61 protein-coding genes, 1 riboswitch and 1 other annotated feature (2 of these 63 running past the window's edge) are annotated in these 57,024 nt (G+C 39.1%); of the genes, 40 read left to right on the forward strand and 21 right to left on the reverse strand.

All coding sequences use genetic code 11. The features are described 5' to 3' along the window. From ABE41_RS01655 to ABE41_RS01670, 4 genes are all read left to right on the forward strand, one after another. A protein-coding gene (locus ABE41_RS01655) for a hypothetical protein (RefSeq protein ID WP_066285853.1) crosses the window boundary here: on the forward strand, window positions 1-197 show its final stretch. Its footprint begins 547 nt before the window's first position; only the last 197 of its 744 coding nucleotides appear in the window; its start codon lies off the left edge, out of view; its stop codon occupies window positions 195-197. Beyond that, window positions 197-910 carry a hypothetical protein gene (locus ABE41_RS01660; protein ID WP_066285855.1) on the forward strand — a complete coding sequence of 238 codons (714 nt, stop codon included), beginning with the start codon at window positions 197-199 and terminating at the stop codon, window positions 908-910. The genes ABE41_RS01655 and ABE41_RS01660 overlap by 1 nt, the downstream gene beginning before the upstream one ends. 229 nt (window positions 911-1,139) lie before the next feature. After that, on the forward strand, window positions 1,140-1,337 hold the full coding sequence (locus ABE41_RS21305) for a rhodanese-like domain-containing protein (RefSeq protein WP_437435464.1): 198 nt from the start codon (window positions 1,140-1,142) through the stop codon (window positions 1,335-1,337). Between the two features lie 90 nt (window positions 1,338-1,427). After that, on the forward strand, window positions 1,428-1,637 hold the full coding sequence (locus ABE41_RS01670) for a hypothetical protein (RefSeq protein ID WP_066285859.1): 210 nt from the start codon (window positions 1,428-1,430) through the stop codon (window positions 1,635-1,637). 243 nt (window positions 1,638-1,880) lie between these two features. Here ABE41_RS01670 and ABE41_RS01675 read toward each other — a convergent pair whose 3' ends face one another. Then, window positions 1,881-3,221 (reverse strand): GntP family permease, encoded by a 1,341-nt coding sequence (locus tag ABE41_RS01675; protein ID WP_066285860.1) that lies wholly within the window; start codon window positions 3,219-3,221, stop codon window positions 1,881-1,883. A gap of 196 nt (window positions 3,222-3,417) precedes the next feature. On the opposite strand from ABE41_RS01675, the gene ABE41_RS01680 reads away from it, so the two are divergent. The 4 genes from ABE41_RS01680 (at window position 3,418) to ABE41_RS01695 (ending at window position 8,084) form a co-directional block, all read left to right on the forward strand. After that, window positions 3,418-3,741 (forward strand): hypothetical protein, encoded by a 324-nt coding sequence (locus ABE41_RS01680; protein WP_066285862.1) that lies wholly within the window; start codon window positions 3,418-3,420, stop codon window positions 3,739-3,741. Between the two features lie 98 nt (window positions 3,742-3,839). After that, window positions 3,840-4,466 (forward strand): class I SAM-dependent methyltransferase, encoded by a 627-nt coding sequence (locus ABE41_RS01685; RefSeq protein WP_066285864.1) that lies wholly within the window; start codon window positions 3,840-3,842, stop codon window positions 4,464-4,466. Next, window positions 4,463-5,566, forward strand: coding sequence for a threonine aldolase family protein (locus tag ABE41_RS01690; protein WP_066285866.1), 1,104 nt, complete (start codon window positions 4,463-4,465; stop codon window positions 5,564-5,566). The genes ABE41_RS01685 and ABE41_RS01690 overlap by 4 nt, the downstream gene beginning before the upstream one ends. Before the next feature lie 172 nt (window positions 5,567-5,738). After that, a complete protein-coding gene (locus ABE41_RS01695; protein WP_083207611.1) occupies window positions 5,739-8,084 on the forward strand; it encodes an alkaline phosphatase D family protein in 2,346 nt (781 codons plus the stop codon). 34 nt (window positions 8,085-8,118) lie between these two features. On the opposite strand, the gene ABE41_RS01700 is transcribed toward ABE41_RS01695, so the two are convergent. Beyond that, window positions 8,119-9,147, reverse strand: a complete 1,029-nt coding sequence (locus ABE41_RS01700) for a metal-dependent hydrolase (RefSeq protein ID WP_066285869.1) — start codon at window positions 9,145-9,147, stop codon at window positions 8,119-8,121. A gap of 12 nt (window positions 9,148-9,159) precedes the next feature. Further along, on the reverse strand, window positions 9,160-10,287 hold the full coding sequence (locus tag ABE41_RS01705; protein ID WP_066285870.1) for an MGDG synthase family glycosyltransferase: 1,128 nt from the start codon (window positions 10,285-10,287) through the stop codon (window positions 9,160-9,162). 164 nt (window positions 10,288-10,451) lie between these two features. After that, window positions 10,452-10,630: riboswitch (cobalamin riboswitch) on the forward strand. A 157-nt stretch (window positions 10,631-10,787) separates the two neighbouring features. Between ABE41_RS01705 and ABE41_RS01710 the strand changes: the two genes are divergently transcribed. Further along, window positions 10,788-11,264: an acyl-CoA thioesterase gene (locus ABE41_RS01710; RefSeq protein ID WP_066285872.1), complete on the forward strand. Its 477-nt coding sequence runs from the start codon at window positions 10,788-10,790 to the stop codon at window positions 11,262-11,264. A 55-nt stretch (window positions 11,265-11,319) separates the two neighbouring features. Then, complete coding sequence (locus ABE41_RS01715) at window positions 11,320-11,685, forward strand: YbaN family protein (RefSeq protein ID WP_172827319.1); 366 nt, start codon at window positions 11,320-11,322, stop codon at window positions 11,683-11,685. Between the two features lie 43 nt (window positions 11,686-11,728). On the opposite strand, the gene ABE41_RS01720 is transcribed toward ABE41_RS01715, so the two are convergent. The 5 genes from ABE41_RS01720 to ABE41_RS21310 all read right to left on the reverse strand — a co-directional run bounded on the left by ABE41_RS01720 (window position 11,729) and on the right by ABE41_RS21310 (window position 14,825). After that, window positions 11,729-12,103, reverse strand: coding sequence for a hypothetical protein (locus tag ABE41_RS01720; protein ID WP_066285876.1), 375 nt, complete (start codon window positions 12,101-12,103; stop codon window positions 11,729-11,731). Beyond that, window positions 12,100-12,636 (reverse strand): acyl-CoA thioesterase, encoded by a 537-nt coding sequence (locus ABE41_RS01725; RefSeq protein ID WP_066285880.1) that lies wholly within the window; start codon window positions 12,634-12,636, stop codon window positions 12,100-12,102. The genes ABE41_RS01720 and ABE41_RS01725 overlap by 4 nt, the downstream gene beginning before the upstream one ends. 180 nt (window positions 12,637-12,816) lie before the next feature. Continuing rightward, a complete protein-coding gene (gene cidR / locus ABE41_RS01730; RefSeq protein WP_066285882.1) occupies window positions 12,817-13,695 on the reverse strand; it encodes a cidABC operon transcriptional activator CidR in 879 nt (292 codons plus the stop codon). 158 nt (window positions 13,696-13,853) lie between these two features. Beyond that, window positions 13,854-14,039 (reverse strand): hypothetical protein, encoded by a 186-nt coding sequence (locus ABE41_RS01735; protein WP_066285883.1) that lies wholly within the window; start codon window positions 14,037-14,039, stop codon window positions 13,854-13,856. A gap of 12 nt (window positions 14,040-14,051) precedes the next feature. Next, window positions 14,052-14,825, reverse strand: a complete 774-nt coding sequence (locus ABE41_RS21310; protein WP_253805417.1) for a ferritin-like domain-containing protein — start codon at window positions 14,823-14,825, stop codon at window positions 14,052-14,054. A gap of 154 nt (window positions 14,826-14,979) precedes the next feature. Between ABE41_RS21310 and ABE41_RS01745 the strand changes: the two genes are divergently transcribed. The 3 genes from ABE41_RS01745 (at window position 14,980) to ABE41_RS01755 (ending at window position 17,126) form a co-directional block, all read left to right on the forward strand. Next, window positions 14,980-15,960 carry a spermidine synthase gene (locus ABE41_RS01745; RefSeq protein ID WP_066285885.1) on the forward strand — a complete coding sequence of 327 codons (981 nt, stop codon included), beginning with the start codon at window positions 14,980-14,982 and terminating at the stop codon, window positions 15,958-15,960. Window positions 15,961-16,230: 270 nt separating this feature from the next. Beyond that, the gene (locus ABE41_RS01750; RefSeq protein ID WP_066285887.1) at window positions 16,231-16,668 is read left to right on the forward strand and encodes a LytTR family DNA-binding domain-containing protein; all 438 of its coding nucleotides are present in this window, start codon (window positions 16,231-16,233) and stop codon (window positions 16,666-16,668) included. A 14-nt stretch (window positions 16,669-16,682) separates the two neighbouring features. Further along, window positions 16,683-17,126: a hypothetical protein gene (locus ABE41_RS01755; RefSeq protein ID WP_066285889.1), complete on the forward strand. Its 444-nt coding sequence runs from the start codon at window positions 16,683-16,685 to the stop codon at window positions 17,124-17,126. Between the two features lie 114 nt (window positions 17,127-17,240). Here the strand turns inward: ABE41_RS01755 and ABE41_RS01760 are convergent, their stop codons facing one another. Beyond that, window positions 17,241-18,743 (reverse strand): sodium:solute symporter family protein, encoded by a 1,503-nt coding sequence (locus ABE41_RS01760; protein WP_066285891.1) that lies wholly within the window; start codon window positions 18,741-18,743, stop codon window positions 17,241-17,243. Continuing rightward, window positions 18,744-18,944: a DUF3311 domain-containing protein gene (locus tag ABE41_RS01765; RefSeq protein ID WP_066285893.1), complete on the reverse strand. Its 201-nt coding sequence runs from the start codon at window positions 18,942-18,944 to the stop codon at window positions 18,744-18,746. It abuts the gene before it with no gap. Window positions 18,945-19,132: 188 nt separating this feature from the next. On the opposite strand from ABE41_RS01765, the gene ABE41_RS01770 reads away from it, so the two are divergent. Continuing rightward, window positions 19,133-20,050: a carbon-nitrogen hydrolase family protein gene (locus ABE41_RS01770; protein ID WP_066285894.1), complete on the forward strand. Its 918-nt coding sequence runs from the start codon at window positions 19,133-19,135 to the stop codon at window positions 20,048-20,050. Between the two features lies 1 nt (window position 20,051). Here ABE41_RS01770 and ABE41_RS01775 read toward each other — a convergent pair whose 3' ends face one another. From ABE41_RS01775 to ABE41_RS01785, 3 genes are all read right to left on the reverse strand, one after another. Next, a complete protein-coding gene (locus tag ABE41_RS01775) occupies window positions 20,052-20,486 on the reverse strand; it encodes a hypothetical protein (protein WP_066285896.1) in 435 nt (144 codons plus the stop codon). 289 nt (window positions 20,487-20,775) lie between these two features. Beyond that, window positions 20,776-21,210, reverse strand: a complete 435-nt coding sequence (locus ABE41_RS01780; protein WP_172827381.1) for a hypothetical protein — start codon at window positions 21,208-21,210, stop codon at window positions 20,776-20,778. Window positions 21,211-21,227: 17 nt separating this feature from the next. Beyond that, on the reverse strand, window positions 21,228-21,575 hold the full coding sequence (locus ABE41_RS01785) for an ASCH domain-containing protein (protein WP_066285900.1): 348 nt from the start codon (window positions 21,573-21,575) through the stop codon (window positions 21,228-21,230). 419 nt (window positions 21,576-21,994) lie between these two features. Here ABE41_RS01785 and recQ point away from each other — a divergent pair, with 419 nt between their 5' ends. The 5 genes from recQ (at window position 21,995) to ABE41_RS01810 (ending at window position 27,153) form a co-directional block, all read left to right on the forward strand. Beyond that, entirely contained in the window at window positions 21,995-24,142 is a 2,148-nt protein-coding gene (recQ, locus tag ABE41_RS01790; RefSeq protein WP_156774202.1) for a DNA helicase RecQ, read from the forward strand. Beyond that, entirely contained in the window at window positions 24,139-25,335 is a 1,197-nt protein-coding gene (locus ABE41_RS01795) for a class I SAM-dependent rRNA methyltransferase (protein ID WP_066285902.1), read from the forward strand. The genes recQ and ABE41_RS01795 overlap by 4 nt, the downstream gene beginning before the upstream one ends. An 18-nt stretch (window positions 25,336-25,353) precedes the next feature. Continuing rightward, window positions 25,354-26,007: a futalosine hydrolase gene (locus ABE41_RS01800; protein ID WP_066285904.1), complete on the forward strand. Its 654-nt coding sequence runs from the start codon at window positions 25,354-25,356 to the stop codon at window positions 26,005-26,007. Window positions 26,008-26,015: 8 nt separating this feature from the next. After that, the gene (locus tag ABE41_RS01805; protein WP_066294511.1) at window positions 26,016-26,852 is read left to right on the forward strand and encodes a 1,4-dihydroxy-6-naphtoate synthase; all 837 of its coding nucleotides are present in this window, start codon (window positions 26,016-26,018) and stop codon (window positions 26,850-26,852) included. Window positions 26,853-26,961: 109 nt separating this feature from the next. Beyond that, window positions 26,962-27,153 (forward strand): hypothetical protein, encoded by a 192-nt coding sequence (locus ABE41_RS01810; protein ID WP_066285907.1) that lies wholly within the window; start codon window positions 26,962-26,964, stop codon window positions 27,151-27,153. A gap of 37 nt (window positions 27,154-27,190) precedes the next feature. On the opposite strand, the gene ABE41_RS01815 is transcribed toward ABE41_RS01810, so the two are convergent. Further along, window positions 27,191-27,643, reverse strand: coding sequence for an SgcJ/EcaC family oxidoreductase (locus tag ABE41_RS01815; protein WP_066285911.1), 453 nt, complete (start codon window positions 27,641-27,643; stop codon window positions 27,191-27,193). An 84-nt stretch (window positions 27,644-27,727) separates the two neighbouring features. Further along, entirely contained in the window at window positions 27,728-28,828 is a 1,101-nt protein-coding gene (locus ABE41_RS01820; RefSeq protein WP_066285913.1) for a PRK06851 family protein, read from the reverse strand. Window positions 28,829-29,571: 743 nt separating this feature from the next. On the opposite strand from ABE41_RS01820, the gene ABE41_RS01825 reads away from it, so the two are divergent. The 3 genes from ABE41_RS01825 to ABE41_RS01835 all read left to right on the forward strand — a co-directional run bounded on the left by ABE41_RS01825 (window position 29,572) and on the right by ABE41_RS01835 (window position 33,259). After that, the gene (locus ABE41_RS01825; protein ID WP_172827320.1) at window positions 29,572-31,212 is read left to right on the forward strand and encodes an SWIM zinc finger family protein; all 1,641 of its coding nucleotides are present in this window, start codon (window positions 29,572-29,574) and stop codon (window positions 31,210-31,212) included. A 219-nt stretch (window positions 31,213-31,431) separates the two neighbouring features. Further along, window positions 31,432-32,097 (forward strand): 5-bromo-4-chloroindolyl phosphate hydrolysis family protein, encoded by a 666-nt coding sequence (locus tag ABE41_RS01830; RefSeq protein WP_066285916.1) that lies wholly within the window; start codon window positions 31,432-31,434, stop codon window positions 32,095-32,097. Then, window positions 32,084-33,259: a toxic anion resistance protein gene (locus ABE41_RS01835; protein WP_066285918.1), complete on the forward strand. Its 1,176-nt coding sequence runs from the start codon at window positions 32,084-32,086 to the stop codon at window positions 33,257-33,259. The genes ABE41_RS01830 and ABE41_RS01835 overlap by 14 nt, the downstream gene beginning before the upstream one ends. Before the next feature lie 76 nt (window positions 33,260-33,335). On the opposite strand, the gene brnQ is transcribed toward ABE41_RS01835, so the two are convergent. Together brnQ and ABE41_RS01845 are read right to left on the reverse strand one after the other, a co-directional pair. Beyond that, window positions 33,336-34,670, reverse strand: coding sequence for a branched-chain amino acid transport system II carrier protein (gene brnQ / locus ABE41_RS01840; RefSeq protein ID WP_066285919.1), 1,335 nt, complete (start codon window positions 34,668-34,670; stop codon window positions 33,336-33,338). Between the two features lie 50 nt (window positions 34,671-34,720). Next, window positions 34,721-34,966: a binding site (T-box leader), on the reverse strand. Between the two features lie 82 nt (window positions 34,967-35,048). After that, window positions 35,049-35,582 (reverse strand): GNAT family N-acetyltransferase, encoded by a 534-nt coding sequence (locus tag ABE41_RS01845; RefSeq protein ID WP_066285921.1) that lies wholly within the window; start codon window positions 35,580-35,582, stop codon window positions 35,049-35,051. A 180-nt stretch (window positions 35,583-35,762) separates the two neighbouring features. Here ABE41_RS01845 and ABE41_RS01850 point away from each other — a divergent pair, with 180 nt between their 5' ends. Both ABE41_RS01850 and ABE41_RS01855 read left to right on the forward strand, forming a co-directional pair. Next, window positions 35,763-36,509: a L,D-transpeptidase family protein gene (locus ABE41_RS01850; protein WP_066285923.1), complete on the forward strand. Its 747-nt coding sequence runs from the start codon at window positions 35,763-35,765 to the stop codon at window positions 36,507-36,509. Window positions 36,510-36,656: 147 nt separating this feature from the next. After that, complete coding sequence (locus ABE41_RS01855; RefSeq protein WP_066285924.1) at window positions 36,657-39,464, forward strand: DEAD/DEAH box helicase; 2,808 nt, start codon at window positions 36,657-36,659, stop codon at window positions 39,462-39,464. A gap of 29 nt (window positions 39,465-39,493) precedes the next feature. On the opposite strand, the gene ABE41_RS01860 is transcribed toward ABE41_RS01855, so the two are convergent. Continuing rightward, on the reverse strand, window positions 39,494-39,886 hold the full coding sequence (locus ABE41_RS01860) for a (deoxy)nucleoside triphosphate pyrophosphohydrolase (RefSeq protein ID WP_066285926.1): 393 nt from the start codon (window positions 39,884-39,886) through the stop codon (window positions 39,494-39,496). A gap of 155 nt (window positions 39,887-40,041) precedes the next feature. On the opposite strand from ABE41_RS01860, the gene ABE41_RS01865 reads away from it, so the two are divergent. The 3 genes from ABE41_RS01865 (at window position 40,042) to ABE41_RS01875 (ending at window position 42,367) form a co-directional block, all read left to right on the forward strand. Then, the gene (locus ABE41_RS01865; protein ID WP_066285928.1) at window positions 40,042-40,563 is read left to right on the forward strand and encodes a sigma-70 family RNA polymerase sigma factor; all 522 of its coding nucleotides are present in this window, start codon (window positions 40,042-40,044) and stop codon (window positions 40,561-40,563) included. Next, a complete protein-coding gene (locus ABE41_RS01870; protein ID WP_066285931.1) occupies window positions 40,556-41,869 on the forward strand; it encodes a DUF4179 domain-containing protein in 1,314 nt (437 codons plus the stop codon). The genes ABE41_RS01865 and ABE41_RS01870 overlap by 8 nt, the downstream gene beginning before the upstream one ends. An 84-nt stretch (window positions 41,870-41,953) precedes the next feature. Then, window positions 41,954-42,367, forward strand: a complete 414-nt coding sequence (locus ABE41_RS01875; protein ID WP_066285933.1) for a VOC family protein — start codon at window positions 41,954-41,956, stop codon at window positions 42,365-42,367. A 90-nt stretch (window positions 42,368-42,457) separates the two neighbouring features. Here the strand turns inward: ABE41_RS01875 and ABE41_RS01880 are convergent, their stop codons facing one another. Beyond that, complete coding sequence (locus ABE41_RS01880) at window positions 42,458-43,012, reverse strand: hypothetical protein (RefSeq protein WP_066285935.1); 555 nt, start codon at window positions 43,010-43,012, stop codon at window positions 42,458-42,460. Between the two features lie 24 nt (window positions 43,013-43,036). Next, window positions 43,037-44,020 carry a hypothetical protein gene (locus tag ABE41_RS01885; RefSeq protein ID WP_066285937.1) on the reverse strand — a complete coding sequence of 328 codons (984 nt, stop codon included), beginning with the start codon at window positions 44,018-44,020 and terminating at the stop codon, window positions 43,037-43,039. A 249-nt stretch (window positions 44,021-44,269) separates the two neighbouring features. Here ABE41_RS01885 and ABE41_RS01890 point away from each other — a divergent pair, with 249 nt between their 5' ends. The 7 genes from ABE41_RS01890 to ABE41_RS01920 all read left to right on the forward strand — a co-directional run bounded on the left by ABE41_RS01890 (window position 44,270) and on the right by ABE41_RS01920 (window position 49,975). After that, window positions 44,270-45,226 (forward strand): heme-dependent oxidative N-demethylase family protein, encoded by a 957-nt coding sequence (locus tag ABE41_RS01890; RefSeq protein ID WP_066285939.1) that lies wholly within the window; start codon window positions 44,270-44,272, stop codon window positions 45,224-45,226. Further along, the gene (locus ABE41_RS01895) at window positions 45,223-45,678 is read left to right on the forward strand and encodes a dimethylamine monooxygenase subunit DmmA family protein (protein ID WP_066285941.1); all 456 of its coding nucleotides are present in this window, start codon (window positions 45,223-45,225) and stop codon (window positions 45,676-45,678) included. The genes ABE41_RS01890 and ABE41_RS01895 overlap by 4 nt, the downstream gene beginning before the upstream one ends. Before the next feature lie 11 nt (window positions 45,679-45,689). Further along, window positions 45,690-46,643, forward strand: coding sequence for a PDR/VanB family oxidoreductase (locus tag ABE41_RS01900; protein ID WP_066285943.1), 954 nt, complete (start codon window positions 45,690-45,692; stop codon window positions 46,641-46,643). Between the two features lie 258 nt (window positions 46,644-46,901). Then, on the forward strand, window positions 46,902-48,074 hold the full coding sequence (locus tag ABE41_RS01905) for an MFS transporter (protein WP_066285945.1): 1,173 nt from the start codon (window positions 46,902-46,904) through the stop codon (window positions 48,072-48,074). A gap of 93 nt (window positions 48,075-48,167) precedes the next feature. Then, window positions 48,168-48,398, forward strand: coding sequence for an excisionase family DNA-binding protein (locus ABE41_RS01910; protein ID WP_066285947.1), 231 nt, complete (start codon window positions 48,168-48,170; stop codon window positions 48,396-48,398). Window positions 48,399-48,476: 78 nt separating this feature from the next. Next, complete coding sequence (locus ABE41_RS01915; RefSeq protein WP_066285950.1) at window positions 48,477-49,313, forward strand: STAS domain-containing protein; 837 nt, start codon at window positions 48,477-48,479, stop codon at window positions 49,311-49,313. Window positions 49,314-49,483: 170 nt separating this feature from the next. Then, entirely contained in the window at window positions 49,484-49,975 is a 492-nt protein-coding gene (locus tag ABE41_RS01920) for a M15 family metallopeptidase (protein ID WP_437435465.1), read from the forward strand. 216 nt (window positions 49,976-50,191) lie between these two features. Here ABE41_RS01920 and ABE41_RS01925 read toward each other — a convergent pair whose 3' ends face one another. Beyond that, complete coding sequence (locus ABE41_RS01925; RefSeq protein ID WP_066285954.1) at window positions 50,192-51,853, reverse strand: glutamine--tRNA ligase/YqeY domain fusion protein; 1,662 nt, start codon at window positions 51,851-51,853, stop codon at window positions 50,192-50,194. Between the two features lie 161 nt (window positions 51,854-52,014). Here ABE41_RS01925 and ABE41_RS01930 point away from each other — a divergent pair, with 161 nt between their 5' ends. From ABE41_RS01930 to ABE41_RS01955, 6 genes are all read left to right on the forward strand, one after another. After that, entirely contained in the window at window positions 52,015-52,941 is a 927-nt protein-coding gene (locus tag ABE41_RS01930) for a dipeptidase (RefSeq protein ID WP_066285956.1), read from the forward strand. Window positions 52,942-52,960: 19 nt separating this feature from the next. After that, complete coding sequence (locus ABE41_RS01935; RefSeq protein ID WP_066285959.1) at window positions 52,961-53,980, forward strand: DmpA family aminopeptidase; 1,020 nt, start codon at window positions 52,961-52,963, stop codon at window positions 53,978-53,980. 100 nt (window positions 53,981-54,080) lie between these two features. Continuing rightward, complete coding sequence (locus tag ABE41_RS01940) at window positions 54,081-54,764, forward strand: SIMPL domain-containing protein (protein WP_066285961.1); 684 nt, start codon at window positions 54,081-54,083, stop codon at window positions 54,762-54,764. Window positions 54,765-54,846: 82 nt separating this feature from the next. Then, window positions 54,847-55,146, forward strand: coding sequence for an ArsR/SmtB family transcription factor (locus ABE41_RS01945; RefSeq protein WP_253805477.1), 300 nt, complete (start codon window positions 54,847-54,849; stop codon window positions 55,144-55,146). A 17-nt stretch (window positions 55,147-55,163) separates the two neighbouring features. After that, entirely contained in the window at window positions 55,164-56,090 is a 927-nt protein-coding gene (locus ABE41_RS01950) for an ABC transporter ATP-binding protein (RefSeq protein WP_066285963.1), read from the forward strand. Continuing rightward, window positions 56,087-57,024: the 5' portion of an ABC transporter permease gene (locus tag ABE41_RS01955; protein ID WP_066285965.1), read on the forward strand. Its footprint extends 160 nt past the window's final position; 938 of the gene's 1,098 nt are visible here — the first part of the coding sequence; the start codon lies at window positions 56,087-56,089; its stop codon lies beyond the right edge, outside the window. The genes ABE41_RS01950 and ABE41_RS01955 overlap by 4 nt, the downstream gene beginning before the upstream one ends.

A 57,024-nucleotide genomic window follows, 5' to 3' on the forward strand; every position in this document is an offset into this window, starting at 1 on the left:
TTTTATTACCAGTGTTGTTTGTAGGAGCGTTGTTTGTTGATGGGCTGAATAACGATCCAACATTGTTTCCATCTATCATCTTTTTCTTTGGATCTGAGAAATTTCTATTATTGTTAATCTTAAAAATTATACTAGCATCGGCACTGTTCTACATGTTAGCGATATCATTTTCTAATCGGATGGAGGTGCGGCCATAATGGTTTTAGTTTCACTTTTGCCGATCCTCATCGTTATCCTGCTGGTAGCGGTGATAGGAACGTATGCTTTCAAATCTAATAAAAAGCGGCATCGCACTCCTAAGAAAATGAAATGGGTGGTCGGAGGGTATTTTATAATAACTCTTGTTGCCGCAGTACTTTCTTATACCGTTTTTCCGGCTGAAAAAACTGAAAGCAAAGTAATTAGTAAAGAAAAAACGAGTCAGCATGATGAAGCTCAAAGTAAGATAATTAATTCAGCAATCAATGGCAAACTACCTAATCTAGATGGCGTATTCACTGAAAAAGAGTCTTGGAACTTTTCTTTTAACGGTAAAGATTTAAAAATTTCCAATAAAGATGAACAAGACTATTATGCTAACGTATTTGTCATTAGTAAGCCTACAGATGATGGCGTAATTGAAGCTGCTCATTATACGGGGAAAATTATTATTGATGGAGTAGACTTTACAGAGAGAAAAGGTTCACCGCACATTTACGTTGATGAGTACACGTTTAGAATAAAGGCTCCAGAACATGTTTATGTTAATTTCACCAGATTTAGCGAAGGATTTGCGTATGATCAATTTACAGGCAGGCAAAGTATGTTCTCACGTAGTTATTTTTCTGTTCACGGAAATGAGTTCATACTGTTGAAGGTTCCAAAAAGTGTGAGAGTCAATGGAGATTTTAATTATGTAAATGCTGAATAGTTTAAGACAGAGAGCCTAACATCTCTCTGTTTTTTATGTTTTTATACAAAGTTATATTCTTTATACCAATGGGTGCAATACCTAGGCATGTATTTCGGGTTATTTATCAAAATAACCATCGGAACAAATTTGAGAGGGGATATTCATCATGTATTTTAAATTATTCTTTGATGAACAGCTTGCACATATGTCATATCTTATCGGCTGCCAGAAGACTGGAGAAGCCATTGTGATTGATCCTGCGAGGGATGAAGATCAGCTCGATGAAATACCAAAGGATAAAAAAATCATCACTCACTGTAAGTCTGGAGCACGTTCTGCAATCGGCACCAGCTTGCTTCAAGCAAAAGGATTTAAAGATGTTCTTAACTTAGAAGGCGGTTTTTCAGCTTGGCAAAAAGAAGGATTACCGGTTAAAAAGGATTAAATGTAAGCCCCTGTTGAAGCAGGGGCTTTGATCATCCTGTGTAATTTTTTCCTTTTTGGGGAACATAAACAATCATAGGAGGGATGAACCATGAAAGAAAATGAAGAAAAAGTGAATCAAGAAACTTCTGATGGATTAAACCAGCTTGTTGAAATTATTAATGCTAAAGGCGATACAGAAGAATTAAAAGAAATCGTCAATAAGTACGAAGATAAAAAAGAACATTCCCCTTTGTGCAACGACGACTTTTTCTACACAGATTTAAGAGCGATTGCAGAAGACGGGGCGAAAGAAGATTAAAAAAGACAGAGCGCAACCGCGTCTCTGTCTTTTTAATTTGCCTATTCTCTAAAAGATTGTTGCTTTTGATTCATTCTCTACATTGACTAGTTGATTGGAACGGAAGATGCGAGACTCCTGCGGGACGAGTGGGACAGGTGAGACTCCTAATGGCGCAAAGCGCAAGGAGGCTCGCCGCCCGCCCCGCGGAAAGCGAGCAGCTGGAGCGGAAATCAACCCCTTCCACGAGCATCATTGTGTAATTTAAACCAATATCACCCACAAAATCATAGTGAAGACAATCGTTACAATACCTTGCAGCAATGTAGCCATCGTTTGTGCTTTATAGGCATCTGTTACTTTCATTCCAGTGAACTCTGTCACTACCCAGTAGAAGCTGTCGTTCACATGGCTTACTGTCATTGCTCCTGCTCCAATTGCCATAACAACAAGTGCCAACGGAACGGCTCCTTCAATTCCGATGCCAGGAAGCATCGGTGCGATAAGTGAAGATGTAATCACGAGTGCAGCAGTCGAAGATCCTTGTGCTGTTTTTAGAGCAGCTGCAATCAGGAACGGGATAAGCAGGAATAGTGCTCCGCTGAAAATATCCCCAAGTGACCAGCTTTGAATGATATCTGCAATGCCTGTATTTTTAATAACTCCTCCAAATGCTCCGCCAGCTCCAGTGATTAATAGAATAGGAGCGGCATCTAACAGCGCTTCTCCAACCCATTTCGTCATCGTCTCTTCGTTGTATTTCGGCAGCAAAAAGAATGCCGCAATGACACCTGCTAATAAAGCCACAAGTGGACTTCCTAGGAATAGAAAGAAGTTTGCGATGTCTCCTTTTGCACCTTGATAGGTCACAACAGAACCTATACCAATTAATACAATCGGAAGCACAATCGGTAAAAAGGATAAAAATGTGGAAGGCATTTTACCAAATGAAGAGACGATTTCATCATAATTCAATTCTTCACCGTCATCTTCAACTTCAATTTTATCGGCCACTTTTACAGCCCATAAATAGCCAGCAATGGTAGCGGGAATGGCAACAATCAGCCCGATGATAATAATCGTTCCTAAAAATCCATTTGCGCCAATATTACCTGCGGCTGCAATAGGACCAGGAGTTGGCGGGACGAGCGTGTGTGTAGCGTACAAACCGGTAGCTAGAGCGACAGACATAGAAGCCACAGCCACTTTTGCCCGTTTTGCAAGTGCTTTTCTTAAAGAAGACAAAATGACGAATCCAGAATCACAGAAAACAGGAATAGAAACAATGTAACCGATCATACTCATGGCCAGCTGAGGTCTTTTCGGTCCGACAACCCGAAGAACCACCTCTGCCATACGAAGGGCGGCTCCGGATTTCTCAAGAATGGTACCGATGATTGTTCCAAAAACGATAACGAGCCCGATTCCGCCCATTAGACCGCCAAAACCAGTGTTAACGTTTTCAACAATCTTCATTAAAGGCATGCCGGAAGCGATTCCGACGAAGAAGGTTCCTAGAATCAAAGATAAAAAGGGATGAAGCTTAAATTTCGTGGTAGCGATTACAACTAACAGTACACCGATTAATAAAATGAAAAATAACATGATGTGCCCTCCAATTCTATTTTTGTTAGCGTTCCTAAAAGTAAGGAGAGATTCTTAAACTTTCTACAAGTGTAGTACAAAGTCCAGCAATGTCAATTCATCTTTTTCGGTAGTTTAATAATCATCATTTGGGTTACAAATGTTTCCATTATGGATAAACTAATCTAAACTAGACTGTGAGATAGGAGGGTGAAAGGTGGACAGTGTTATTCTTTGGTCATATTTCATCGTTATTCTACTGCTGAATTATGCGGCTGTAAAATTTCACAGAATCGGGAAGCTTAAGCTATTTTATTCAGGACTTATCTTGATGATTTCAGCTCCGATCATTGCTTTTATTACAGGAGGACTGCTGCTTAAATTAGTAGCTGATATTGGCGAAGGTGCTGGATATGGCGGATTCTTCTTTGGATTTGTAACGCTGGTAAACGGATTCGTGATGCTTGCGGCAGGTTTTTTCATCGGCCTTAAGAAATACTTTAAGAGTAACAAGCAAAATGATTTGCAGGAAAAGCCATAAATATATATGCAGAGGAACACAAATAAATGCTTTGAGTAAGTGTGAGAGGATTTTTGTTATTATAGGAATAGACGTATAAATAATAGGAGTCTTCCAACATGAAAGAACAATATTATGATCAATTGCTCAACATTCATACACATGGTAATCAAAAGGGATTCCATCCTTCGATGCATTATAACCGTTACGAACCTACTCCTTATGAAGCTCTGGAAACACTGTTTGAACACTATGTATTAAAGAGCAGTGACCGAATAGTGGATTTTGGATGCGGAAAAGGGCGGCTAAACTTCTTCGTTCACCACTTATTTCAGGCATCCGCTGCAGGAATTGAAATGGATGAAACATTTTATGAAGAGGCACTCGAAAACAAAAAGAATTATATAAAGAAACATAGAAAAGGAATGGAAAGCATTCATTTTCAATGCTGCTTAGCAGAAGAATACAAAATCGATTCTAAAGATAATCGGTTTTATTTTTTTAATCCATTTTCTCTGCAGATCTTCATGAGAACAATCAATAACATCTTGCGTTCTGTTGAGAAAAAACCGAGGGAAATTGAATTAATTTTATATTATGCACCAGAGGAATATATCTACTTTCTAGAAAATCAAACAGCATTTGAATTGAAAGAGGAAATCGTATTGCCAGAACTGTACGAGAATAACCCATATGAAAAGTTTTTGATTTATCGTTTGGTATATGGAAAGGAGTGGTCTGCATGAATCAAGAGAACCCATTGTTAGAGGCGTTTAAGGAGACAGAATATCAAATTCCTGGCCATGGTAAACGGGATATTTCAGTGTTAAAAGAAGCTTTGGAAACAATAGATGGACAGCTTGAAAGTGATGTTTACGGGAATGGAAAAGTCATTGAAGATTTTCAGGAAAAAATAGCAAAGTACTTAGGAAAAGAATCATCTGTCTTTTTTCCGAGCGGTACAATGGCGCAGCAGATCGCATTAAGAATCTGGTGTGATCAAAAGAGTTTACAAAAGGTAGCTTATCATCCCCTATGCCATCTGGAGATTCATGAAGAAGACGGCTTGAAAAAATTGCACGGGATAGAGCCTATTCTTCTAGCAGACAAGGAAAGAGTAATAACTCTTAAGGATGTTGTAAACATGAAAGAGGAGATCTCCTGTTTGCTGCTGGAACTTCCTCAGCGCGAAATTGGAGGTCAGCTTCCTGAATATGAGGAACTTGCGGCTATTTCAAACTATTGCCGTGATAAAGGAATTAAACTTCATTTGGATGGGGCAAGATTGTTTGAAATTCTTCCTTTCTACCAGAAGACAGCAGAGGAGATTTGTTCTCTTTTTGATAGTGTTTATGTTTCTTTCTATAAAGGAATTGGAGGTATAGCAGGAGCTATTCTTGCGGGTCCAAAGGATTTTACTGATGAATCAAAGGTATGGAAAAGACGCCACGGCGGTGACTTGATCTCTCTTTATCCGTACATTATCAGTGCAAATTATTACTTTGACCAGAGAGTTAATAAGATGGAGCAATATTATGAAGAAGCGAAAGAGCTCGCAGCGCTTTATAATCAGTGCTATTGTGTTAAAACTGTTCCGTTAGAACCTGTCTCAAATATGTTCCATGTTTATTTTACAGTACCAAAAAATGAGCTTGAGCCTATCCTCCGAGAACTGTATAACGAAACAGGTATCGGTTTAACGGGATCTTTAAGAGAAGTTAGTAATTCTGAATGTTATTTTGAAGTTAACATAGGCGACCAATATACTAAAATACCTAGTGAAAGGCTAAAGAAAGTATTCTTCAGCTTAGATAAAAGATTGCGAGAAAGTAGAATTCAAGTATAACTAAATTCAAATTAGAATAACATAATCTGTAAAAAGTTCTTGATTCGCTCAAGGGCTTTTTTGTTGTTTTAGCGGTTTTTTTTACAATTCTTTATTCTTCTGTAACGGAGAATTTATTTTCATTACATAGAATCTAAATTGTTATACAAGAAAAGTATTAAAGGAGTGGGTTATGTTGGGTTTTGAGAAATGGTTAAAAGAGTTTAATCTTGAAAAAATGAATCGCAGAAACTTCCTTAAAACGACAGGTAAATCTGCTGCGGCAACTGCAATCGGACTATCTATTCCTGCAATTAATCAAACTGAAGAGATTGAAGCTGTTCCAGTTTTTACAGGCAATCCATTTACCCTAGGTGTTGCTTCTGGGGATCCTCTTCCTGACAGCGTAGTACTCTGGACAAGGCTCGCTCCGAATCCTCTTGCAGAGGATGGAAAAGGCGGAATGAAGAACAGGTATGTTTCCGTTCAGTGGGAACTATCCTACGATGAATCGTTCAATAATATTGTTCTTTCTGGAAAGGAGATTGCAGCGCCTGAGCTTGGACATTCCGTTCATGCAGAAGTGTATGGGTTAAAACCAGGAAAAGAGTACTATTATCGGTTCAAGGCAGGTAATGAAATCAGTCCAGTAGGAAGAACAAAAACAGCACCTCAGCGTGATGCAGATATTAAGAGTCTAACGTTTGGCATTGCATCGTGCCAGGCTTGGACGGGTGGCCGTTTTGCTGCGTATCATAATATGGTTGAAGAGGACCTTGATTTTGTATTCCATTTAGGAGATTACATATATGAAAAAGGAGATACAGAAACACTTACCGATTATAGACTGCTTCATGCACAATATAAAACATCTCAGGATTTACAGGCTGCACATGCCAACTTCCCTTTTATTGTTACATTTGATGACCACGAAGTAGACAATGATTGGTCTGATGATATTTCTGATCCGAATTATCCGGAAGGTGAGCGTGAACGATTCCTCGCTGTTCGCGCAGCAGCTTTTCAAGCGTATTATGAACACATGCCGCTAAGACGAAGATCAAAGCCGAACGGTCCAGATATGCTTCTTTACCGTAAGTTTACGTTTGGCAGCTTAATAGAATTTAGTATTTTAGATACGAGGCAATACAGGGATAATCAAGTAGGAAGCGGGTTTCCTGGTGGACCTCTTGATCCTGAAGCGTCAAATACTAACCGAACGCTTGTTGGATCTGAACAAGCAGAGTGGCTCTTGAAAAATCTTCGGGATTCACGTTCTAGATGGAACGTAATCGCTCAGCAGACCATGATGGCACAGTACGATTATGACCCAGGTGAAGGAATTAGCGTTAATCACGACCAATGGGATGGCTATTCTGCAGATCGAGACCGTCTATTTTCTTTTATTAAAAAATATGAGCCTTCTAATCCGGTCGTTCTGAGCGGTGACTGGCACTCAAGCTGGGTAAACGATCTGAAGGAAGATTTTAACGACTCAAGCTCTAAAACATTGGCAACAGAATTTGTCGGAACGTCAATAAGTTCAGGATGTGGATGGAAAAATCAAATAGAAGCAGCACTTTCCGTTAATCAGCATGTTAAATTCTTTGATGGGGATTATCGCGGGTATGTGAAATGCCATGTCACACATAAGTCGTGGGAATCTGATTATCGAGTTGTGTCTTCTCCAAGTAATCCAGACGCAGTTGCAGTAACGCTGGCTTCTTTTACAGTGAAAAATGGAAAAGCAGGAGCAGTCAGAATCGGTGGGGTAGACATTACTCGTATTGCAGCTGACACCATGATGGCAGGTCAGCCAAGCCCTGTTAAAGTAACATTAAGTAATGGTACAGCAAAGCAAGTAGAAGTGAGCGTGAACATTCCTGTTCCAACTGGATGGAAGAGCGAGAACGTCACAAAAGTACTTGAACCATCAGACGAGGCTGTATTTGATGTGTTGGTAACTCCTCCTGCAGAAATGCCCGCAGCAGAAAGGCTTCGTGTAGAAGTGGATGCTGGAGAAACGGCCGTATATGGTCCGCCGCGGGACATTCAAGTGGTATCAGCATTATCAGGTGAAAATGTTCAGCTTGCTTTAGACGGCGGAAGCAGCACAACGCCAATTTTTCCGACATACAAGAGATTGGTTCCTGAAGATACATGGGAAGTTTCAAACGGATACGGATGGGTTGGTACAGCACCATTTGCTAGAGATAGAGGTAATGCTGATGCATTGCAACGTGATTTAATAGCATCACGAGAAGAGCTTACTATTTTTAGAGTAAACGTACCTGCTGGAATCCACAAAGTTTACTTCCTGACTGGTGATTCCGTTTATGGATCTGCAAACACCATCATACGATCAGACAACAAACTATTAGCCGAGGCTGGCTATGCTTTGGATCCAGGTCAATTTAAATGGCTTAGCTTTGAATTGGATGGAGGAAGTACAGGAAAGGAAATTGATCTTGAAATATCTAGCGAACTAGGTGATGGGGCATGGCGCTTGGTAGCGTTTGTAATGAAGGGACTGAAATAAAGAGGAAGATCATTTAATAGAACGCAGAAAAAACTCAAGCTGAAACATGCTTGAGTTTTTTTGTAGATTGCTCATTTTCTGTTGTGCAGTTTCTTTCTAATTCCCGTAACACTTTCTTATAGTTTTTTAACGAATAGATCTTATCTATATAAGTACTTTTGAACTTATAATCGTAAGTTATATACATAATGGCATGGTAGGGAAAGTAGGTTTTGCTTTCTCGAAACCGCAGGTCCCTCCACATAACAAAGAAACCGCTTTTTGTCTTTTTTACAAAAGGGTATGCAAACTCTGTAGAGGAAAGAAAATCTGAAACCTTTTGTTCTTTTTTACTTTTCTCAATTAAGCCAGGGTTGTCGATTTGTTTAGGAAATTTGTGTTCAATTTTAATCCTTCTTGCCGTATAAGTACCAAATATAAATTGATCTTCATTATCGATTAAAAAGTCCCACGTTAGCAAATCTGGTCTTGGTATTAGCTTGATTCGGATGGCTTCCGAAAAGTATAACCCCAAATGTTTTTTGATTCGTCTAGCATAAAAAGTCCGATATACAATGTGCAAAAGTATAATCAAATAAATAAAAGCGAAAATAATTCCGGGTTCAAAGAAAGGGATTAATGCAAAGCCGATTGCATGCAATCCTAATATAAACAGGTCGACTAATGGAATGGAGTCAAAGGAGATCCACTTGGATGAGATAGGTCTTGCAGCTTGTGTCCCATATACATTAAAAAGATCAAATACCACATGAAGAATTACAGCAAGAAACGTCCACATAAATAGATGCAGGAATGAGGAATCATCGAAAAAAGGATGAATGATCCCCGAAACGGCAAGCCCCCATAGTGGCAATGCAGGTAAAGAGTGTGACCATGCGCGGTGATTTCGGAAGTAGCTCCCTTTTCCTCTAAGCTTATATACACAGTCTGCATCTGGTGCGTTTGATCCGATAACAGTTCCTAAGATAACGGCTTGAGACAATGAACTTCCTGTCACAACGGGATCCATTTGAGCAAGAGCGCCTAATCCTAACCCAATGACAATATGCGAAGTAGTATCCATTTTGATTCCTCCTTAGGGTAATAGTAACGATTGCTCTTCGGATTGGCTGATTGCATAATCTGTAATCACTTTTGCAGAGTAGTTTTTGTGAATATGCCGAAGTTGCTCTCTCATATTTTTCATAAGTTGCTCATTATCAAAAAGCTCCTGAACACTTTCAGCAATTTCACTGGCGGTATGAGTTATTATCGCGGCACCTTGCTGGCTGAAATATCGAGCATTCTCAGCTTCTTGGCCCGGTACTGGCTTGTAAAAAACTAAAGGAAGCTGCAAGGCTGCTGCCTCTGTGATCGTAATGCCTCCGGGTTTTGTAATGAGACAATGAGAAATCCGAAAAATTTCATGGATCTCATCAACATATCCGAATAACCGAAAAGACCTTGGATACTGAATGGCAACTGGCAAAAGTTTTTCATAAAGTGCTCTGTTTTTACCGCAAACAACAATGATTTGAAATGAAGGGTTCTTTAGCAAGAGCTGTGCCAGATCCTTTACATTTTTCAATACACATTGTGCACCAGCTAGTATCGTCACAACTCTGTTACTTGGAGTTATTTGATATTTTTTAAATATCGATTGTTTATCTGCTGTAGAATAAAATTCAGAACCGATTGGGATACCGCTTACGGTAACTCGTTTTTCATTAACGTTATGTTTTTTCAACCCATACTTTACAATGTCAGCTGCTACAAAATATTGGACTACTAATGGGTTAATCCAAAATGGATGTGCGCAATAGTCCGTGATTACGGTATATGTCGGTATGGAGTATCTTTCTTTTTTTATCAAAAATGGTGCTGAATTAAGAGGGAAAGTAGAAATAATAAACTGAGGACGGTGTATTGTAATAAGTTCTTGCAGCCTTTTTCGGCCTAGATAACGGGAAAACTGGGCAATTCCTTTAGTGTTTAATTTATTCGTTCCGTAATACCACCATTTATAGAATGAGGCACCATACGAAAAGCTTTTAAGGAATATAGATTGAGTAATTTGAGACATAAGTGGATATGATTCACCAAATAAATCAGATATGATTGGCTCATATCCATTGTTACGCAGTTCAGTTGCTAAAGCATTTGCTGCCTGGATATGACCGCTTCCGTAACGTGCTGTTAGAATCAAAGCTGTTGGACGCTTCATAAAAATAACCTCCTCAAGTCTTTTTTTCAGCATATCACGGGAATTTAAAGCCAATATGAAGGTACAACCCTTATTTGTTAAGGATTTGATAAGAATTATTGAGGATATAAATTCGCTGTAGTTGTCACTGATCTAACAGCAACCTATAATAAAATAGAAGTTCATATTCATCCGGTAATCATGGTGTCTGTTATAGACTTAATAGGGAATCTGGTGAGAATCCAGAGCTGTACCCGCAACTGTATGTGCTGACGAAATAAGCAAAACCACTGTCTAAAGATGGGAAGGGCTTAGAGTAGAGTAAAGCCTGAGTCAGGAGACCTGCCATGTTTATAGTGTTGATCTTCTTCGGGAGTTGGGAAGATAGGACGAGGATATTTTAATAGATTGTTTCTATTAGGTATTCAATCCTGCCCATCCTTTGTGATGGGTATTTATTTTGTCGTTCCAATTCCCGCCACTAAAAACAGGAGCATGAGAGCTCGGGAAAGAGGAATAGTATGGTACAGCAATTATCATCAAATGTCTCAAGAACGATTCAAACGAAACTTGTTTTGCCTCCGGATACAAATCATATGGGAACGATCTTTGGAGGAACGGTATTATCATATATCGATGAAATCGCCGCGATCTCTGCAATGAAACACAGCGGAAAGGTTGTCGTTACGGCTTCCATTGATAATGTGAATTTTTTATCCTCTGCAAAAGTTGGGGATATTTTAATCCTTGAAGGGTTTGTCATTTCAACAGGCAGGACCTCAATGGAAGTGTACGTGAAAGTTGAGTGCCAAAACTTAGAGACGGGGAACAGAACATTAAACACGACATCTATTCTTACGATGGTTGCGAATGATAAAGATGGAAAACCAACTCCTGTACCTAGTGTTATTCCGGAAACAGAAGAGGAAATATCATTTTTTGAAAATGCCCCGTTGAGAAAAGAAAGGCGCCTGCTATATAAAAACGTGAATCAATAGCCATACATGAATAAAGAAGGTAAGATAGTTAGAGATGAAAGGAGTGAGAATCTCAGTGAAAATCAAGAATATGCTTTATGTGTCCCTGGGATTCTTATTTCTTGGTTTAGGAATTGTAGGTATCATTTTGCCGCTTATCCCGACAACACCTTTACTTCTTCTAGCATCTTATTTCTTTGTAAAAGGTTCTAAAAAGTTTGAACGATGGTTCAAAGGAACATCGATATACAAAAATCATTTAGAAGAATTCATAAAAGAAAAATCCATGACGAGAAAAAAGAAAATCACGATTAATCTGTTTGCAGATGCCATGATAGCGGTGGCTTTTATAATGGCGGATAGTACGATTGTGAGGGTAGTGCTGCTGCTTATTGTTGCGTACAAATACTATTATTTTATTACCAAAATTAAGACCATATAAAAAAACCTGAGTGCGATAAATTTGTACTCAGGTTTTCTTATGTTTATTGAATAATTGCTGAGCTGCCTGCTAACGATTCAGGTGCTTTTCCTAGAGCAAGCTGGCTAAGTCTAGAATAACCAGTATGTTTATATTCTAAGAAGACTTTTCTTAACTCTTCAATATCCTTGTCGCTTGTTAATCTTTGCATTTCTTTTTTATACAATCGAATAACAGACCCAATAACAAATTGAGGTTTGGCGTTTCCCGGTTCCTCATTCATAATTAAGCATCCCATGTACTGATATTTTAGCTGCATAGCACGGGTAAGGTTAATAACATCGATTAGCTTTTCGAAAAGTTCAGGATAGGATTGCTCTAATTTATTGAGTGCAGCTTGTGCCGATTTTAGTTCGTTTTGACTGCATAAAGTGATCATGCGTATACCTCCTCTTTTAGATCCCAAGGTTTATCCAGAGAGATGACAGCTGCTAATTCTTTACTTTTCATACGTCTCAGCTTTCGGACTTCTGCTCTTTCTTTAGCTGTATCATATAAGAACTTCTCTTCTTCTGTCTCAGGAATCACCTGCGGAACATCAACGGGCTTTTTATCTTCACCTAAAGCTACAAAAGTTAAGAAGGCTGTTGCTGCTATTCTTCGTTCACCTGTTATCATGTCTTCAGCAATCACTTTGCAAAAGATCTCCATAGAGCTTTTCCCGGTATATGAAACAAACGATTCTATACAGACAGAGTCTGTTTGGTGGATTGGGTGTAAAAAGTCGATTGAATCGGTTGAAGCTGTTACACATTCTTTTACTCGAGCGTGTCTGCGTGCAGATAAGGTTGCATTGTTATCAAGCTTTCTCATCAAGACGCCGCCGAATAACGTATTATAATTATTTAAATCCAGGGACATAACCTGGTCAGTATTAATGATGCGGCTTTCTCGCGCTTTCTTTTTATTCATATGAATCAGTCCTTCCCGAATGGAAATTTCCATTTACAAGGTAAGTGTACGCCGTAATTAACATGGTGTAAAATGGTTATTTTTCATTTAGAGCATAGCCTTTATCTATGTAAATGCTTACAGCTATGCCATGACTGCATAAAAAAAGATGATTCTTTGTGGAATCATCTTGGATATAGATTAAAGCTGTTCTTTTGCAAAGCGCAGCCATTCTTTTGCTGCAAAAGATAAATATTGATCTTTTCCCCATATAAGCGCGAGTTCCCAACCGATTGATGGGTTCACAACTTTGATGGTTTTCACTTTTGTCGTAAGATGCCGGCAAATACTTTCAGGCAATAAAGAAACTCCTAGTTTACAGGCGACCATTTCTTCGATGAACGACCATTGTGAGCTTTCGGAGATAACATGTGGATTGAAGCCTGCGTGGTTACAAGAAGAAATGATGCGATCATGCAAAACAAAATCCTTATTGAACAGTATAAAAGACTCACTGCTGAGATCAGATAGGTTAACCTCTTCATGCGTGGCAATGGGGTGATCGGGATGGATGATAAGCTGCAAATCTTCTTTCATAAAAGAAAAGTACTGAAAAATATCGTGGTTTGTTGGGAGTACAACAACCCCAATATCTAAGTTGTGATTGGCTACTTCTTCTTCGATTTTCTTTGATCCATCTTCCATTAATTCAAACGTTATAGCTGGATATTTCTCATGAAAACTTCCAACCAGCTTTGGAAAGAGCCGAGAATCAAAAATAGGAGGTAATCCAATACGAACATGTCCTTTTTGAAGTCCCAGCAGATTATCCATTTCAGATTCTAAGTTGTTAAATGCTTGATCAACGAGTTTGGCTTGTTCATAAATAACTCGTCCTGCATCGGTTAAAATCAGCTTCTTTCTGCTGGAGCGGTCAAATAGAACCAATCCTAGTTCATCTTCTAAATTCTTGATCATTTTACTTATCGTTGGCTGAGTGATGAACAGTTCCTCAGCAGCACGGGTAAAACTATTATATTTTGCAACCTCAATAAAATATTGCAATTGTTTAATATCCATTTTCACACCTGATTTCTTTGAGAAAGCTTCTGATAAGTTTAGTATGTAGCTTATCAAATTAATTTACCAAATACTATATTGTGAACTGCAAAAAAAAGAACAGCCTTTAATTAGGCTGCCTCTACATATTATTTAGCGGCTTTGTACACATCCACCAGTCATAGCATTGAATTTCTCCTGCTTGCGCTTGTTCTGCACGTTTTTTCGCTTCTTGAACTAAATAATACAAACCAATGACCTTGATAGCTTGTTGGCAGGACAAGTTCCCCAAGGGTGGTATGAACCGTCATCTCCGGGAATTGATCTCCAATGAATGGCTTTGTATATTCCTGTGCTTGCTCCATATCTCTCCTCCTCTATCTGATTCTGTGCTGGTTTCCCAACATCTTGCTCTTTTTTAACAATTGAGATTCACCCGTTTTCTCCCATTTTTCAACAAGTTCGATCGCTTCTTCAGGTGAAAAGCCTTGACCGACTAATACGCCTGACAGAATAAATTCCTGGAATAGATGTGTAAGGTTAATACCTTCTTCTGATTCTTCCAAAGCTCTTTTTACTAATGGATCAATATACATTACCCACTGGTCTGCTGTACTTAGTGGCTGAGTTTGTGGTTGTGCTTGAGTTTGGGTCTGTACTTGCGTTTCGATATCTGGACTGCGGGATGAGCCTGGCTTGCTATTAAGCGTAAATAAGTAATTGTATTTTGCACTGTGTTTAATTTCATCCGTTATGATGTTGAACAAGATGTCCCGATAATACCTGTTAGGAAGACCTTGCCGAATCACCCGGTATTTTTCAACTGCCGCCAATTCGCCAAAAAGTGCTTTTACAAGACCGTCTTTATACGTTTTTGGCCGTTGAAATTCTTCACCAGCTGTTTGTGGTACCTCTTGTCCCGTAAGGTCTTTATATATTTTTCTGAACAGCCGGTTATGCCTTTTTTCATCATCACGAATCGAGGCGATAATTAATTTTTCTTCATTTGTTGGTGCTATGGAAATTAAGTATTCATAAAACAATTGATCTTCTCGTTCTCCTGCAACCGCTTCTCTAATAAGCTGCAAAGAAAGCTGGAGTGCTTGCTGCTGTCCGCTGGTTTGCTGCTCCTGTGGATTCATATAGCTCATAAGTGTACCTCCAAAACATAAAGTCGAAATAGTCTATGCAAACGCCTAACTTTTGCGCCTGACTTTTTTCACTGTCCCTGCTTTTAAACACCACTTGTCCCTTGCGTGAATATGAATGAAACTATAGCTTGTTTTTATATTAAGGAGTGTTCACATGAATGAACTGTTTTGGCTAGCCTTAGGTGCAGCAGCCGTTCTTTTCACTGAGGCAGCCGGCTGGTTTTATTGGCGTTACTTTGGAAAAGGATCGATTAAAAGTTATATGAATGAAGATCAAAAACCAGAGGGGGATTTTCGGGTTATTCGCAAAATAAATACACCTACACAAAAGATCGCACTAGTTGATGTGGATGGTGAAATGTGGATCTACAGCAATGGGGATGTGATGTTCAGCACGACACGGGATGAGGATGAGTACGCTGATGTTATTGTTCACGTTCCGATGGCCGCAGCAAAAAATGTAAAAAGTGTCTTGATTATTGGCGGCGGAGGCGGAATTACCACACGTGAGGCATTGCGTTATGAGGATGTTGAAAAGATAACCACAATCGATATTGATGATGTAATGATAGACTTTGGGAAAAACTTAGATCGATTAGTAGAATTCAACAAAGGGGCCTTGAATCACTCTAAAGTAGAAACCGTTATTGGGGATGGAAGAAACTTTGTTGAGAATAGCACAGAAACATGGGATGTCATCATCGTAGATATCCCGGAGCCAACCTCTAAATGCCCAATTCTATCAAGATTATTTACTTTGGAATTTTACAATCAGTTAAAAGACCACTTAAATCCAGAAGGTGCGATCTCGATTGCCTGCTCCACTTCGAGCTGGATGCCCGAATACATGTGGAGCATTGAAACCACATTGCAAGAAGCTGGATTTTTTACTGTACCGTTCCACAACTTCTCGACAAAAGAAGGAGAAGATTGGGGCTATATTTTAGCCTCAACTCTTCCAGTCGATGCAAAAGATATTAAGTTAAAAGTTACATCTGACTTTCTGACGGAGGAGCGGCTGCAAGATGTTCTTCACCTTCCATACTACTTAGTAAATTGGGATAAAAAAGGAAAAGTTCAAACCGATCGAAACACCGTACTGCTGGATATTGTAAAAGAAGCATTCGGTTATTAATACTGGAGCACTTGCTGAATAAGCAGGTGTTTTTCATTTAAAGGCTGTTTTCGTAAACAAGTTGCTCTTGGAAGTGGTTGATCTCGGTTGATCTCCGTTCCAATCAACTTGTCAATGCAGATTTAGTAAAGAGCATATTTCAAAGTTGAAAAAATGCAACTTAGGAGCTGCTTTTTGCAGGTTGGTTGAAAGCGGATTTACGGAGAGGTTTTGCTGACATATACTGGTGACACAAGCTTAACAGTCCTTAAAACGAAAGGAGGACGAGAGATGAAGTTAACCATTCATGAAAGTAACGATCAAGATGAATTGGAGATTATCGTAAAGTGCAAAGAGATGAACGAGGAAGTCATTAAAGTACTAACGTCTATAAGGTCTCTGGAAAGAAAAGTGCTGGGAACGTTAGATGGGAAAATCCATCTGCTGCTGCCGAGCGATATATTTTATTTTGAGTCTGTTGATAAAAAGAACTTTGCTTACACGAAGCAATCCGTTTATGAAGTTTCGCTGCGGCTTTATCAGATTGAGGAGCTGTTTGGTGATGGGAATTTCTTTCGGGCAACAAAGGCGACAATCCTGAATCTCGATAAAATTAAAACGATAACGCCTCGACTTGGAGGAAGAGTAGAGGTGACGCTTGATAACGGCGAAAACATGATCGTTTCCCGTCAGTATGTCTCTGGTTTAAAAGAAAAGATCGGTTTTTAAAAGGAGGATTTGAGATGTGGAATAAAATAATGGAGTTTACCCTTGTTTTTAAAACGATGGCTGGATTGTTTTTCTCAGCAGGAATCATTATTTATGTAGTATTCGGCTTCATGCTTGGCGCTCGTGAAATTTCATTTGAGATGGTAGTTCAGATTTTCTTTTTGAGCATTTTTGTAACGGGACTTCAGTATCTGTTCTGGGATGATGAGAGTAAAGTGAAGTTATCAGCTGTCGGCAAACTGGTGATTCAGTATCTAATATTAGGTGCGGTACTCTTTGGAATGTCACAGCTGTTCGATTGGTTCGTGATCGGCACAAAAACGTTCTATAACATGCTGATTTTGTATCATGTAATCTATCTAGGCGGTATTTTTGGCTTTTCAATTTACTTTAAAGTAATCGGCATGCGTTTTAATCAGAAAATGATTCATTACAGAGAGCAAAATCAGGACCGGTAGAGATCGAATTTGTGTTTATGGGGCTTCAAAAAATTTTAAGAGCCTTCAAAATTTTTTATGATCCCCGAAAATATATAAAAGAGGATGACCATCAAAAGTCATCCTCTTTCCAATTTACGCGCCTTTACGTACTAAATCTACTTCCTTAGACTTTCCTCCAAACAAGTAATCTTTCACAGCGTTTGTAGAGAACTTCGCTTTTTTAACAAACAGCGGATTCAAGACCACGATCGCAGCAAAGTTAGCCATCAGTCCCCAGAAACCTTCGTAAATTCCAAGTGATGTTCCAGTTGAATAAACCGTGAATGTTACCGCAAGTCCAACAAGCAAACCGATGATTGTTGCTTCTCTTGTTTGATTTCTCCAGAACAAGCTTACCACGATAGCCGGGAAGATCTGTACCATGCCGGATACACCCAACAATTGAAGTGATACAAGTGCTTGCGGGAATACAAGTCCGAACAGTAAAGCCAGTCCGATTACAACGAACACCATGCCGCGCGTAATCATTGTCAATTTTGCGCCTTTTACTTTTGGATTGATTAAATCGCGATAGATGTTGTTCGCGAAAAGATTTGATGCACCGATCGCCATGATTGAACATGGAATAAGCGATGCAAGTGCAATTGTTGAATAAGCCAATCCTTGTCCGATACCGCCATATGACGTTTGGATCAAAGCCAGTAATGCAAATCGAGGGTCTGTTCCATCAGGAAGTACCAAAAATGCAATAAAGCCTAAAAATACAACAAGAATTAAAACAATATTGTAAAGCGGCAGATACAAAGCATTTTTACGGATAGCATCAGCACTTTTTGCTGTGAACACACCAGTAGCAGCGTGAGCCCACATGAACAAAGCAAGAGCTGAAACGAATGATGCCGTGATAAACCATGGGATACCTTTTGGCCCTTCAGTAGGAATCGTCAGAAGCTGAGGTGCTTCGGTTACGATCTTATCCACCATCGGGTTCCAGCCGCCGAAGTGCATGATTGGAAGAGAGACGACCATAAACAGCATGATTGCCCAAACGAGCACATCTTTAATGATTGCTGTATAAGTTGGTCCTTTGATTCCGCTGAAAAACGTATAAAGAGCAACAAGAAAGAATGATGTGATCACGACCACTTTTACATTGATAAAGCCTGTCCCAGCTACCTGTAATGTATCTTGAATACCGCTTAGCTGCAGGCAGATATATGGAATGAGCATAAGTACGCCAACGATAGCGATTAGAGACGAAAGAAGCTTAGAATCAAAACGCTCACGGGCGTAATCAGCCAGCGTAGTGAGTTTATGATGATTGGCTACTTTCCATAGTTTCGGAAGGAAAAAGTAAGAGATAAAATACGCAAGAACAGAGTATGGAATCGCGAAGAAAGCAAGACTTCCTGCTGTATATGCAGTACTCGTTAATCCGAGAAACGTATAGGCTGTATAAAGGTCAGCCCCGACTAAAAACCAGACAAGAAGACCTCCGAATCGGCGTCCGCCGACAGACCATTCCTCTACAGAACTGCGGGTAGCTTTGTCTCTGCCGGCAAGAAAACCGATAAGAACAACGGTTAAAATAATACAAATTGTGATTGAAAGTGCTGTAAGATTTCCCTGCTGCATTTAATCCAAGCCTCCTTGTGATTTCTGAAGTTGATAGATGCCAAAGGTGCAAAAAGGAGTTAAAACAATCCATAAAAACAACCAGAATTGAAGAAACGGCAATCCTAAAATAATGGGGTCAATCCTGTTAACGAAAGGCAAGACGACCAGCTGAGCTAAAAATGGCAAAACAATTAATAAGACCAAAATAAATTTTTTCATGACGCTGCGCTCCTTCTTAGGTGTTTTTAGAAATATAATGTTCACAATCATAACAGCTTTAAAAGTGCGTAACAAGAGGAATTATATAAATTTTTAAAATATTTACGCTAATTTGAAAATGAAAGGGTTTACATGTTTTTGGATGTAGTATAATCATACAAAAACAACCAATGAGCGGGGTGTAGGTCATGAAAATGGTCGTTGCAACATGCCAGTTTCCTGTTTCGTCTGATATTAAGGAAAATCAAAAGTACATCATAAAGCAAATGAAAGAAGCGAAAGAAAAGGGAGCAGCCGTTGCCCATTTTCCTGAAACTGCACTTTCTGGTTATGCAGGGACTGACATGCCTACATTAGAGGGATTTGATTGGGTGCTGCTTAAGAAATGTACAGAAGAAATCTTGGATATTGCTCGTGAACTGCGCATTTGGGTTGTCTTAGGAACCACACACCCATTGAGCGGAAATCATAAACCGCACAATAGTTTGTATATCATAAATGCTGACGGAAAACTGGTAGATCGATACGATAAGATGTTTTGTGCAGGGGATGAGAAAGAACAAACTGGCGATCTCGCTCACTATACTTCTGGCGATTATTTTTGCACGTTTGAAATCAATGGTGTGAAGTGCGGAACACAGATTTGTCATGATTATCGCTATCCTGAACTTTACCGTGTATATAAGAAAAAAGGTGTACAGGTAATGTTCCATTCGTATCATGCGGCAAACATGGAGCCGGAAAGATTAGAGGCTATAAAATCTGCTGTGGGGAAAGAAAATTTAAAGTATAACCACGGCTTGACGTATCCGGAGATTACCATGCCAGCAACGATGACAAGTTATGCAGCAAACAATTTTATCTGGATCAGCGCAAGCAACAGTTCAGCAAAAGAAAGCTGCTGGCCGGCTTTTTTTGTTAGAGCGGATGGAGTAACGGTAGGAAGGCTGCGCCGAAATGTCGCTGGTATATTAATAACAGAGGTAGATACAGCTAGAGATTTTTACGATTCAACGGTTGCATGGCGCGACCGGTCCATGAATGGCGTTTATTATAGCGGGACCCTCGTGGAGGATCCGCGTTCAACGGATAGAATGAGTTTCTAATTTACCAATCTTCAGGCTGAAAATGTTTAGGCTTACTATTTTCCGGTTCGCTGACGAGCACAGCATAACCTTTTTGTTTGATGTTGTCCGCGTCTTTAATAAAATATGTATAAAACCAGCCTTTCTCGTTCTCGAATTCTACATCTAAATGATGAGGGTTATATTGTCTGCCTGCCTTTCTTTTAATCTTCCACTCTTCACCAGGATACTTTTTCTCTAAATAAGCATGCAGCTGTTCTGTTTTAATGGAAACTTGGTAATTAATCCAGTGGGGACGAATAAGAAAAAAGGCAAGTACGATTATCGTAATTGAACTAGCGACGTATAAACTGATTTTTCTTTTGGTTTTCGGAATAAGCATGGCAATAATGAATAAAGCGCCAAGAAAAATGACGGTAAAAGTGATTTCGATTACTGTTATTGGGTGCAGTTGCATGACGGGTTGTCTCCAATCCTTATATAGAACTTATTGCTATATCTATTCTACATATAGAGGGAGATTCTTTTTTCAAAAGAATACACTTTTTCAAAAAGACACTCATAACAGTTAATCCAAAAAAACAGCGTTGAATCCAGAAAAAAGCACCCTCAATCCAAAAATTTTGACGTTCAATCCACAAATTTCAAACCTCAATCCACAAATTCAATAATGTGTCTCTCTGACACGGACATGCCTGCACTAACCATAAAAAAAGCTGACCATAATCGGTCAGCTTCCATTCTATCTACCACAAATACGGCTTCACTACCATAAACCACAACATGATCATCAGCAAAATGAGGTAGATCCAAACTGCTTTTTTCAATTTGTCTGCTAAAGCATTTTGATCACTGCCTTCTTCTTCAAACTTGCGAAGAGTCGGCGAAAAGGCACGCGCCAAAAAGAACAGCGAGCAAAATAAAATAATCAGCGTCACTAAAACCCATGGTGTACTCCACGTCCAGGGTCCTAGAAGCAATAGAAGAACTCCTGATCCTACTAGGACATGACCTGCGTGTTTGGCGAGCCACACGATAAAGCGAAATGTACCAAGGTGGGCGTTGATTTCAGCACCTTCAGCTGTCCGAAGTTTTTTTATGATCGGAAACAGGATAAAGAAGGGGCCGATAGAAACAATAACGCTGAGAATATGAATATAAAGTAAACCCCTATACAGCAAATCCATCCCAGAGTGTATTAACCTTTAACAGGACTGAATTCGTGCACCCATACTCTCATGTGAGGAAGCCAAGGCATTCCTGGGTGGTAAGATAAAATCGCTTCTTTATATGCCTCTACTGTTTCGAAACCTTCATCTTGTGCATGATTGTCTGTTAATTCACCTAATGACTGTGAGTAAACATTGTCCACGACAAACTTGTGGCCTTGCAATTCCATAATTTCGCCTACATCAGCATATCTTCCGTTACGGCGAGTAGCAGTCTTTTTGCCCGCGATTACCATTTCAACATCTGAAGGCATTGTTACAAGTCTTTCGATCGAACAAGTTTTTGGCGGCAAATTGTTGTTTTCATGATTTGTCATATGTAAAAACTCCCTTTCTATTTTCTCCATTTTCTAATGTATCACATTTTATAAATAAAGATGTCCTTCTTTGACAAGTTGATTGGAGTGTAAGGTGCGTGCCTACCACATGAGAATCTTCTCGATAGGCATGCGACGAGGAAGCTCTCTACGGTAGCATTAACTTGAAGACGCAGGAGCAAGGTACTTCTTTAAAGCGTGACAGGTGAGACCCCGCCAGTGCAAAGCGATAGGGAGGCTCACCGCACGCTCCGCGGAAAGCGAGCACCCTGGAACGGAAATCAACTCCTTTCAAGAGCAGCCAAGTATTCGAAAACAGCCTTTTAAATCAACTAAAACGGTAAGATGTGTCTTTGCTATGTTAGGGATGTACCTTTATAATCAAGAGATGACTCTACCTGAGGGGGGCAAGAAAAGTTTTGATACAAAAAGCAAAGCAAATGCTAGAGTTGCATTACGGTTATTCTTCATTCCGGAATGGACAAGAGCAAGCGATACAATCGGTTTTAGCAGGTGAAGATACTCTTTGTGTCATGCCGACAGGCGGAGGTAAATCGATCTGCTATCAGATTCCTGCCCTTGTTTTTGAAGGAACAACGATTGTTATTTCTCCTTTAATTTCATTGATGAAAGATCAGGTTGATACATTATTGCAGTTAGGAATTTCCGCAGCCTTCATTAATAGTTCGATAACAGCGGCAGAAACGAGAGATCGAATCGAAAAGGCAAAGCGCGGAGAATATAAACTTCTATATATTGCACCAGAAAGACTAGAATCCTATGACTTTATGGATCATTTAAGACAAATCGATATTCCTTTAGTGGCAGTAGACGAGGCTCATTGTATCTCGCAATGGGGTCATGATTTCCGGCCGAGCTATCAGCGTATTCAGAGAATGATAGGGAACTTGCCGAAGCGTCCTGTTGTGCTCGCGCTAACGGCAACTGCTACACCAAGAGTTCGTCAGGATATTTGCTGGTCGCTTGATATCGATGAAAACAAAACCGTTTTAACAGGATTTGAGCGGGAGAATCTTTCTTTCTCAGTGATTAAAGGGCAAGATCGTCTCTCTTTTCTAAAAGATTTTATTAAAAAGAACGAAAAAGAAGCGGGAATCATTTATGCGGCTACACGAAAGACTGTCGATCAGCTGTATGAGCACCTGAAAAAGAGCGGTATCCATGTTTCGCGCTACCATGCCGGGATGAACGACCACGAAAGAATGGAGCAACAGGAGCAATTTCTGCAAGATGAATCTTCTGTAATGGTTGCAACATCTGCGTTTGGTATGGGGATCGATAAGTCGAACATCCGATACGTCATTCATTTTCAGCTGCCGAAAAATATGGAAAGCTATTATCAGGAAGCAGGCCGTGCTGGCCGAGACGGATTACCGAGTGAATGTATTCTTCTTTATTCGTCTCAGGACGTTCAAGTTCAGCGGTTCTTGATCGATCAGTCAAGTGAATCTGACCGCATTTCGCAGGAACTTGAAAAACTGCAGCTTATGGTGGATTACTGTCATACAGAAAGCTGTCTGCAAAAAATGATAGTGCGCTACTTCAGTGACGAAGAAATACCGCCATGCGGACGCTGCGGCAATTGTACGGATTCACGGGAAAGCATTGAGGTAACAAGGGAAGCTCAAATCGTTCTTTCCTGTATCGTGCGAATGGGGCAGAAAAGATTCGGTAAAACAATCATCGCCCAGGTGCTGACAGGATCCAAAAATAAAAAAGTGCAGGAGCTGAAATTTCAGAAGCTGCCAACATACGGCATGATGAAAGAAAAAAGCATAAAAGAAGTCACCGACTTTATTGAATTCTTTATCTCACAAGAACTGATTGCGGTAGAGCATGGCTCTTTTCCGACTCTTTACATAAAAGAAAAAGGAAAAGATGTTCTGTTAGGAAAAGAAACCGTGATGCGAAAAGAAGCAGTTCAGACAAAGCAGGTTTCAAACGACGATCCATTGTTCGAAGAACTTCGAATGGTCCGAAAGGCCATCGCAGAAAAAGAAAACGTACCGCCGTTTGTTATTTTTGCTGATACGGCGCTGAAAGATATGTGCGTAAAGCTGCCTGAAACAAAAGAAGAGTTTTTAACAGTCACAGGAGTTGGTCAAAATAAACTAGAGAAGTATGGTGAACAGTTTATCGAGGCAATTCTGGAGTTTTTAGTACAAAACCCCGAACGCAAGGAGAATGCAGTGAAGGGGTCTGTCCCGGGGACAGACCCCAATAAGAAAAAAGCGACACCAAATTCTCACCTTGAAACATACACGTTTTATAAAGAGGAAATGTCTGTTGAAGAAATAGCAGAACATCGTGATCTGGCAGTGAGTACAGTGGAAAGCCACCTTATTCAATGCATGCAGGAAGGGATGGACGTTCATATGGAAGACCTCATTCCAGATGAATATATCGCTGAGATCGAAAACGCCATCCAGCAGGCTGGCGGAGAAAAGTTAAAGCCGATCAAAGAATTGCTTCCTGATGAAGTAAGCTATTTTATGATTAAAGTGTTTTTGCTTCAAAATGAGAATGGGAAACGGGTGACATTATGAAAAAGAACGTCCGGTTAAAAGTGAAATCTTCATATGTGAAGGGCTTAAAAGCAGGCTATCCTCTCATTACAGAGGATGCTGTTCAAAATATCAGCAATGTAAAAGAAGAAGGTACAATCATCGAGCTGTTTGATGAGAAAAATGTGTTTCTTGGAAAAGGATACTATGGCAAGCAGAACAAAGGCCGGGGATGGGTCCTGACTCAAAATTCCCAAGAAGTTATCGATCAAAGTTTTTTTGAAAAGAAAATAAAGAAAGCAGTCGATCATCGAGAAGCACTTTACAACGATTATGAAACGACGGCATTCCGTGTTTTTAACGGCGAAGGAGACGGAATCGGCGGACTGACAATTGATCATTATAACGGCTATTACGTCCTTACTTGGTACAGTGAAGGAATCTATGCGTTTAAAGATGAAGTGATCGAGTCTCTTAAAAACATCGTTAAGGTAAAAGGGCTGTACGAGAAGAAGCGTTTTGCCGTAAAAGGAAAGTACATCGATGATGATGATTTTGTGGAAGGTGAACAAGCTCCAAGTCCTTTAATCGTTCGGGAAAATGGTATCCACTTTGCGGTTTATTTAAATGATGGCGCAATGGTCGGCATTTTCTTAGATCAGCGAGACGTTCGAAAAACAATTCTCGACCGTTATGCAAAAGGAAAAACAGTACTCAATACATTTTCATACACAGGGGCGTTTTCAGTAGCAGCCGCACTAGGCGGAGCAACAAAAACAACGAGTGTTGACTTGGCCAACAGAAGCCGAAGCAAAACACAGGAACAGTTTAGTGTGAACGGTCTGGATTATGAAGATCACGACATTATCGTAGAAGATGTGTTCAACTACTTTAAGTATGCGGTTCGAAAAGAGCTGTCGTTTGATCTCGTCATTCTCGATCCGCCTAGCTTTGCCCGCTCGAAAAAACATACATTCAGCGCAGGGAAAGATTACCCTGAGCTATTGGCACAAGCGATTCAGATTACAGAAGAAAATGGTGTCATTGTAGCCTCTTCCAACTGCAGTACTTTCGGTATGAAAAAGTTTAAGGACTTTATTGCATCAGCTTTTAAACAAACGGGCGGAACATATGAGATTTTGGAAGAATTCAAGCTGCCTGCAGATTTCAAAACACATAAAGAGTTTAAAGAAGGAAACTACCTGAAAGTTGTTTTCATACAAAAGTTAAGTTAAGGATGCGGAGGGAGTCCTATGAATAATTTTGGACGCATTTTAATTATGACTTCAGTAGAAGCAGAACGAGACGCGATTTTAAGAGGAATAGAGTCTGACTCCCGGATCGACGTAAAGCTGGCAGGCGTCGGTCCGATTTCTGCTGGGATTCAAACGGCAAAAGCTTTGGCAGCAGACGAATATGAACTTGTTATTAACATGGGGATAGCCGGCGGATTTGCAGATAAGGCAGAGGTTGGTTCACTCGTAATCGCAAACGAAATGGTTTCTGCTGATTTAGGTGCCGAATCGCCTGAAGGATTTATTACATTGGACGAGCTCGGATTTGGAGCATCAACCCGTGTGGAAGCAGATGGTGATTTGGGTGAGATTTTATTGGAGGCCATTAAAGCAGCAGGCATATCTGTCCGAGTGGGAAACATTTTAACGTTATCAACAGTAACAGGGACTGTAGAAACAACCTCTAAACTGCAACATCGTGAACCTGGTGCATTGGCTGAAGCGATGGAAGGGTACGGAGTTGCGATGGCGGCGAAAGAGTTCGGTTTGCCAGTTTTAGAGATTCGTTCTATTTCTAACCCAATCGGTCCTCGGGATCGTTCTGCTTGGCGGATTAAAGATGCATTAGTTACACTGGAATCAGCCAGTAAAGTTATCGCGGAGGTTTTGTAATGAGTAAAATGAGTATTGCTTTTTCTCCTTGTCCGAATGATACGTTTGTTTTTCACGCGTTGGTTCATGGCCTTGTGCCAGGAGCACCTGAATTTGATGTTACATATGCAGATATTGATATTACGAATGGATTAGCAGCTCGATCAGATGAACTTGATATTTTGAAGATCTCTTATGCGGCTTTGCCATGGGTTCTTGACAAGTATGCACTTATTCCATGCGGAGGTGCATTAGGACGCGGCTGCGGTCCGCTCGTTCTCGTCAATCAGCCAGGTGATGTAAGTCCTGAAATGCTGTCTGGTAAGAAGGTCGCTGTTCCGAGCGAGCGTTCCACTGCTTATATGCTGTTCCGCTTGTGGGCAGCACAAAATGTTCCAGGCGGAGTAGGCGAGATAATCGTCATGCCGTTTAATGAGATAATGCCAGCAGTTAAGGATGGACGGATCGACGCAGGTCTCGTCATTCATGAAGCGCGATTCACGTACCAAGACTATGGACTGACGATGCTTGCGGATATGGGGAACTGGTGGGAAGAAGATACAGGACTTCCGATTCCGTTAGGCGCGATCATCGCCCGCCGTTCACTAGATTTAGAATCTATTACGAAGTGGATTAAAGAATCAGTAGAATATGCGTGGCAGAATCCTGAAGCTTCAAAAGACTATGTGATGCAGCATGCGAGCGAACTGTCTCCAGAAGTAGCACAGTCTCATATCAATCTATATGTGAATGATTTTACCGCAGCTCTTGGTGAAAAAGGCTTTGAAGCTATCACAATGCTGTTAAATCGTGCCGGGGAAGAGGGCATTGTACCAAAGAAGGATTATACGAGTCTATTAAAATAGAAAGTGGACAAATTATCTAGAAAACTCGACAGATTATCTTGATTAACCACTTGCCCCAATCCTGCATACCTTATAACAAGCAGAAAAATCTGTTATAAGGAGGCGCAATATGTCTAATACAAACGTGTTAACATTGATTGGTGCTTTACTAGCTGGTTACTTTCTACTTGGATTGCCATTAGGCGGAACGTTTTTAGCTGCATTCGGTCCAGCGATCAAGATTATCGCTATCCTAACCGTTTTAGTGTTCGCAGCTGTATTGATCTACAAAGGTATATTGGACTTATTAGGTAAACAATAGTCATAAAAAAGAACCCGCTGCCACCAGCGGGTTCTTGTTACTTACTTAGCAATTCTTTTAGCTCTTCCGTCATCTTTTCTAAAAGTTCTGGCCGGCCATGAAATTGTGCTGGTGTGTTTTGAAAAAGCTTAATAAGCCAGCTTTCACCTTCTTTTACCGCAACGACCGTATGATGCGTATTCAGTTCAGGAGAAAGTTCTGTTTTTCCGATAGGCACCATTCCTGCAATGGCGCGGAGGATTACAGCGTTATCGCTTAAAAAAGAAACACTTTTTACTTTCCCGAAATAAGGAGGAGTCGGAAAGTTTTCAAAGATGGGATTCAGATGTGAATAAATTTCATCACGGCCGATTGCCTGGCTTCCATCATATCCAATCATCTCGGCATCACCTGTAAAATGATCAGCCATGCTCCGTGCATCTCGTTCATTCCAGGCATTCAAAAAGCGATGATAAAGACCTTGAACCGATTTGCCTTCCACAGAATTCATTGCCAGTCCTCCATATGTATGATTTGTTGTGTATCCATCATAACAAAAAAAGTCACCATCCAAAAATGGTGACCTAAAAGAAACTTATTTCTGTCTTGCAGCAGCCCTTTTTTCAATTTCCGCATTAAGCGACTTTTGAATTTCATCAATCTTGTTAAAGTCCATGGCTCCCACATAATATTTCTCTAACTCATCATGCTTTCGTTTGGCTTCTGCTAGAAAGCTGATAGCTTCTTTCATTTTTTCTGAATATCGCCAGCTTATGACCTTTAACTCAGCAGTATATTTTTCATCTGTACCTGGTGTGATTGTTTTTGCGTACATATCTACAATGGAGTCACCAGACCGTTCAGGAAAATATTCATGCGGTGCAGTACTGTCAAAGATCGCAAAACCCAGCTCTCTCACAATGACCATATCAAGGCTGTTCGGATCGAAACCGCAGTGATAAATCTCCACATCATAACCAGATGCTTCAGCATTGGCTGCAAGTTTTTTTAACATAGTGGACTTACCAGAACCAGGACGTCCTTTAATAAAGTATCTTTCCTTTAAACCCTCAGTTAAATTTGGAACGAAGTCTTTAGCCCCTAGCGGAGTGGCTGCTCCTAAGAAACGGTGATAGACATCTCCTTGTGTGTTCTGTTTTTTCGAAAAGAATTTGTGCATCAGTTCATCTGTAAGTTCATTCGCCTTGTTATAGTCCATATTCTCGATATAAATCTTTTCCCATTCGTCGTGAACAAGCAAGGCTTCATGGAAGATGGAATAAGCCGTTTGGAAATCAGCAGAAATTTCCTCGGATAGCTGAAGAATTTCTATCTTATGTTCAGCAAGCTGATTGGAATCCCACGCAACACCTAAGTTCACGTATTCCTCAATTGCACCTGGAGCTTTTGGTTCAATAACATGGGGAGAAGTTCCATCAACAATTCCTACTTTCAAATCACGCAGTATGACACCATCGATTGAGCCATTATCAGAAGCACAATGGATATACTCAACATCATACCCCTCGTCGTTCCACTTTTTTCCGATGGCTTTCATTAATGTAGACTTGCCTGTTCCAGGTCCGCCCTTAAGTATAAAAAGACGTTCAAGGCCGTTAAGATTCGATTCAAATAAGTTATGAAAACCCCTTGCTGTATTGCCGCCAGCATAATAATTCAGAATTTTTCCAGTCAATTTTAAAAACACTCCTCTTATAGTTAGTTGTGTTTCCTACATGTATAGTATGAGAAGGAGAACGAATAGGTGAAAGCCTAAGAAAAGAGTTTAATAATTAAATTGTTGAAATATGATGAAATAAAAAGAAATTTTACGAAAAAAGAAGTATGACTAACAAAAGTGGAATAAAAGAAGGCCAAACAACATAATATTGATTATTCTGAATATTTGAAATAAATTAAAAATAGGTTAATATGTAGTTAACAAATGAAACACAACCTTTACAAGGAAGGCGTGATTCCAATGACGCAAGTAAGCGAAGCATATTAAATCACATCCAGGTAGAGATCAGCCCGTGAAAACTGATTTCGAGATGTGTGGATATGCGGGAACGCGCAAATACACATTACGGAAAGAGGATGATTCCAATGACGTATGTGAGCGAAGCATGCTAAGATCATGTTGCAGACGGAAATAGCCGGTGAAAACTATTTTCGCAGCGTGTGGGCATGTGGGAAATTACCAGAGTGAAGGAAAAATATTGATCTAATGCAAGGCAATTGATTGAACGGACAATTAATTGAAGTCTAGTTATGGGATGAATAACTAGCATTGTGTATTAGTAAGAAAGGAAAGAAAGTTTAAGTGAATATTGTGAGTGAAAGCTAAAGGCGCTGTTTATGTGATATATACATATTCAGCGTCTTTATTTTGTTCAAGTTCAAACATAAGATACAATGGCTTTAAGAAGGTTTATACAGTTGGAGGAGATTGATTTGCTGCTTTCTAGCATTGAAAAACACATAGATCATACAATACTGAATCGCGGCCTTCAATACTATGAAAGTGGTTACGTAGAAGAGCTTGACGAGATAGTTCCAGGTCGATATGAAGCAACTGTGACTGGAACAGAAGATTATTTTGTGGAAGTTACATTAAAAGAAAATACAATAATGGAGAGCTACTGTAGCTGTCCATATAACTATAGCCATATATGTAAGCACCAGGTTGCTGTCTTTTTTTCTATAAGAGAAAAAACACCGATTGAACAGAAAGTGAAACAAAGTCTGCCCAAAATGCTTAAGGAATTAAAGAAGAATGAACTTATAGACATAATAGTGGATATAACAAATGAAAATACAGATGTAAAAAAGCAGTTATTATATTCTTTAGCCAAGCCTTCTGACGAAATTGAAGAAGCTAAGAAGTTGATTAAAGAATATATTAAAAAAGCTAGAGTACATGGTTTTATTCATTATGAAAAAACAGATTTAGCACTAACTGGCGCCCACCATGTACTAAATAAGGCAAATAATAAAATTAACAACCAAGAATACGAGCTTTCAATAAAGATGAGTATTCTTGTTTTATCAAATATAGTCGACATGATTTTATATTGTGATGATTCAGTAGGAACAGTTGGACAAGTCATACATGAAGCTATATTTACGGTTAAGGATGCTGTACAAGAAGGTGCAGATTCACTATCTGAATCGGAACAAAAAACTATATTGGAATTGATATTAAAAGAAGCGCAAAACAAAAGATATCAAGAAGTGAATGATGAATGGAGTTATGTTCTTATTCAAACGTGTATTCCATTAATCAGAAATGTTGAAAACAGAAAGTTAATAGAGAGTGTACTATTAAACTTGCTTAGACCCTTAACAAGAAATAGCTGGAATTATGAATACATTAAATCTATTCAATTAGAGATAATAGAACAGAATGATAGATATGAAGACGCAGAAAAATTCATTTTGGATAACATCGAAATAAGTGAATTTCGTGAAAGAGCCATTAAGAATTACTTACACCAAGGTTATTACGAAAAAGTCGTAGAGCTCTGTTTAGAAGGAGAAAAGAATGATAAGCCTAGACCAGGGCTAATCATAAAATGGAAAAATCATAGGTATGAGGCATATGAAAAAATGGGAGAAACAATCAAACAAAGTGATCTGGCTATAGAGCTTTTACTTCAAGGGATGCATAAGTATTTTGAAATTATAAAACGCTTAACACCTCCAGAACAGTGGGAAAAACTTTTTCAAGAAATTTTATCGGGATTGAAAAACTCAAGGATATATGTGGACGTTTTGATAGATGAAAACCAAACAGGATTGTTGTTAGATTACTGTAAGCAAAATCCTTATGATGTTGTTAATTTGTATCCCTATCTCATTAAAGAACATTTTAATGAAGTATCTTCTTTATTTAGAGAATACATTAACATAATGGCTGGCAATGTGTCTGATAGACGAGGGTATAAGCGCGTTTGCAAAGAAATAAAGGTATATAAAAAAGCTTGCGGAATGGAAAATGTAGAAGAATTAAAAAATGCACTGAAGGTAAAATATAAACAGCGTCCGGCGTTTGTTGATGAACTGAATAAAATAAAATAAATGAAAACTCACCCCGTATTCACCGAGGTGAGTTTTTTTAAAAAAAATACGCCTCAAGTCTTAGAACACATTACTTCCTGAAGCCATGGTTATTTTAGGAAGGTTTCGATAAGGTAATACTAGAAACATACTATATGTAAACTTTTTTAGGAAAAACGAAACTCTGAAACTTGTACATTCGTATGATTAATAAAGAGTTCATGTCAGGAGTCGATTACAATGAACGGATTTTTAGCTTTTTTTATCCGCATGTTTGTTGCTGTGCCATCCTCTGTAGGGGTGTGGCTGGCGAGTATTATTGCGTATGACCAGACGTATCTCATGTCATCTGGGATCGCCGTGGCGGGTGGAGCTGCCGCATATACAGCAACAGGGCTTCTGCAAAAGCAGCGATTTCTTAGCAGCCATCAACTATCAAGACGAGAATATAAATACATCAGAAAAAATTTAGACGAAGCAAAACCGAAGATCAATCGCCTCCAAAAAGCACTGCTTTCTGTCAGAGACTTGCCAACTTTAAAGCAAAGAGCAGACTTGGTGCGGGTAGTGCGGAAGATTCATAGCTTAATTCAAAAAGAGCCAAAGCGTTTTTACCAGGCTGAGCAATTTTACTTTTCCCATTTGGATTCAGCTGTCGAACTTACGGAGAAATATATGTTTTTAACAGCACAGCCAAGAAAAACGAAAGAACTCACAAAGTCTTTAGTGGAAACAAAACGAACACTTGATGAGCTAAAAGAATACATCGAAAAGGATTTATACCAAGTTTTGTCAAATGATATAGAAGACCTTCATTATGAGATCGATGTGGCGAAGTATTCGATCAAATCTTTGAAAGAATCACAATCTATTAAAAAGGCAGGAGATATACATGAAAGAAAATAATGCACCCCTGTTTAACAATACAGATGAACCAGCAAATCTAATGGATGACTTGCTGGCTAATCCATTCGGTGAGGAGAAAGAATCCAATCTGCAGCCGGGGGAAAATAAACAGATTCGATTAATCGATGTGCTGCCAGAAGAAAACAAAGAAAAAGCTTATCAATTGGCTAAGCAGATCGATCCGACAAACCACCAGACGATGATCACGTACGGAGCACCCGCACAAGCGAAGCTTCATTCTTTTTCTAATACGATGCTTGAACATGTGAAAAAGAAGGATACAGGTCAGATCGGCGAGATCATTGGCGACTTAATGAGAAAGCTCCAAGATGTGAATCCTGAAGAATTAAAGTCTAATAAGCCAACACTGATCGGCCGCATGTTTGGTAAAATCTCAGGTTCTGTTCAAGAAGTGCTTTCCAAGTATCAAAAGACGGGTGCGCAGATTGACCGCATCTCCGTAAAACTGGACGGGAGCAAAAATGTCCTCATGTCTGATATTGTGATGCTTGAGAAATTGTATGAGAACAATAAAGAATACTTCCAGGCGCTGAATGTGTATATTGCAGCAGGTGAGTTGAAGCTTGATGAGCTGAATCAGGTAACGATTCCTGAGATGAGAAAAGTGGCAGAACAAACAAATGATCAGATGAAATTCCAGGAAGTAAATGATATGGTTCAATTTGCGGACCGATTAGATAAACGTGTGCATGATCTGAAGTTGAGCCGTGAAATCACGATTCAAAGTGCGCCGCAAATTCGTCTTATTCAAAACACGAATCAGGCACTTGTTGAAAAAATTCAGTCGTCCATCATGACGGCTATTCCGCTTTGGAAAAACCAAGTGGCGATCGCGCTGACACTGATCAGACAGCGTAATGCAGTAGAGGCTCAAAAGCAGGTTTTCAAAACGACGAATGAACTTTTATTAAAAAATGCAGAGATGCTTAAAACGAATACGATTGAAACAGCTAAAGAAAATGAGCGCGGTTTGATCGATATCGAGACACTGAAGAAAACACAGGAAAACTTACTGTCAACACTTGAAGAAACGCTTCGCATTCAAGAAGAAGGACGTATGAAGCGGCGTCTCGCAGAAGAAGAACTTGCAACGATGGAGATCGGATTGAGACAGAAGCTGCTAGAAATTAAAGGGGAATAATTAAAGAAGGTACTTGCGTTGTGATGAGACAGACGCAAGTACCTTTTTTGTGTGCCAGGGGAAATCATGGTTCAACTCACGAAGCTTTTGCTTCTAACGTATCTAGTTTTGAAGATTTTTTACTGAAGTTGCTGATAACTATTCCAACACCTGTACCGACAAGGGCTGGAAGAATCCATTGTAATCCCATCGAGGATAGTGGAAGGATATCTTTAATAACTTGAACCGGACCTAAACCAATACCAAAAGCAAGTAAACCATCCATCAGGGCAAATACACCTGTAAAAAGAATGGCACTGCCATACACTTTTTTTGGATTTTTGAAGAAACGGTTAAAAAACGTAAGTGCAATTAATACGATTGTTAAAGGATATGCTGTGACTAGAAACGGAACCGACACTTTAAGGATCTGGTTCAGACCAAGATTAGAGAGAGTGAAGCTTACAAGTGTGACAAGCAAAACTACAGTTTTGTAGCTAACATTTGGAATTAGTTTTGAGAAGTATTGGCCACACGCTGCTGTTAGACCAACAACTGTAGTAAAGCAAGCTAATGTAAAAATAAAACCTAGTAAGGCTGTTCCACTTTCCCCTAATAATAGAGTGGAGGCTGCTGAAAGAATATCTGTTCCATTTTCAAAGGAACCGGCGGCTGCCATCTTTCCACCGATTAACCCCAAACTGACATAAACCAGCGCAAGTAATGTCCCGGCAATCAAACCGGCTTTTAATGTATAGGTTGTTAATTTCTTTCGCTCCCGAACGCCTCTTTGTTGGATTGCTGTAAGAATAACAATCCCAAAAGCCAGTGCAGCAAGTGCATCCATTGTGTTATATCCCTCGATGAACCCTGTCGAAAAAGCACCGGATTGATAGTTAGCAGTTGGTGACTGAAGTGGAGCATCTAATTTAACAAATCCTACTGTACATAGTACAACCATCGCTAAGAGCAAGGTTGGCGTAATCCAGCGGCCCATATATTTCTCCATTTTTGATGGATTCAGGCTGATTGCATAAACAAGTGCGAAAAAGATAGCCGTGAATAAAAAAAGAATAAGTGCTGCGTTAGAATTATTGCCCAAGAATGGTTTAAGACCCATTTCATAAGCAACGTTTGCGTTTCTTGGGATGGCCAGGAATGGTCCGATACTTAAATAGATCACCATCATGAAGATGGTGCTGAACAAAGGATGAACACGATTGCCAATGGTTTGAACCCCTCCTTTTACAAGGGAAACGGCAAATAATACGGCAAAAGGAAGTCCAACACCTGTAACGATAAATCCTGCCATAGCAACCCAGTAAGATGATCCGGCTTCAGCTCCCAAAAATGGAGGGAAGATTAGGTTTCCTGCTCCAAAAAACATTGAAAATAACATAAGTCCAATAAAAACGGTGTCCATCTTTTTCATAAGTAATCTCTCCTTTTATTGTTTTTGAACATAAAAAAACTCGCCCCTATAGCAGGGACGAGTTATTGCTCGCGTTACCACCCTAATTCCGCAGCTAAATAAAAAAGCTTGCGGCACTCAGTCAACGTACGATTATACGTGTTCCATTGTAACGGCGGACGACCCGTCAAAGCTTCCATTATCAGCTTTGCATCTCAGAGATGATTTTCGGATAAGGCCTGAACATCAGCTTTCACCAAGCGCTGATTCTCTGGGGAACAGGGTCATATCTTACTCTTTCTCGTCATTGATTTTAATATTAATAGTAAATTTAGCATCATGAAATAAAGAAGTCAATAATAATTTCAGAATTGCTCGAAAAATATTTCAATAGAAAAGCTATAATAGTAGCCCCATAATAATGGTGTTACTAAAATTTCCACTTATAAAATTATCTTTTTTCAGCAAACCTTCCACTTCAAATCCCAACTTCTTATAAAGCTCGATAGCAACTGTATTAGTTTCATTTGTAACAAGGCTTATCTTTTTGGTCACTCCGTTTTGTTTAGCCCATTCAATAAGATAATTCATTAAAATCTTTCCTAATCCTAAGCCAGTATATTTATTAGAAATGACGATTCCAAGTGTGCCAACATGTTTTGTCCTTTCTTTTTGTGAGGAATTAATAGTTGCGATACTGATAATCTCTGAATCAATCAATGCCAAAAGCATGATGGAATTTTGCTCTTTAGAGGTTGCAGTGATGTATTCTTCGTATTCACGCAGATCACGCTTAAATTCGTTCGCTCCAAAGGAAAGAAAATCTGTTTCACCGCCAACCACATTGTAAAAGTCGATCATGTTTTGTGCATCTTCTTTAGTTACTTCTCTTATCGTCACTTCTATATCGTTTTTTAGGATAATGTTCAGCATCTATTTCATCTTCTTTCAATTCAGAATGGTTAAGTTAAATATAACCTACCAGTCTATTCATGGTACAACCCTAATATTCATGATTTTTTTATTAAAATTTTTACAAAAAGGTAATGCGCATCCTGTTCCTTCGCATAGAATATGAGGATTTTACATTTTAGAAGGAATAGGAGAGAAGGAATGAAAACGAAAAAAATAGTCATCGGGTTACTCATGTTTTGTTTTATGTTCTTTTTTGTGCAGCCGGCAAAAGCATCAGCTTCTTCTTTTATCATAATAAATAAATCAACCAATCAGCTGGCGTATTTCGAGAATAATAAATTATCGAAAGTGTTCAAAGTGGCAACGGGTAAGCTGCCGTCCTACACACCAGAAGGCAAATTTAAAATTGTAAACAAGATTACAAACAGGCCGTATTATACCGGTAATATACCAGGTGGAGATCCTCGGAATCCTCTAGGTAACAGATGGCTCGGTTTAAATGCAAGAGGAACTTGGGGAACAACCTATGCGATTCATGGAAACAATAACGCAAATGCCATAGGAAAATACGTAAGTGCAGGCTGTATCCGTATGTACAATAACGATGTGCAATGGCTGTATGCAAGAATTCCTGTGAACACACCTGTAGTAATCACCACTTCAAGCAAGACGTTTCCAGCATTAGCAGCAGCTAATGGTTATAAAATCACAAACGGCTCAACAGTACCAGTATTCTCAATCGTGAACCTGAAAAAAGGCAGCCGCGGTGCTGAAGTCATGGAGCTTCAGCGCAGACTGACTAACTTAGGGTATAGCACAAAAGGAATCGATGGGATCTTCGGGAACAATACAGACGCAGCCGTACGGAAGTTCCAAAAAGCAAAGAAGCTAAAAGTAGATGGAATAGTAGGACCAGCGACTAAAAAGGCGATGGGGATGTTTTAATTAAACAACTGTTTAAAAAAGAGCTCATTTTGAGTTCTTTTTTATGTAGAAATACATATTCACTAGCAAAATGATCTTTTTATTAATTAGTACTTATAGTAGTATTTCTAAGTAACGAAAAGAAAATTATGGTATTAGGGGCTAATTATGGACTTTGAGAAGAAGTTAATCGTTAATTCAGATAAAGAAAATTTACTGGGAGAACTCGTTAGATCTATGAACGAGTGTATCTCGTTTTATTTTAGTGTGGCTTTTGTGAATTTTAGCGGACTTCAGCTTTTGCTTGATCCATTAAAAGAAGCACAAGAAAAGGGCGTAAAAGGAAAGATTATTACTTCAACTTATCTAAACTTTACAGATGCTAAGGCATTAGAAAAAATTAAAGAGTTTGACAACGTTGAATTAAAAGTTTTTGTCACAGATAAAGAAGTTGGATTTCATACTAAAGCCTATATCTTTGAATACCAAGACAGTTACAAAGTTATTATAGGTTCATCAAATATTACTCAAAGTGCACTTAAAAGTAATATTGAATGGAATGTTGAAGTTATTGCTAAAGAGGATGCTGATTTTATAAAAAAGGTATTAAAAGAATACAATTCGTTATGGGAGTTTAGTGCTGAAGCTAACGAGGATTTTATTCAAGATTATGAAGCATTCTTAAAGAGTATTAAGAAAACATCTTCACAACAGGTAATATATGAAAATAAAGGCTATATTGTACCTAATCGGATGCAGAAACGAGCAATAGAGAATTTAGAGAGACTCCGACATTTTGATGAGAAAAAAGCTCTCGTCATTGCTGCTACAGGAACGGGTAAAACGTACATGTCAGCTTTTGATGTAAAACGTTATAAACCTAGTAAATTACTATTCATCGTACATAGAGAAGAAATTCTTAAAAAAGCTAAAGAAACATTTGAAATACTTTTACCTAATGAAGGTCTTACTTTTGGTTTATTAACAGGTAATTACAAACAGAAAAATGTAGATTATGTTTTCGCTACAATACAAACCCTATCAAAATGCTACCAAGAATTTGATAGAAATGAATTTGAATATCTAATTATTGATGAAGCTCACCACGCTACCAGTCCATCCTATCGAGAAGTCTTAAATTATTTTGATCCTAAATTCACCTTGGGAATGACTGCAACACCTGAGAGAAGTGATAGTGGTAATGTATTTGATCTTTTTGATAATAACGTAGCATTAGAAGTGAGGTTGCATGAGGCTTTAGAGGATGAACTTGTAATTCCTTTTCATTACTTTGGAATCACTGATATTGAAAGCGTTGATCTTAGTGATGTTCATATTGATGACATAGCTGAAATCACTAAAAGATTAAAAGTAAACGAGCGTGTAGATTTCATAATAGAAAAAATGGACTTTTATGGTCATGATGGCGATAAGAGAAAGTGTTTAGGATTTTGTGCAAGTGTAGAACATGCGCAATATATGGCGGCTGAGTTTAATAAAAGAGGATACAACTGTGTTTGTTTATTTGGGGATCATTCTCCTCATCAACGAGAAATGTATATTAATAGATTAGAAGATGACACAGATGAATTAGAATTTATCTTCACCGTTGATATCTTTAATGAGGGTGTAGATATTCCCTCTGTTAACTCTGTTCTAATGTTAAGACCTACTAACTCTCCTATTGTTTTTATTCAACAATTAGGAAGGGGACTTAGAAAACATGCTAACAAAAGCTTTCTTACAGTGTTAGATTTCATAGGCAACCATAACAAAACTTTCTTAATAGCTTTGGCTCTAAACGGAAGTCGTTATTACGATAAAGAGAGTTTAAAGATTGCTATAGTCACTGGTTTTGCTAATATTCCAGGCTGTACCCATATACAGATGGATAAAATATCCCAAGAAAGAATACTAGAGCAAATCGACAAAGAAAATTTTAACTCTATGAAATATCTAAAAGAAGAATACTTCGAATTTAAGAAATTAAATCAAGGACATATCCCTTATTTATTGGTCGATTACCTTAAATACGATGGAGCACCTAATCCTATCAAATTTATAAACAGAGAAAAATCCTATTTGCAATTTGTAGCTAAAGTAGAGAAAGATGAAAAGCTAAAAAGACTTTTGTTAGATGATAATTTTGAGGCTACTTTAAAAGAGTTATCTAGCCACCTTCCACTTAAGAGAGTTTATGAGTTTGTCATTATAAATTATTTATTAGATCATGAGGAAATTAATGTTCAGAAGGCAAAGAATGAAATTTTAAAGTTGATTAAAAATGTAGATGAAGATAGTATTCTACATGCTTTTGAATGTCTAGATCAGAAATACTACGACAGTGGTCAAAAGAAAAGTAAGCCGCGATTATTTGTTTTAGAAGAAGGTAAACTGACTAAAACAGAACTTTTTAAGAGAGTTCTAGAAAATCTTGAATATAAAAAGTTTGTAGAAGATATCGTGACTTATGGAATCTTTAGATATGAAAAAGAATACAAAGAAGAATACTATGGTGTTCCGCATTTTAAACTATATGAGCAATATCAGATGATGGATGCTGCTTTTCTTTCCAACTACAGAAAAACTCATAGCTCCTTTAGAGGATCGGGCTTACTGGCAAATGGTAAAGAATACTTTTTGTTTATTGACTTACACAAAGAAGAAGATATTAAAGAGAGTATAAATTATCAGGATAAGTTCTTGAGTGAAAAGTACTTCCAATGGCAATCTGTAAATAGCACTACGCAGCAATCTGAAAGAGGACAAAATATTATCCATAACAAGCAAAGAGGTGTTAATTTGCATCTGTTTGTGCGGAAGTTTGGAAAACTTGATGGAAAAACGGAGCCTTTTATTTATATTGGTAAAGGAAATTCAGTTGCTTTTGAAGGAGAAAAGCCCATAACCGTAAAAATTGAACTTGAGAACGAAGTGCCAGCTAGTTTATATAACGAATTTACAATAAAAGTGTAGACTCCTCATTTTGAAGAGTCTACACTTTTTTATTCGTTTATTAATTGCTCTACAGCAGGAATGTCTGCAGGAGCCCATTTTAATGCGGAAAGATTCTCTCTTTTTAACCAGATTAATTTAGAATGTTCACTGGCTTCAGGAAAACCTTCAGTTATTTTGCACTTAATAGCGATCAAATTGATGATAAAGGTCTCATATTCATGAGTATGCTCATTAAAGAGCTCCATGGTTTCAATTGAACAACCTAACTCTTCTTTAATTTCTCTTTTGAGGGCAGTAAATAAATCTTCACCTTGCTCTACTTTTCCGCCTGGAAACTCCCACATATTTGGGATTAGCATGTCAGGAGATCTTAGAGCACATAATATTTCTTTGTTTTCATTTTCAATAATAGCAGCAACTACTTTAACAAGCTTCTTCAATTTAATCCTCCATTGTTTTAATTCTCTTGATCATCATATCATTTTTTTAGAAACCGCTAAATTCTGATTACATAAGAGAAATTTTTTATTTATTTTGTAAAACTTTTTTCACATTCCAGGGTCTAATATATAAGTAGAGGTTAGGAGGCGAGAAGTTGGATACAGAACAGTTAGTTAAAAAAGCGATTAAAGGGAACGATGATGCTTTTTTGCAGCTCATTCAAACATACAAAGTCGATTTATATAAAACCGCGCTCTCCTTTTTACGGAATGAGGAGGAAGCGCTTGAAGCGATACAGGAAGTAACCTATCGAGCTTATAAAGGAATTCGAAAATTAAAAGAGGTTTCTTATTTCAAAACTTGGCTCATTCGAATCATGATCAACTACTGTAACGATCAGCTTAAAAAACAAAAGCGAGTCGTTATAAATGAAGAGGTACTGAAATCCATAGGGGTGTCAGAGAATCATTCTGAGTTGGAACTTAAAGACGTGATGCTTGGCCTGGACGACCGTTCGCGTGAGATTCTCACGTTAAAATACTTTCATGATTTGAAAATAAAAGATATTGCCGAGACGATGCAGTGTCCAGAAGGTACGGTGAAGACTTGGCTGAACAAGGCGTTGAAAGCACTAAGGGAAAAACTTGAGGAGAAAGGAGGTAATCTGAATGTATAAAAGAGAAGAAGAACAACTGAACGACTTTAAGAAGGAGTATGACAACATTCCTGTATCACTTGATAAATTAGATCACGCAATAATGGGAGGATTTAATAAAGCTAAATTAGAAGAACGGAACTCTTCTCGGAAAAAGAAAAGGATCTATAGTTTTATAGCAGCAGCTCTTTTACTCATCGGATTATTTTCATCGATTCGAATTTCTTCTGTGTTTGCTAGTTACATTTCAGAGATACCGGGTATGGAAAAGATCGTTGAACTCATCCGGGATGATAAAGGGAGATTAGCTGCATTAGAAAATAAATATTATCAAGAACAAGGTGTATCAGATAAAAATGGAGACTTAACCGTTACAATAGACGGAACGATCGCAGACGAAAAAGGGATTGTTATTTTCTATACAATTGAATCGGAAGAACAGTTAAAAGATATCATGTTCGACAACGTAAAGATTAGAGCTAAAGACGAAACCGTATTGGATGAAGCATTTATTTCGTTCGGTGATGCTCATTCTTCAGAAAAAGGAGAAGATACGTTTAGCGGCGAAATCGAATATTTCTTCGAAGTCCCTATTGAACCCAAAGAATATATAGTTGAACTTAAGATAAAAGAAAAATCATTTTCCATTCCATTCACTCTCAAAGAATTTAAAGAAAAAAAGGAATATGCTATTCATCAAACAATGGAACTCGAGGGTCAAAAGATTAATGTTGAGAAAGTAACCATATATCCGTTAAGAGCAGCGGTGGAATTAAAAATGGATTCTTCAAATAAAAAGCAAATTCTTCAGCTAGATGATCTCCGTCTTGTAGATGAATATAACGAAGTATGGGGTAAGATTACAAATGGAGTTACTGCATCTGGTGATAAAGACTCAGATCAAGAAATCTATCTCCAAAGCAACTATTTTAAAGAACCGAAAGAATTATATTTGGTTTTAAATAGTGCTCAAGCCATCGACAAAGACAATGCAGTAGTTGTGGTAGATACAGAAAAGCTAGCCATACTAAAGCAACCTGCTGGAAATAAACTTAATAATGTAAGAAAAGAATATGGTCAGTTAGTTTTTGATCTTCATGTAAAGAAAAGTTCTAACTATTCAGGAATGGGTTTTGGTAAGATAACTGATGCACAAGGTAATGAGGTCAAATCGCATGCACAATCTATGAGTGCTGATGAAGAATCAAATATAAGAATGGTAGGAATTGAATTGCCTGAACTGAGGACAGAACAAAATCCAATCACCATTGAACTCGATTTTTACCCGTTGTGGATTAAAGGTAATGAGAAGATAAGAATTAAATGATTTATATAGAAAAACAAATACCTGTTTTGCGAAAAGCCAGGTTTCAATCTATAATTCTACTCAACAAGAGAAGAGGTGACTGTAATGCGGCTGGATCATACAGGCATTGCCGTAAGAAGAATAGATGAGGCGATTGAATTTTATACAAACGTGCTAGGCGGAAAGCTTACTGAACGTTATACAAGTGAAAAGCCAGGTGTGGAAACACATATCGCTGTGATCGAAATGGAAAACCAGGTCATCGAGCTTCTGGAACCAACGAGCAGGACCTCGCCGATTGAGCGTTTTATCAGGCAGAACGGTAAAGGTGTTCATCATTTGGCGTACGAAGTAGATAACCTGCTTGAGACCATAAAAGATTTTGAAAGCAGAGGCTATACTTTTTTAAAAGACACATACCGGATCAACCCTTTTGGACGCCGACTAATCTATATGAATCCTGTTCATTCGCAAGGGCAGATTATAGAACTGTGTGATTATGTATCATTAGATGAATAAATGGTAATTTTACTTAAAATAAGAAAAGGCCTAGGAAAAATATTCCTAGGCCTCTTTCTTTGAAAAAATGCTGTTCTAATCAAATCAAACCTATTTAAAAGTCCCTGTCGGAACATTAAAGGTCCATCTGGTTTTGTCTTCTGCCTCTAAAGTGAGATCGAATCCATCATAATCTATAACTCTAACTTCTCCATGTTTTGAAGGAGTCTTATATTCTTTTGAATCGACAAACTTTCTTTTTTCACCATCTGTTAGTACAACGACAATACCTTGAGCGGGATCTGACTTAAGAGCTCCAGTCTCAACGGTTACCCCGCGGGCATTCATTTCCTGATGGTTAACCGGACTGACCCAGCCATTCGTGAACCGAATACGTTGATCATTTACTTGGTCTTCTATTTTTTTGATGATTTGAGGTGTTACGGTACGGTCTTTTTGGATAACAAGTGGACCATCATTCGTGTTATTTTTTGTAATACTGTCGTTTTTTGCTTTAATTTTATTTTTGTCTTTTCGTTCCTGGATCTCCTGTTTTTCTTTTGGCAAAGCGCCATATTCTGTATTAGAAGCAGAAACATGATAATAGCTAATTCCCGCACAAGATAGTACTCCTACAGTTAGAAATGCGATCCAAATTTTATTCATTTCCTTCACTCCTTTACCTATATATTAGTGCCACTGAATATCCGTTGATAGAATAGGAAATTTAGTTGATTCAGCTGTAATGGAATCACTGTTTAGCTCATTGATTAACTGTGTCCAGCCCTGGCTGGGTGTATTGTCAAGTTCCCAATGACAGCCAACATCTTGGCAGGCTCCGGCTTGGGTTAAGGAAGCTCCAAATTTCATCTGGTTGTTTTGTGAAACAGCGGAGTACTTGTTGATGTTTTGCCACTGTTCTGCCATATCTCCGCTATTATCATAAATTTGTGGAAGTGGCCATGCTGGAGATGCTCCCCATGAAATGTAATAAATATCGTTATAGGTCCATCCGTTATTACAAGAATAATTAGTTGTTCCGGTGTTCGTGTTTGTATGGTAGCATCCGTCAGCACTTCCATAATTGTAAAGAGAATAGCTATTAACTGCATCATAACCTTTTACCCAGTCTCTCGTGCTGACCGTATCATCATAGCCAGGCTCCATATCATTCCCGCCATCCACTTCTACTTGGTCAGAATAGGAGTTTGCTGTGTTATGGGCATTGATGGCATCTATCATATTTGCAAAGTTTCGGCCGCCTTCATTTGTTACGGTATACGAATTATTCGTTCCAACGATCACTTGAACAGTCGAATAGTTATCAGATCCCGTTCCTTTCCAATAACCTCGGGAATAGGCTTGTACCGCATTTTTTACTTGATCGAGAGTGGCATCAGGCATTCCTCTAAGTGAAACAGTAGTGGGTGAAGGCTGGCCACCAAAGTCAAGAATGACGATGCTTTGCTGTGTCCCAGCTTTACTAAAATCTGCACGTCCTTTTTGGTAGCCCATTTCATAAAGAGTGACGGTATCAATCGTGTCCATGTAATAGCTTGAGCTTGAAGTCGGAGGCGAGGCGGCTTCAATGCTCTTAGCTGGAAAGAACAGTGATATCAATCCAAACCATAAGAATATTTTCGGTGTGCAATGACGTAAACCAAATTTTTTCATTTTTGTCTCCTTTTTATTTTATGATGACAGACAGTTTTTTCTAAAATTCAGAATTTAATAAAAGTGTTCGTAATAGAATATTTATTTCATGGGCATAAAATGTTTTATTAATCTTTTTTACAAGTAATTAATACTAACAACATAAATTATGTGGTGATAAATGAATTGCGTTTTTCATAATTTCCTAGTCTTTCATATCTAAAATCTATACAATTAAAGTTATAAGAATATTCTGTAAAGGGTGAAGACATGAAGTGGATTGATAATCTAGAGAGCTTTCCTTATCCATTTAAAGGTTCAACCTACCGCTACTCCAATAACTCTATACCTATGAAGACGCCACTTTGTGTTGAAGTCACCCCAGATTATAAAGAAGAGATGCAATTAAAGCGTACTCTTTTGAATCATCATGCTGAACGCTGCTATCAATCACTACCACACACCATTACTGGACAGTGGGAGATTGTTGAGCTGGTGATTGATCATCTTGCTGCTCAGTATCCAGATCAGTTTTCGGTAGAAAAAAATGGTTCAAAATGGACATTTAACAATAAAATTTTAGAAGAAAAGCAGGAGTTCACGTTTGGCGGTGAATCAACATTGCCTGAGGAGCCTTTAGCTTTTATAAGCAGGCACGTGCAAGAGGATTTGATACTTATGATGCAGCGGGACGGTGATCTGTATCTCGATGCAGGTCAGCTTTGTTTTCCTGCTAACTGGTCGCTTGCGTTTAACTTAGGCATGAAGTTTAAGAGCATTCACCACCCAATTCCCGGATTTAAAGAAGAAGGACTGGATGATCGAATTCTGCAATTCCTTATGAGGCTTGAAGTTGGCAACCCATGGGAGAGGAAAAACTGGTCGCTGATGGCTGGAGACAGGCTGGACACTTCTCTTGAGACATTTGATCAGTGGGGGAAACTTCGTAAACAGGTGACAAAAGAGAATGCAGGAGAGCTTGTTCATATTCGTGTAGAAGTGCAGAAGCTGTTCAGATTGCCTCGAACGAACAGTATTCTTTTTACGATTCACACTCATTTGCTTTCTCTTGAAAATCTAGTTTCTAACCGGGAATGGTTGAAGCAGTTTCATGACATTCTATCAGAACTTCCACCGCATATAACCGATTACAAAGGGATTTCTCTTTATAAAAATGAGGTTCTAAAATATTTAAGTGAACAGCTAGAAAGCGGGAAAGTTGTATGACCGAAGCAGTTTTTGTTCCTGGTAAAAGAAAGTATGTGTTCTGTAGCGATCTAGAGGGCATGAAGCTTTTATTCAATGTAATAGAACAGGTAAAAGAAGAAGGACGACCTTATGAAATATTTAAAATTGAAGAAAACCAAGATTGTTTGGAGCTAGGCGAATTGTTAAAGAAGCAAAAAATGGGGACGCACCTCTATGTAGCATTACCTTATGCGGAACTGGAGAAAGTTAGAAAGACTGCTGAAGAAATAGGTTTTACTGAGGAAGAAACGCAATACATCGGGTATGGGAAAAAAGTGAAGAGAATTTTTTGCTGCCGTTGTCATGGTATGAATGAAACGGCTGATGTTCAAGCTGATATTCTTTGTAGCCAATGCGGTTTAGAACTATCGATATCCGATCATTACTCAGTTTTTCATAATGCCTTCTTAGGATATGTGTCAAAACTTTAGGAGTGGGTGTTTTGTATAAAGAGAAAACGATTCCGGTTTATGTTAAAGCGATTGAGCAGGAAACTGAATTTATAAGGAGGTTTACATTGGCTTCAGTTAATGAAGAATTGCTCCCTAAGTTTTCAGGCGGGGCTCATATTTCTACATATATTGAAGATGGAGAATTGCTTGTCAGACAATACTCTTTAACTAGTAATCCCGATGATACTAAACATTATCAAATTGCTGTCAGGTTAAGTGATACTTCAAGAGGAGGTTCACGATATTGGCATGAAAAAATGAAAGTCGGCGATCAACTCCAAATCAGCTATCCAAAGAATCATTTTCCACTTAGCTTTAAAGCGAAGCATCATGTTTTTTATGCAGCAGGAATTGGAATTACCCCATTTTTATCAATGATGAATGAACTTCAATCCAGAGGTTCTTCATTCGAACTTCACTATGCTTCTAAAACGGAGGAAGCTTGTGCATTCTATGAATTTCTTCAGGAGCATTATCCAAAACAATGCCGCTTTTATTTTTCTAATAAAAAGCAGCGGATAGATTCATCTTCCTTAGAAGAACACGCTATTGGAACTCACGTTTATTTTTGTGGTCCTGAGTCATTTATCGCTGACTTAACTGAATCAGCGTATCAATTAGGCTATCCGGCATCAGCTGTACATATGGAGCGGTTTACCCCGCCGCAGCCAAAAAACATGGTACCTTTTAAGGTTCAACTAAAAGATGGAACTCTTGTAGAGGTTGCGAGGGATCAAACTTTGCTAGAAGCCCTCCTGAACAAAGGAATAAAAGCACCTTATTCATGCAGAGTCGGCAGGTGCGGTACGTGTGAACTCCGGGTTTTAGAGGGAGAAATTGCACACTATGATTCTTTTTTGAGTGAAGAACAAAAACAAAGCCAATCAAGGATTTTAACTTGTGTTTCACGTGCGAAGTCAGATATGTTGGTGTTGGATGTTTAGTTTTTAAAGGAGTGTCACTGTGTGATCTATATCCAATGTACTAAAAAGTTATTATAAGAATTAAAAACTCCAGCAGAAAAAGTTGATGTTACAGATGTTGATCTCTTTATTGCTGACATGCGAATATATTCTATAAAATGCTAATCTTTTTTAAAAAGATTAATCAGGTGTATAATTTAAGAGTTCAAATGTTGGTGTGAGTCTGTCTGGAGCTATTTCAGCAGACTTTTTTATTTCATACAGCAAGGAGTTTTCAGATTGAAGCACCGAACTTTATTGGTTTATCTTGTCGCTTTTGCCGCTTTCCTTGGTCCCTTTTCACAGACGATTTATGTTCCTCTCATTCCAGAGGTGACAAAAGAACTTCATACTACTTCTTTTTTAGTTAATTTTTCGATTTCCATTTATACAATTTTCTTAGCACTCATGCAGATGGTTTATGGGCCGCTAACGGATTCTATAGGACGGCGGAAAGTAATGCTGGCTGGTATCTTAATCTATTTAATCGCAACTATTGGCTGTTTTCTTTCTGGGGCTATTGAGTCCTTGTTAGTTTTCCGTTCTTTGCAAGCAGTTGGTATTGCAGCGGGTTCTGTTGTTGCTGTAACGGTTATAGGTGATTTATTTGAAGGAAAAGACCGTATTCAGCCCATGGGAACCTTTCAGATGATGGTATCGCTTGGTCCGGTCCTCGGCCCAGTTGCTGGGGGGTTCTTAAGCGGTTCGTTTGATTTTCATATGATCTTTATCGCTTTATTATGTGTTGGGTTGATCGTTTTTGCAGGTAACTTTGTTTATTTGAAAGAAACTAAACCAAAAGAAAATAAGAAACAAAATTTTAAGTTCACAGATTTTATTAACATTCTTAAAAACCGGATAGGATTTTCAGTAATCGGGATCGGATTTATCCAATATTACGCGCTGTATAATTTTCTGGTGTTTTTACCGGGAATCATGAGTGAGCGTTATGGCTTATCTGCAGAGCAAAAAGGACTTGTATTTCTTCCATTATCACTGGGAATTGTTGTTGGAAGCTTCATCGGCGGAAAGCTGCGAAACTTTGACGAAAGAAAAGTAGTTGTAGGCACTGCTTTTCTTAATGTCCTTTCACTATTGTTTTTCATCTTGGTATCAGATGTTTCACTAAGTATGTTAATTGTATCTATTAGTTTATTTGGATTGTTTTTGGGGATGTCTCTGCCTGTGCAGACAGCATTGCTTACACAGGAATTTCAAACGAACCGTGCGACTGCAATTGGCGCATATAATTTCTTTCGCTATATGGAGATGTCAGTCGGACCGCTATTAGGAAGCTTTCTATTCCACATAGGAAGTTATGATTTAGCATATGGATTTGTAGATGCTATCTTGTTATTGTTCGCCTTGATAATGAGCAATCAACTGTTAATGAAACAAAGATCATTTCAATAGATTCGGAATGGCTTTTTCTGGGTATTTTGAATGAGCTTGGTTCTTGCGGTAAGCTAAGGTTAAACAAATGTTAAACAAGGGAAGATAAAAATTATGTACCTTACAATAAAAGAAACGGCAGAATATCTGTCTATGCCTGAAGAGGTTGTCGAAAGTTTAATTCAGCAAAAGAAAATCCGTACAATCTTTGACGGAACACAGCATCTGATTAACAAGGAGCAGTTCAACACACACTTTGAACAGCTTGAAAAATATAAGAAATTAGTAGAGGAATATTTAAGTGAACCGATTCCAGAAGACTGGGATGCAAAGGATGAAGATTAAAGAAACCTAAAAATTGTAAAGACTTCAATGTCGATATATGATAGAGAAAAATGGCAGATTGGGGAGAGTGTAAAAGAAATGCATAGAGACAAGGAACTGCATTCTTTTTTAATAGATAAGACATGGCAAATGACTGAGGAATGGTATGCTTCTATCGATAAAAGCAAAGCTGCGGGAGTCTATGCTTCTACTAATCCCGAAACCATTGCTACACTAAAAAAGCAGAATCATGAATTTCACCTTCATTTTTGTGAAGTCTTTATTAAAGAGGAGACCGAATTTCTAAAGGACTTTGAACAATGGGTAGTCATGATTGCGAAGGATGATGAGCACTTAAATACACCTGTGACCGTAATCATGAAAGAATTCTATAAAGTCCAGAGACAGTATCTTGGATTCGTTAAAGAATTTGTGAATCTTCATGAAGGTAAATATTCTCAGAATGTTGTTGATTCTTGGAACGATGTGATTATTAATACCTTCAATAAAATTGTTACTTGGTTCGTTGAAGAAAACCAAAAGTACAGCGAAGAGAAATTGATTGCACAGCAAGAAATGATTAATGAATTGAGCTCTCCGGTAATTGCTCTCAATAATCATATGGGTCTGCTTCCGTTGATCGGTGTGATTGATACGGCAAGGGCAAAGCTTATTGTAGAAAATACATTAGAGCAATGTTCTGAAAAAGGAATCTCACATCTTTTAATAGACTTATCAGGTGTTCTCATAATTGATACGATGGTTGCCCAGCAGATTTTCTCTTTAATAGAAACGCTCGGATTAATCGGCGTAAAATCTACACTATCAGGAATCAGACCTGAAATTGCCTTAACTGCAACGCAGCTCGGACTCTCTTTCGACCAAGTTTCTGTTAAATCAAATCTGGCACAAGCACTTGCTTCAAAAGAAAAATAATCTTTTTTACTAGACTGGGGTCAAACCTGGTCTTTTTTCATGTCTTCTTTTCATAGATATAGAGTAGGGTGAAACATTTCCAGTACATATACGTTAAAATGAAAATAGAATGCTAGATTCTGGGGGGATTTGCTTCGGTGAAATGGATAATAAGAGTAGTATTTGTGACCTTGTTAGGATTTTTAGTTTTTTTAATTATAGATGAGATGAGAAAAAAGAATGTGCCGATGCCAACTGAGATCCACCCGATCGTTGCTGAAAAAAGAGATCAGCTGATTCAGAGAGCTGCCCAAAAAGGCATTACGATTGTGATAACAGATGATTTCCGTTCAGCTGAAGAGCAGGATGAGCTTTATGAGCGCGGAAGAAGTACGGAAGGAACCGTTGTGACACATGTAGAAGGCGGGGAGTCGTATCATAATTACGGGCTGGCTATTGATTTTGCGCTTCAGTTGAAAGACGGAACTGTGGTATGGGACTTAGAGCGGGATGATAATAAGAATGAAAAGTCAGATTGGATGGAAGTTGTGAGTATTGGAAAAGAGTTAGGCTTTGAATGGGGCGGAGACTGGGTTGGTTTTAAAGATTATCCGCACCTAGAGATGGACTTTGGGTTGAGCATTCGGGAGCTGCAGTATGGTGAGAGACCTCCAGTAAGATAGGACAGACATTGTCGAAAAGCCTATAAATTCATTTGAAGGATCATAATTTTTTTTGAAGGACCATAAAAAATTTTAAAGGATCATAAAAAAATTTGTAGGATCATAAAAAGTTTTGAAGGCTCATAAAAAAATTGAAGGCTCATAAGTTCAATTTTGCTCTCTATAAATCAAATTAAAAAGCAGGTTCCCAGACGGAAACCTGCTTTTTATATGTCATTAAAGTTTAAACGAACTCTTCAATGAAACGATTTGGTTAAATACGATTTTGTCATCTGTTGTATGCTTTGGATCTACGTTGAAGTAGCCGTGGCGGAAGAACTGGAACTTGTCATGCGGTTGTGCGTCCTTCATGTTCGCCTCGATAAATCCTTGTTTTACGATAAGAGAATCTTTGTTCACGTAATCCAAGAATGTTTTACCTTCGCTGTCTTCTTCGTTTTCCATGTCTGCATCCAGAATTAATGGCTCATATAGACGGAACTCCGCAGGAACTGCTTGTGTAGCTTCAACCCAGTGAAGTGTTCCTTTTACTTTACGGCCAGTAAAACCAGTACCTGACTTCGTTTCAACATCATACGTACAATGAAGCTCAACCACGTTTCCGTCTTCATCTTTTATGAAATCTTCGCATTTAATGAAGTATGCATGCTTTAAGCGTACTTCGTTTCCAGGGAAGAGACGGAAGTACTTTTTCGGAGGGTTCTCCATAAAGTCTTCACGCTCAATATAAATTTCACGAGAGAACGGAATCTGGCGTGTTCCCATTTCTTCATTCTCAGGATTGATCTCAGCATCCAGCATTTCAACTTGTCCTTCAGGATAATTCGTAATGACCACTTTAAGCGGATCAACGATACCCATCGTACGAGGTGCTTTTACTTTTAAGTCTTCACGGATGAAGTGTTCAAGCATTGCTGTATCAGCAGCACCAGAACCTTTCGATACACCAACCGCTTTTACAAATTCAACGATAGATTCAGGTGTATATCCTTTACGGCGCAAACCAGAGATCGTCGGCATGCGCGGATCATCCCATCCGTCCACATATCCTTCATCTACAAGCTGTTTTAGCTTACGCTTACTCATTACGGTATTGATCAGACCTAAACGGCCGAACTCGATTTGCTGAGGCTGGCTTTCCATCTCGCACTCTTCCACTACCCAGTTGTAAAGAGGACGCTGGTCTTCAAACTCAGTCGTACAAAGCGAGTGAGTCACACCTTCAATCGCATCCTCGATCGGATGAGCGAACGCATACATCGGATAGATGCACCAAGTGTCACCAGTGTTGTGGTGAGTAGCATGAGATACGCGGTAAATAACCGGATCGCGCAAGTTAATGTTTGGCGAACTCATATCGATTTTGGCGCGAAGAACCTTCTGTCCGTTTTCGAACTCGCCTTTACGCATACGGTCAAAAAGATCTAAGTTCTCTTCAACAGAGCGGCTGCGGTAAGGACTTTCTTTACCAGGCTCAGTTAATGTCCCGCGATATTCGCGGATTTCATCAGCGTTAAGATCATCCACGTATGCTTTGCCTTTTTTAATTAGGAGTACAGCGCGCGTGTACATTTCTTCAAAGTAGTCGGAAGCAAAACGAAGGTTTTCCCATTCGAACCCTAGCCATTCAACATCTTTCTTGATAGCATCAACGTATTCTTGATCTTCCTTTAATGGGTTTGTATCATCAAAACGCAGGTTTGTTTCCCCGCCAAACTCATCAGCGAGTCCGAAGTTAATAACGATCGATTTTGCATGTCCAATATGAAGATATCCATTAGGTTCTGGAGGGAAGCGTGTAACTATTTTTTTGTGCTTTCCGGATTCCAGATCGTTTTGGATGATTGTTTTAATAAAATTAGAAGAACTATTCTCCATCCCATATCAAGCCTTTCCTTATATGTAAACTAAAGTATACTTTACATTATAACAAAAATAATTTTCAACTAAACGTATTCTTTTATTAGATAGGGATTATATTTAACTGCTCTTATCCTTATAATGATTAAAAAATTATCAAATGAACGGTGGGATTACAAATGAATGTCATTGACTTACATTGTGATGCATTACTAAAACTCTGGGAAACAAAGGGGAGTTTGCGATATGTCGATGCACCTGAGCTTTCAACAAATAAAAATAGGCTTCAAAAAGGAAAAGTAAAGGTTCAGTTCTTTGCGGTCTTTGTAGAACCTTTCATACCATCAGATCAAAAGTTTCAGGCTGCTTTAGATCAGATTAATTATTTTTATAGTGATGTCCTCGGGAAAAATCCGGAGATGAAGCATGTGAAAGATTGGAGTGAACTCGCCGCTATAAAAGATGGTGAGATCGGTGCGGTGCTGACGCTTGAAGGTGTTGAAGCGATCGGTGATGACCTAACAAAGCTCAACATTCTTTATCAGCTTGGCGTTCGGCTGATCGGACTGACTTGGAATCATGCAAATCTTGCGGCTGACGGGGCACAAGAACCTCGTGGCGCAGGACTGACCTTGTTCGGAAAAGAAATCGTGCAGTTTAATAACAAACATAAAATCCTAACCGACGTATCCCACCTATGTGACCGTGCATTCTGGGACGTAATGGAAATTGCAAAGTATCCTTTAGCAAGCCATTCAAATTCACGTGCTTTGTGTGATCATCCACGCAACCTGACTGATGAGATGGCAAAAGAAATGTTCCAAAAAGGTGGAGTTGTTCATGTTGTTTATAACCCGCCTTTTACAAAGAGTGAAGGTTCATCCAGCATCTCTGATTTAATTAAGCATATCGATCATTTCTGTGGGCTTGGCGGTGTGAAGCAGATCGGACTTGGATCAGATTTTGACGGAATTGCTTCACATATCGTGGATCTAGAGGACGCTTCTAAAACACAGAACTTAATTAATGAACTTTTAAAACATTATTCAGAAGACGAAGTAAAAGGATTTGCACATCGGAACTTCTTAAACTATCTTCCAAAATAAATACTAGAGGTGTAAGGTAATGAAGGTTCGGGACAGAGGAATATTGATAGGAACGCTTTCTCCAGGGAACAAAAACTGTATAACAGATGTAGATGGTGTAAAGGTCGGTCATGTCACGCTAGATTATCCGATTAATGATACAGATTACGCGTGCACAGGTGTTACGGCAATCCTGCCGCACGAAGGCAGCCCCTTTCAAGAAAAAGTAACCGCGGCCAGCTATGTTATTAATGGTTTTGGTAAAACGACTGGGTTAGTTCAGCTGAATGAACTGGGAGTTTTGGAGTCTCCGATCATGCTGACCAACACGTTTGGCGTGCCGGCTGTTACGCAAGGAACGCTGGAGTACATGCTGAAACAAAACCCTGAGATTGGCGACACGACGGGAACGGTGAACGTCGTCGTAGGAGAATGCAATGACAGCTATCTGAATTCGATCCGCCATTTTCCTGTAAAACCGGAGCATGCGATCGAGGCTATTAGAAAGGCAACGGATGAAGCTGTGGTGGAAGGTGCAGTCGGTGCTGGAAAAGGAATGATCTGCTTTGGTCATAAAGGCGGAATTGGAACCTCTTCGCGCATCGTATCTGAGTACACGTTAGGCTGCCTCGTGCTTAGTAATTTTGGCAAGGAGGAAGAATTTAAATACTCTCATTTAAAAGATGATGAGACAGAGGGGTTATCGGAAACGAGTGATGGCTCCATTATGATCGTCCTCGCGACAGATGCTCCTTTAAGCGACAGACAGCTTTTACGAGTGGCTAAAAGATGCGGGATTGGACTTGGCCGAACAGGCAGCCACTTTGGAAATGGCAGCGGGGATATTGTGATTGCTTTTTCTACCGCACATAAAATCCCTCATTTTAATGAAAAAGAAACTGAAATCCGTACTCAGCTCAGAGAAGATCTTCCTGTGATGAACGAATTCTTCACGGCTGCTGCAGAAGCGGCGGAAGAAGCTATACTTAATTCGTTATCTTCAGCCGACACGACAAAAGGGCGAAATGGACATACTGTTAAAGCGTTTCCTTTTAAATAGCATTTGTCACTATTGTGGCAAATGCTTTTTTTCTTTATCCTTCTTTTATCAACCGCCACCGCATAGTTTTTATGGAATAGAGTGTGAAAGGAGCTTTGCTATGTATTACAGCTACCCGGGGTATCAAAATATGGGGTTTAGACAGCCGAATGACCAAGCAAAACTAAATCGATTAACCGTTACTGGCGAAGGTTCCGTTTCAGCAGTACCGGATCAGGCGATGATAACAATCGGGGTGATTACCGAGAACATGAACCTAAGTACGGCACAAAAAGAAAATGCTGCTAAAACATCATCTGTTATTAATGCATTGATGTCATTAGGTATTTCTCAGCAAGATATTCAAACTTCTTCTTATCGAATCGAACCTCAGTATAACTATGAAAACGGCCAGCAGACATTTCGCGGATATCGTGTCGAACATCAGCTTCAAGTAACGGTAAAAGATATTAGCAAAACCGGACAGGTAATCGACCAAGCTGTCGCGAGCGGTGCTAATTCTGTTTCGTCTATTCAGTTCACTGTTTCGAATCCAGATGCTTTTTACAATCAAGCGTTAACTGCAGCTATTCAAAACGCACAGCAAAAGGCAGTGTCTATGGCGAGGGCACTCCAAGTCACACTCCAGCCTGTTCCGATTGTCGTTCAGGAGCTGTCGCAGCCTCTGCCGCCAACTCCAGTACCATTTCAAGCAGCAACGCTGGCCCAAGGTGCTGGAACGCCGATTCAGCCTGGAGAAAATAAGATTACAGCTACTGTGAAAATAGAATACACCTATAGCTAGTACAGGAATAAATTGACAACCTCTATTGTCGCGCTCTATACTTAACCAAATGGTTAAATATAATGCTGATAATTTGAATGATGTGTTTTCTGTTTTATCAGATCCAACAAGAAGGAGTATTATCGAGCAGCTTTCAAAGGGAGAAAGGAGTGTCCAGGAGTTAGCAGAGCCTTTTGATATGTCGCTGCCTGCGATCTCAAAGCATTTAAAAGTTTTAGAGAATGCGGGTCTTGTAGCGCAAAGGAAAGAGGGGCGTTACCGGTACTACTCTATAAAACCAGATTCGATGGATGGCGCATGCGAGTGGATGGATGCTTTAAAACAGATATGGTCAAGATTTGAAGGTATGTTTGGCTGCAGTAAAAACAAAAGCAGTGATTAATGTTTGGAGTGTGAAAAATGGGGTCTCAGCAAGAAATTATTAAAGTGCAGGGATTGGTTAAACGATATGGAGACTTCACTGCAGTGGATGGCAGTGAGTTTTCCGTACATAAAGGTGAAGTGTTCGGTCTTCTTGGTCCGAATGGTGCTGGAAAAACAACGACACTTGAGATGTTGGTCGGGCTTCGTAAACCAGATGAGGGAACAGCAATTGTTGGCGGGTTTGATATTACCCGTGAGCTCGATAAAGTGAAAGAAGTTATTGGGGTACAGCTTCAATCTACAACACTTTTTGAACTCTTGACGGTTGAAGAAATTCTCCATCTATACGGCAGTTTTTATCGTGAGCACATATCGATTCCAGATCTGATTGAAGACATGCTATTAACAGAGAAGAAGAAAAGCAGGATTAAGGGCATGTCAGGAGGCCAGAAGCAACGTCTTGCAATTGCGCTGGCACTCGTTCATGATCCGCAGATTATCTTTTTGGATGAGCCGACGACAGGTTTAGATCCGCAAGCCCGACGGACGCTGTGGGATATTATTCTGCGCTTGAAAGACCGTGGAAAAACGGTTGTGCTGACGACTCACTATATGGATGAAGCGCATGTCCTGTGTGACCGAATCGCGATTATGGACCAAGGAAAGCTAATTGCGCTCGATACGCCTGGTGAGCTCGTGAAGAATTTGCAATCCGACAGTGCCGTTGAGTTCCGTTTTGATGAAGAAGCGGATGTGGTGCTAGAAGAGATTGAAGCCGTTAAACAGGTAGGAAGCCAGAAGGATGTACATATCCTGTACACGGATGACCTGCAAAAAACGCTAACTAGTTTAATAGCAACAGCTTCTGAAAAAGAACTGAAGCTGGTAGATCTGCAAACAAGAACGGCAACACTTGAAGATGTATTTATTCACATGACAGGAAGAAGGTTACGAGAAGGATGAGAGCATATTACCAACTGACTTTAGCCCAGCTCCGGATTTTCCTTCGAAACCGGCAAGTATTATTTTGGACGCTCGCTTTTCCGATTTTTTTAATGATCATGCTCGGATCGTTCTTAGGGAACGGCAACGGCATCTCTTTGACTGTAGCTGTAGTTGATCAAGACAAAAGTGAGCAGTCGAAGGTTTTAGTGGAGGAACTTAAAAAAAACAAAGCGATTTCAATTGAGAAAAGTTCGAATGAAAAAGAAATGTTACAACAGCTGAAAGACGGAGATCTGCAGCTTGTCGTTACCATTCCTGAAAGCTATGGCAAGAGTGTAGATGCAGGCGGGAATTCCGAGCCGTTCAAACTGCCAGTCTATTATAACGAGACGAATCTAACCGTTTCACAGGTAGGACTGCAGCTCGTGAATAATGCGGTAGATACAATCAGTAAAAAACAAGTAGATTACAAGCCTGCTGTTGTGACAGATTCTAAAGGTGTAGAGGCATTAAACCTCCGTTACATAGACTTCCTTGTACCTGGAATTGTTGCGATGATGATTATGAGCAACAACATGAACGGTGTGGCCGGTCAGATTTCCTCGTGGCGTGAGCGCGGTATTTTGAGGAGGATGCAAGGGACTACATTGAAGGCATCAACATTTATTGCAGCTCAAATAACCGCTCGATTTATGCTGAACGGTTTGCAGGCAATGATCGTGCTTGGCGTAGCCTGGGCGGCATTCGGGATTGAAGTGCGGGGGTCATGGCTGACAGTCGTTGCGTTCGTAACCCTTGGTACTTTAGCATTCATGGCGATTGGTTTTATTATTGCAGGGATTGCTAAGACTCCTGAGAGTGCGGGACCAATCGCTGGATTTCTTTCGTTCCCGATGCTGTTCTTAGGCGGTGTGTTTTTCCCAATAAAAGATATGCCAGAATTTTTGCAGCC

It is taken from the genome of Fictibacillus arsenicus, from assembly GCF_001642935.1.
Taxonomy (GTDB): Bacteria; Bacillota; Bacilli; order Bacillales; family Fictibacillaceae; genus Fictibacillus; species Fictibacillus arsenicus_B.

Coding starts and splice junctions, on each gene's coding strand:
- ABE41_RS01660 (WP_066285855.1), top strand. CDS start 197: ATGGTTTTAGTTTCACTTTTGCCGATCCTCATCGTTATCCTGCTGGTA.
- ABE41_RS01670 (WP_066285859.1), top strand. CDS start 1,428: ATGAAAGAAAATGAAGAAAAAGTGAATCAAGAAACTTCTGATGGATTA.
- ABE41_RS01675 (WP_066285860.1), bottom strand. CDS start 3,221: ATGTTATTTTTCATTTTATTAATCGGTGTACTGTTAGTTGTAATCGCT.
- ABE41_RS01685 (WP_066285864.1), top strand. CDS start 3,840: ATGAAAGAACAATATTATGATCAATTGCTCAACATTCATACACATGGT.
- ABE41_RS01690 (WP_066285866.1), top strand. CDS start 4,463: ATGAATCAAGAGAACCCATTGTTAGAGGCGTTTAAGGAGACAGAATAT.
- ABE41_RS01695 (WP_083207611.1), top strand. CDS start 5,739: ATGTTGGGTTTTGAGAAATGGTTAAAAGAGTTTAATCTTGAAAAAATG.
- ABE41_RS01700 (WP_066285869.1), bottom strand. CDS start 9,147: ATGGATACTACTTCGCATATTGTCATTGGGTTAGGATTAGGCGCTCTT.
- ABE41_RS01705 (WP_066285870.1), bottom strand. CDS start 10,287: ATGAAGCGTCCAACAGCTTTGATTCTAACAGCACGTTACGGAAGCGGT.
- ABE41_RS01710 (WP_066285872.1), top strand. CDS start 10,788: ATGGTACAGCAATTATCATCAAATGTCTCAAGAACGATTCAAACGAAA.
- ABE41_RS01720 (WP_066285876.1), bottom strand. CDS start 12,103: ATGATCACTTTATGCAGTCAAAACGAACTAAAATCGGCACAAGCTGCA.
- ABE41_RS01725 (WP_066285880.1), bottom strand. CDS start 12,636: ATGAATAAAAAGAAAGCGCGAGAAAGCCGCATCATTAATACTGACCAG.
- cidR (WP_066285882.1), bottom strand. CDS start 13,695: ATGGATATTAAACAATTGCAATATTTTATTGAGGTTGCAAAATATAAT.
- ABE41_RS01735 (WP_066285883.1), bottom strand. CDS start 14,039: ATGGAGCAAGCACAGGAATATACAAAGCCATTCATTGGAGATCAATTC.
- ABE41_RS21310 (WP_253805417.1), bottom strand. CDS start 14,825: ATGAGCTATATGAATCCACAGGAGCAGCAAACCAGCGGACAGCAGCAA.
- ABE41_RS01745 (WP_066285885.1), top strand. CDS start 14,980: ATGAATGAACTGTTTTGGCTAGCCTTAGGTGCAGCAGCCGTTCTTTTC.
- ABE41_RS01750 (WP_066285887.1), top strand. CDS start 16,231: ATGAAGTTAACCATTCATGAAAGTAACGATCAAGATGAATTGGAGATT.
- ABE41_RS01755 (WP_066285889.1), top strand. CDS start 16,683: ATGTGGAATAAAATAATGGAGTTTACCCTTGTTTTTAAAACGATGGCT.
- ABE41_RS01760 (WP_066285891.1), bottom strand. CDS start 18,743: ATGCAGCAGGGAAATCTTACAGCACTTTCAATCACAATTTGTATTATT.
- ABE41_RS01765 (WP_066285893.1), bottom strand. CDS start 18,944: ATGAAAAAATTTATTTTGGTCTTATTAATTGTTTTGCCATTTTTAGCT.
- ABE41_RS01770 (WP_066285894.1), top strand. CDS start 19,133: ATGAAAATGGTCGTTGCAACATGCCAGTTTCCTGTTTCGTCTGATATT.
- ABE41_RS01775 (WP_066285896.1), bottom strand. CDS start 20,486: ATGCAACTGCACCCAATAACAGTAATCGAAATCACTTTTACCGTCATT.
- ABE41_RS01785 (WP_066285900.1), bottom strand. CDS start 21,575: ATGACAAATCATGAAAACAACAATTTGCCGCCAAAAACTTGTTCGATC.
- ABE41_RS01795 (WP_066285902.1), top strand. CDS start 24,139: ATGAAAAAGAACGTCCGGTTAAAAGTGAAATCTTCATATGTGAAGGGC.
- ABE41_RS01800 (WP_066285904.1), top strand. CDS start 25,354: ATGAATAATTTTGGACGCATTTTAATTATGACTTCAGTAGAAGCAGAA.
- ABE41_RS01805 (WP_066294511.1), top strand. CDS start 26,016: ATGAGTATTGCTTTTTCTCCTTGTCCGAATGATACGTTTGTTTTTCAC.
- ABE41_RS01810 (WP_066285907.1), top strand. CDS start 26,962: ATGTCTAATACAAACGTGTTAACATTGATTGGTGCTTTACTAGCTGGT.
- ABE41_RS01815 (WP_066285911.1), bottom strand. CDS start 27,643: ATGAATTCTGTGGAAGGCAAATCGGTTCAAGGTCTTTATCATCGCTTT.
- ABE41_RS01830 (WP_066285916.1), top strand. CDS start 31,432: ATGAACGGATTTTTAGCTTTTTTTATCCGCATGTTTGTTGCTGTGCCA.
- ABE41_RS01835 (WP_066285918.1), top strand. CDS start 32,084: ATGAAAGAAAATAATGCACCCCTGTTTAACAATACAGATGAACCAGCA.
- brnQ (WP_066285919.1), bottom strand. CDS start 34,670: ATGAAAAAGATGGACACCGTTTTTATTGGACTTATGTTATTTTCAATG.
- ABE41_RS01845 (WP_066285921.1), bottom strand. CDS start 35,582: ATGCTGAACATTATCCTAAAAAACGATATAGAAGTGACGATAAGAGAA.
- ABE41_RS01850 (WP_066285923.1), top strand. CDS start 35,763: ATGAAAACGAAAAAAATAGTCATCGGGTTACTCATGTTTTGTTTTATG.
- ABE41_RS01855 (WP_066285924.1), top strand. CDS start 36,657: ATGGACTTTGAGAAGAAGTTAATCGTTAATTCAGATAAAGAAAATTTA.
- ABE41_RS01870 (WP_066285931.1), top strand. CDS start 40,556: ATGTATAAAAGAGAAGAAGAACAACTGAACGACTTTAAGAAGGAGTAT.
- ABE41_RS01875 (WP_066285933.1), top strand. CDS start 41,954: ATGCGGCTGGATCATACAGGCATTGCCGTAAGAAGAATAGATGAGGCG.
- ABE41_RS01880 (WP_066285935.1), bottom strand. CDS start 43,012: ATGAATAAAATTTGGATCGCATTTCTAACTGTAGGAGTACTATCTTGT.
- ABE41_RS01885 (WP_066285937.1), bottom strand. CDS start 44,020: ATGAAAAAATTTGGTTTACGTCATTGCACACCGAAAATATTCTTATGG.
- ABE41_RS01890 (WP_066285939.1), top strand. CDS start 44,270: ATGAAGTGGATTGATAATCTAGAGAGCTTTCCTTATCCATTTAAAGGT.
- ABE41_RS01895 (WP_066285941.1), top strand. CDS start 45,223: ATGACCGAAGCAGTTTTTGTTCCTGGTAAAAGAAAGTATGTGTTCTGT.
- ABE41_RS01910 (WP_066285947.1), top strand. CDS start 48,168: ATGTACCTTACAATAAAAGAAACGGCAGAATATCTGTCTATGCCTGAA.
- ABE41_RS01915 (WP_066285950.1), top strand. CDS start 48,477: ATGCATAGAGACAAGGAACTGCATTCTTTTTTAATAGATAAGACATGG.
- ABE41_RS01925 (WP_066285954.1), bottom strand. CDS start 51,853: ATGGAGAATAGTTCTTCTAATTTTATTAAAACAATCATCCAAAACGAT.
- ABE41_RS01930 (WP_066285956.1), top strand. CDS start 52,015: ATGAATGTCATTGACTTACATTGTGATGCATTACTAAAACTCTGGGAA.
- ABE41_RS01935 (WP_066285959.1), top strand. CDS start 52,961: ATGAAGGTTCGGGACAGAGGAATATTGATAGGAACGCTTTCTCCAGGG.
- ABE41_RS01940 (WP_066285961.1), top strand. CDS start 54,081: ATGTATTACAGCTACCCGGGGTATCAAAATATGGGGTTTAGACAGCCG.
- ABE41_RS01950 (WP_066285963.1), top strand. CDS start 55,164: ATGGGGTCTCAGCAAGAAATTATTAAAGTGCAGGGATTGGTTAAACGA.